We start from the raw sequence: 57,671 nt of genomic DNA, 5'->3' as shown, positions 1-57,671 counted from the left end.
AAACCCGCTATAAACTAAATTCCTTACTTGAAAAAAGGTTGCCACGAAGCAATGTCGAGACAACCTTAGCTAATTTTTATTAGTTCATCGTAGTTTTGCTTTAAAATTTCATTTAAGTCAACCCATACTTCATCTGGGAAATTGTAATCGGATAATGTACGAATTTCAATACCGTATTGCGATGACTTTTCCATTTTAAATAATGAAAGCAATGCACCTTCTTTCACGAAGTGTCTGCATGCACGCAAAACAATCGGATCGATTGTTGGAATTGCTTGCTTTGATTTACGACGCCAAAAGCTACCTGTTCCCTCTTTTTCATGAATCATTTTATTAAATAAATTCGCTGTTAATAATTCACTATCACCTAAGAATCGAAAGTATACTTTTGTCATTTTATCATTCGGAGATGCATAATAAGCATATCGATTTTGTAACTTGCTAAAAAACGGTGATGCGAGCGGTTCACGTTTATGACCAAAATATAAGAGCTCTGCTTGCTCTACTGGCGATAATTGATTGACGTTTTTCTCACTCGAAAAATCAATCCAACAAAAATCCCCCTTTATATCCGGTAATCGTTTCATAAAGGACGTCATATCTTCCGTAGCAATATAATCAAACTGTGTATGCATGTTAAAGGAGCCATCCTCATAATTGTGCTTTAGCAGCAATATATTTTTCATCGGTTCAATAGACGAAAAAAATTGCCTAAATGAAAGGCCACTATAAATGACGAATTGATCTACATCATTCATATGTATATATAAATGATGTATAAAATCGTCCGCACTTTTCATTTTTTTTGCCATCACACGCCCACTCCTTCAAACGAATAATATGAATATTATATGATGTATTATCGTTTTTTGAAACAATTTATATTTTTCTTCGTCATATCTTTTGTTTCTATTAGTTACAAGTATTTTTCAGTAGAATATGTTAAAGTAAATTGTTAGTATGTATTACATTCACTCTTCGAAAAACACAACTCACACCCACATCATACGAGTTGATGTCTTTTCTTATGCAGATTAGAAAATGATACCCTCTTATCTGCCAATGATTTGATTTTAAATAAGGTGGCATTCATGAATAATAATAGAAATTTCACGAAACGTTTCGATTGGACGCTCTTTTTTATACTAATGATGTTTCTTGCTGTCAGCTTGCTCGCGATTGGCTCTGCGCAAACTTCTGGGCAATATGGCATTAACTTCGTACCGTTGCAAATTCGCTGGTATGTCATTGGTGCGATCATTGTCGCATTCGTTATGTATTTTGAGCCCGACCAATACAAAAAAATGGCATGGGTATTGTACGGTTTTGGTTTATTCTTATTAATTGCGCTCTTTGTTATTCCAGAAGGTACTTTTGCGGTACGTGTAAACGGCGCAAAAAGTTGGTTCTCAACGCCAGTCGGTAATATTCAACCGTCGGAATTTATGAAAACCTTCTATATTTTAGCATCTGCTTATTTAATTAGTAAACATCATGAACAATACCAAGTCAAAACGATTAAATCAGACTTTATTTTACTCGGAAAAATTGCTATAACATTGCTTGTGCCACTTGGTTTTATTATGACCCAGCCTGATCTTGGTTCATCTCTTGTATTTTTAGCGATCACAGCCGCCTTAGTTATTGTAGGGGGTATATCGTGGAAAATCATTTTACCTATTTTCGGTGGTGCAGTAACAGTCGGTGGCTCTTTATTATGGATGGCGCTTTATATGCAAGACTTCCTCGAAGAAGCATTCGGCTTTAAAGCGTATCAATTTGCGCGAATTTACTCTTGGCTTGATCCCTACTCCTACTCGGCAAATGAAGGCTATCACCTTATTACCTCGCTGAACGCGATTGGATCTGGTGAAATTTTCGGTAAAGGCTTATTCGGTCGTGAAGTTTACGTGGCAGAAGGTCATACCGATTTTATCTTTACCGTTATCGGGGAAGAATGGGGATTTGTTGGCGCAAGTATCGTCATTTGCTTATATTTCTTATTAATTTATCATTTAACACGGACAACACTTTTACTAAAAGACCCATTTAGTACGTATGTATGTGCAGGGATTATTGCGATGATTACATTCCATGTATTCGAAAATATCGGTATGACGATTCAATTACTCCCAATTACAGGAATACCATTACCATTTATTAGTTACGGTGGTAGTTCACTGATGGGCAATGCACTTGCAATCGGTTTAGTATTTAGTATGCGATTCCATTATCGTACGTATATGTTCTCCGCACACGATGATGAAGATTAAGAAAAGAATGTTCATATCCACACTCTTCAACAAAAACAAGCTGCCTCCATTGAAATGAAGGCAGCTTTATTTTACGCATTTTGTGTTTGTGGACTTTGCGTTGGTGGTGTTAAAACTTTTAAAAGTTCTAGACGTGATTTCGTAACAGTTGCTTTCACGCCTAATGTAGATAAGTTTTTTACGACTTCTTTCAAATCGATTTCCTTCGTCATCTGTCCCACCTCAATCTTTCCTTATATACTTTAACGTCCTTGCTTGTAAAAAAGTTTCATGTTAAATATTAGATGTCTGACTTTTATAACTGAACTTATCATATCATTATTGTATGCAAAAAAGTTTTTCAATTATGTTACAAGTTCCAAAAGTCAAGTAAATCGAACACATAATTATCATTTCCTATTTCAAGCAAGATTAAACATTTTATTTGTATACTGTAATAAGGCGATTTACCGTCATGTCGGTACATGTATAAAATATTTTATAAAAGCATATAATTTTTGTTAAAAGCATTGCATCATCATAAGAAATGCAATGCTTTTTACGACTTAAAACTAACATTTATTATTTATATTTCTATTATATAACTACGCTTTATACGGGGAGATTGTTAAAGTATACCGCTGAGAGCTTATGTGAGGTTTTGACACATATTAGTTGAAGGAGTCTTTATGATGGCAAAGTCAATTTTAATACCCAAGCAATTGCAACGCTTCCGGTTAACGCTAGAAAAATCCGCTATGGAATATATGCGATGCATGCCTAATACAAAAGCAACTAATCTAATGAATAGCAAGCTCGGTGGAATGCCTTATTTACCAAAAGGGGCCACTCATCCAAGAGATGCAACAGGGGAATATATGCTGCTCCTTGCACAAATTAATTTTTCAGAGGATTCTTTTCCTTCACCATTTCCGACAAAAGGATTATTGCAATTTTTTATGTCGTCATGGAGCTATGAACAAACACTTAAAACCGGGAATATTTTACCGCCAAATTATTTTAGAATACGTTATTCCCCTATCACAGTAGTACATGACATGATAGAGGACTTTACTTATTTACACGGAGTCTCAATGCACCAATTTCCTTTTGAAAAAGAGTTATCACTTTCTTTTTCAAGAGAAATTGAACCAGTTTCTGCAACAGACTATCGGTTAAACGCGTATATTCCTCCGAACCTTGTTGAACAATTTACACAAACAGAACAGCAACGATTTAGCGATATTTACTTTCATTATTTTTCAAGTGCAGATCATAAAATGGGGGGCTACCCTTATTTTATCAACGAGGATATCCGTGCTACTACGGCATCATTCAAAAAATACGACACACTCCTTCTTCAAATTGTTTCAGATGATGAAATGGGGATTATGTGGGGAGATTCAGGTGTGCTAAAGTTTTTCATTAATCACGAAAAATTAGAAAAATGTGACTTTTCAGACGTTTTATTGTATATAGAAGACTACTAATCCAAACCTTTTGGCGTAGCATGCTCGCATCGCTGAGAGGTTTTATTTTTTATAGTGGAAATACATACATTTAGCCGAAAAAATACGTTACTATAAGAAGATGAGAGAATATGAAAGAAGGTAATCAAATGACTTTTTCATTCGAAACTAGCATCCTCGCTCTATTGGTTGCCATGCTCAATATTTTATTTGCTATGACGATTATTTTTTTAGAGAGAAAAGATGCTTCTTCCACTTGGGCATGGATTCTCGTCTTGTTTTTTATTCCATTATTCGGGTTTATTTTATATTTACTTCTTGGAAGACAACTACGAAAAAAACATTTATTCCGGTGGGAAGGCCGAAAAGATATCGGCATCGAAAAGCTCATTAGTTATCAAATCGACGCAGTGAAAGAAGAGAAACTGGAATTTCGCAAAGAGCATATAAACGATTTTAAAGAGCTTATCTACATGAATTTAATTACAAACAACGCAGTGCTAACACAAGACAATGCGATACAGTTATTCGATGACGGGAGTGATAAATTCGAAGCATTGCTTCAAGATATTTTAGAGGCAAAAGATCATATCCATATACAATATTATATTTTTAAGCTTGATAATTTAGGACAACGTATTTTAAATGCATTAATAAAAAAGGCAAAACAAGGGGTAAAAGTCCGTATTTTATATGATGAAATGGGCTCTCGTGGTATTAAAAAACGTCACTTCAAAGAATTAACGGAAATCGGCGGAGAAGTGGAGATATTTTTCCCGTCTATTTTCCCACTCATTAACCCCCGCTTAAACTTTCGTAACCACCGTAAAATCGTTGTCATTGATGGACGGATTGGCTATATTGGTGGGTTTAATGTTGGCGATGAATATTTAGGCTTGAAGTCGCGATTTGGCTATTGGCGTGATACACATATGCGGATTGAAGGAAGTTCTGTACACCCATTACAAACACGCTTTCTACTCGACTGGAATCAAGCAACTGTACATCATTGCATTAACTATTCCGAGCGTTATTTTCCTGCTATCCCGCAAAAGGGCGATATTGCGATACAAATCGTTTCAAGTGGGCCTGATACAGAATACGCTACAATTAAAAATAGCTATATTAAAATGATTATGAGTGCTAAAAAATACATTTATATTCAATCACCTTACTTTATTCCAGATGATGGATTTTTAGACGCACTAAGAATTGCGTCACTTTCCGGGATTGATGTTCGCATTATGATTCCAAACAAACCCGATCATCCATTTGTCTATTGGGCAACTTACTCGTATGCTGGGCAGCTACTAAAAACAGGGGCGAAAATTTATCATTACGATAAAGGCTTTATTCATGCCAAAATGATTGTTGTCGATGATGCCATATCAACAGTTGGTACAGCTAATATCGATGTTCGCAGTTTCAGTTTAAATTTTGAAATCAATGCATTCATTTATAATCATGCTATTTCTCATAACTTAGCAGAAATTTTCGAAAAAGATATTTTTGATTGTACGGAGCTTACAATGGAAACTTACGAAAATCGACCACTTCGGGTAAAGTTTAAAGAATCCATTTCCAGGTTATTATCACCGATTTTATAAAAATGGCGAATCCCAAAATCGGATTCGCCATTTACTATTCCACACCTAAATATTCTTCTAGTGTTAAACCTGACTTTTTTACCTTCGCCGCTGTTTCGACGCCTAAATAACGAAAATGCCATGATTCATACATAAAGCCTGTTACATCTTCTTTCCCCTCTGGAAAACGTAGGATAAACCCATATTTATGCGCATTGTCTACTAACCATTTTCCAGCAGGTGTCTCACCAAATTCGGCTGTTAACCATAAATCTTGACGGCTATTTTCACCAATATCAAATGCTAAACCCGTTTGGTGCTCTGAGTATCCTGGGCGTGCACTGTAGCGGTCCGCCGCCTCTTTCCCATCACGGTTTACGTAATTTGTATACAGTGTTGTTTGATAATCATAGGAACGAAATCCACTAAATGCGACCAGCTCAAGACCTACCTCTTTTGCGGCCATCGCCATTTGTTCAAAAGCAGCGCGGGCTTCAGGACTTTCACCAGGATTAAAATCTTTTGGTAATGGATGTTTTTTATTAGCTATTAAAATTCCATCCACGTATGTCGGCTCGATTACTTCTGGTGTTTCAATGCGATATCCACCTGCATCTACTTCAATTACTTCTGGTCGTTCCTCCTGCGGTGTAGTCGGCTTTTCCCCATTCTCTTCCATTTCATTGGGCTGTGCTACAGCAGGTGGTGTGTCAACACTCTGTTCTCCTGCTGTAGATGGAAACAATGTGTCTTTATAAGCATATATACCGACCACGATAACGACTAAAAACATTATGATACTACTACTAATAATTATTAACTTATTATTTTTATGTTGATTCACTCTTGATTTTCTCATAGTACGCCTACTTTCTTCAACAATACACTTATTCTATCATTTTTTATTCTAGTGACTTTTAGAAAAGGGGCCGTCTGAAAAGGCATGTTGATGCGACCATCGCAGGAGCAATATTTCTTACTCGATCATGATGAAAGAGTAAAGGGGTGTTCTGAAAGTTTTTACCTCCTGGACACCACCCTCTGTTTATCCTGTAATAATGATATATAAAACAATTAGTGTTGCGATGGCAAAGAACATTGCCATACTACGCATCCACTTTGATTCCTTTTCTAATCCTTGTTGCTTAAAGCTTCGATAACGAAAGAAGTTTGTTAACGTAAACATGATAGTTAAAAACAAAACAGCTACTTGAAAGTTACCAGTAACCCCAAAATATAAAGCAAGTAAACTCGAAATTGCTACTAAGATAAGTGAAACACTTTTTTCATTCATAGTTGAAGCCCCTTATTTATTCTCTGGAATGTCCGAGAAAAACTTACGTCCTAAATATGTTTGTACAATTAAAATAAAGCCACCCACTGACCAATACAGTGGTAATGCAGCCATCGATGTAAACGAAATAATGACAATCATAATCGGTGAAATATAAATCATCCATTTCATCTGCTGCTTTTGCGCCTCTGGAACTGTCCATAGTGACACTCGTGCTTGCACAAAATAAATCACTCCAGCAATTACTGTCATTAAAATATCTGGAGATCCTAAATTAAACCATAAAAATTCATGCGTCTTTACGTCTGCCGAATAAAGAATCGCAAAATATAGCCCCATAATAATCGGCATTTGAATGACAATCGGTAAACAGCCCATATTTAACGGGTTAATATTATGTTCTCGATATAACGCAATCATTTCTTGCTGAATAGCAAGTTGCTCCTCTTTTGTTTTTGCAGCCTTCATACGTGCTTGGACATCTTCCATTAAAGGTTTCACAACATCCATTTTCACCTTCATATGTGCTTGCTTACGATAATTTTTCAACATGAAAGGCATTAAGACTAAACGAATAGCAACCGTAATTGCGATAATCGCTAATCCGTAGCTGCCGTTAAATACAGAGTTACCTAAAAAATCAAGCAATGCATCCATCGGCCTTACAAAAATACTATAAAAAAAGCCTTCTTCATTTTCGACAGATTGGCATCCCGTTAACATAAACAATACCGTTAGGAGTAAACCACTTAGCTTTAAATGCTTCATCATTGTCACCTTCTTCTTTTGATTACAGTTGAAGTATACAGGAATGTAGCTTTAGGCGCCAATATACACGAAAAAAATTTTTTAGCTTGCACCAACATCACACAAGTAAATTCAACGTGAGAATTGAATCAAACTACTCGTTCAAGTATGGCATGCAAAGTACGAGTACACACCCTTTTACACGCTATTCTTTTAGGGAATTTACATATCAAAGTCGCCTACACAAACTTATGAACATCTTTTATCCACAAATGAAAAGGCCCTGCTTCATGTAACAGGGCCTCTCGTTTATACTTTTTCATATTCTGGTTCGCCAATTTCAAAGCGATAAAATTCATGATGCAATTCATCACGGAAATGCTTCGGTGTAACCCCTGTATATTTCTTGAAAATACGAGTAAAGTAACTTTGATTACAGAAATGGAACTGCTCTGAAATCGACGTAATACTTTTATTCGTATGACGCAAGTAATACTGTGATTCTTCTACACGACGCACATTTAAATACTCGACTAACGTAATTCCCACATGCTCACGGAAAATACGCGACAAATGGCTTGTACTAATATGGAAATTTGCCGCAATACTTTCTACTGTTAAATCATTTTCCAGTTCATCATTAATATACATAATCACTTTGTTTACCGTTTGGTGACGGAATGTTGGCTGTCTGCGGTCCGCAATAAAATAAACATAGAAGTCGATTAAGTCATCTGCAAATTGCAAAAACTCTGCATCTTTCATCTGATTTTCAATCATATCGGCACATGCTAAATTAAACGCGAAAGCTTTTTTCATAGGCACTTGATTATCTAGAAGCTTACGCGCAACAATAGATGACAAAATGATAAAATAATGGCGTACAACTTTAATGACCTGTTTTCCAAAACGAATCGATAAAATATCGATAATTTCATGTAAAGATTTCTTCGCTTTTGCTGCTTCTAAATGATAAATCTCAAACAACAACTTTGATTCAATAATAAAGAACTCCTCAATCCCTTGATATTGATTGATATTATCGATTTCTTGGAAGTATCTTTTGGAAATTGTTTCAGATATCGAATGTTGATGTAATTGCATAGATTACCTCCATCTTTCCTTCTAAGTTCTAAAGGTATATTTTTTTTACAAAATATAACTTCAAAGAACTAAAAATATGATAGTAGAAAATAAATATTTTTTAGGCCTTTCACCAAAATATGTACTTGACTGCACATTTAACTACAGGCGTACACTTCCCGCTGTAGTCGCCGCCTTCCGGTCCATATGCTTATAACATAAAGTTTCTTACTTCTAAAAAAGAAACATCCTCTATATAATATTGCTTTATTAGATGTTCCATACTTAATATAACGATAAATTCTCAATACGCACTTTATTTACTAACTACAGTGAATATTACCATATTTTGCGATTTTTTTTCAACTTAAATTTGGTATAATGAATAGTACAAAAATCCCATCGCTAAAAGAAGACGTAATCTTACTACTAATTATCTGTAAAGACATGATATAATATTAAGCATACCAGTTAATAATAAGGAAACAATCCGAAATTTATTTTCTTACTTGTCATTTATCTATTCTTTTCTTTATAAATTTTAAAAATGAATAAATTTCTGTCCATTATTCCTCAATCTTCTCTATTTAATTTCTACAAAAATGTAGTAAAATATAAGATAATTATGTAAAATTGCTTAAAAGAGGTGTTTATAAAGTGGATCCAAAACAAATTGAAGAAATTATGGACGTTATTAAAGAATTTTTCCCTGAAAATACGTCTATCGCAATTTCTGACGTCAATGAATATTTATACTATCAGCCAAGCAAAAAAGTAGACTTAAAAATTAAACCAGGTGACCCAATTAAAGAAGGATCAGCTGCCCACAAAGCATTAACGTATGGCCAAAAAATTAGTACATACATCGAGCCAGATGTATTCGGTGTGCCTTATTTCGGTATGAGTATACCATTAGTTGAAGAAGGCGAAACAAAAGGTGCTATTACTGCTATTTTCCCACAAAAGCCATCACCGTTTTTAACAAACTACATTACAGTTAAAATCGATGACTGCTGGTACCCAATTAAACATAATCAAGTAATTTATTTAGAGACACAACTTCGTAAAACATTTGTTAAAACAATGAGTCGCGAAGGCTACCACCGTTTAAATTTAAGTGATTTAGAACTGTTTTTAGCTCCAGATTCATTTATTCGTTGCCACCGTTCATATATCGTGAATATTGATTATATTGAAGAAATCCAACCAGATTCTCACTCAACATTTTTATTGATTATGAAGGACGGCACGCGTATTCCTGTTTCTCAACGTTACGCAAGTTATTTCCGTCGTTCACTCGGTTTCTAATTTACCATGTTTCACTACACATACACAAAGACTTTCGACCTAAAAACTCAAGTCTTTGTGTATTTTTTTGCTAAAAAATACCCTCGCTGGCTCATGTTAAAAAACCTATTTTCGGTCGAAAATACATTTTTTATCTCTTTCATTCGTTTTTTAAGCACTTTCATGCGCAACATGAAGAAATTGTGACAATTTGGTGATAATATTATTTCAAGCGGTTGAGAATTCAACCTGATTAAATAAACAGAAAATTCTCACACAATTTTCTAACTATTCATTTAAACCATTATTAAACTTATTTAGGGGAGGATTTTAAAATGGATCCACGAGTTGAGAAACGTTTAGGTTTAAAACAATTAGCAGATAAAATTATGTCTGCAGAAGAAGCTGCTGCATTAATCCAGGACGGCACAGTTGTAGGTATGTCTGGATTTACACGCGCAGGGGATGCAAAAGTTGTTCCTATGGCTTTAGTAGAACGCGCAAAAAACGAAAAATTCCAAATTGATGTATATACAGGTGCTTCTTTAGGACCTGAAGTAGATAAACACTTAGCAGAAGCTGGTGTAATCCGCAAACGTGGGCCTTTCCAAGGTGATGCTACAATCCGTGGCTTAATCAATAAAGGTGAAGTATCTTATGTTGATGCACACCTTTCTCACAACGCTGAGTTAGTACGCCAAGGTATCATTGGTCCAATTAAACATTTAATCGTTGAAGCGGTTGCAATCACGGAAGAAGGTTTAATCATCCCAACAAACTCTGTTGGTAACTCACCAGTTTTCGCTGAGTACGCTGAAAACATTATTGTTGAATTAAATATCTCTCACCCAGAGTCGCTAATCGGTATCCACGATATTTATGTTCCAGGTGAGCAAGGTAAACGTGAACCACTTCCAATTACAAACGCTGAGCAACGTATTGGTGAAATCGGTATCCGTGTACCAGCAGAAAAAATCCAAGCTATCGTTATTTCTGAAGAGCCAGATGCGCCTTCATTAATCGTTCCTCCAGATGAGGAAACTCAAACGATGGCAAACATTCTTTTAGACTTCTTCCGTGATGAAATCAAAGCGGGTCGTCTAACAAATGAGCTTATGCCATTACAATCAGGTGTAGGTTCAGTAGCAAACGCCGTTCTTGACGGTTTCGCTGATTCTGAGTTCGAAAACTTAGTTGTATCTTCTGAAGTATTACAAGATGCTGTATTCAACTTAATCGATGCTGGTAAAGTACGCTTTGCAGCTGCAACTTCTATTACATTAACTGAAGAACTACAAAAGAAAGTTTACGGTAACTTAGAAGCTTACGCTGATAAAATTTGCTTACGTCCACAAGAAATTTCTAACCACCCAGAGCTTATCCGTCGTTTGGGCTTAATCTCAATCAACACAGCTCTTGAGTTAGATATTTATGGTAACGTAAACTCTACTCACGTTTCAGGTACAAAAATGATGAATGGTATCGGTGGTTCTGGTGACTTCGCACGTAACGCTCGTCTTGGTATCTTCGTAACGAAATCATACGCTAAAGGTGGCGCGATTTCTTCAATCGTACCAATGGTTTCTCACGTAGACCATACTGAACATGATGTAGATGTGATCGTAACAGAACAAGGTATCGCTGACTTACGTGGTCTTGCTCCAAAAGAGCGTGTACCACTAATCATCGAAAATTGTGCTCACCCAGACTTCAAAGAGCAATTATGGGACTACTACAACCGTGCAGTAGAAAAACACGGCAGTGTACAAACTCCACACCTTTTAGAAGAAGCTCTTTCTTGGCACGTAAGCCTTGCTGAAAACAAAACAATGAAAAAAGAAACAACAAAAGCTTAATATACATTCTCTCGGCAAATCTCGGTTTGCCGAGTTTTTTATTATGTTTTGACGACAAACATTATATAAAATGTGAGCATTCATCATTCATGTCTATTTTTGCTGTATCCACCCAAAAAGGTTGTGCTGTAAGTGTTACTTATAGCACAACCTTTCGTCATTTATACATATTTATTTACACAGAACTCCTAACGATATTCATTTTGCTGATGTTGTTCCTCATTGTAGTGGAGAACCGTCGTTTGTGCCCCTTCATCAATCATATGATTCCCCTCCAGCACGGTATTAGCTGCTTGTGCTGCTGTTGAAGCAATGTCTTCTAACGTTTCCTTCTCAGGATGTTTCTCGCTGTTCTCCGTCATTGCCATAAACGTCGCCGCTTTATTTTTGCCTATATCATTCTTTTCAGCCGCGCTTTTTGTAGTATTCATTGCCCCTTGTGTTCCGCTAGTTCCCTTTTGGAAATTATCCATTTCCTTTTTCAATTGACTTAAATACCCCACCGTCTTATCGCGGTTCCCCTTTTTACTTAAATATGACACTACACCTGCCACTAAACCCGCAAGGACAACTCCCTTACCTTTTAACTTTGCCATCATTCATCCCTCCATGTAGTTGGTATATGAAATATTTTCCCGCCAACCATTATTTTTAAACATGATTTCGAGATGTAAATACTGTCAATATAGAATACATATTATCCATATGCCATTTCGATATGATTCATAAAGCACCACTTTATTATTTGTATAATATAAACGACTATACTTTCTATTATCTAAATAATCTAAAAATTTTAACTAAATATTAATATTATGGGTTATAACTGAATATATTTACATTACGTAAAGGGGCGAGAATATGTTTGAAACTAAAGATATTGCATATGATTGGAAAGAGATACTGAGCTTTGCCGGTGTTGCTAGTATTTTAACATTTTTTATTTATTTAATCGTTTTTTAATGCGAAGTAAATGATAGCAAGCGAATGAACTTTTAGCTTCAATACTCTACCTTTAAAAAATCTTGTACCCTAAACCCATTATATAAACACTAATTGCTATAACTCCTAATAATCTTTTTCTAAAAAAGTAGGTGTCTAGAAAATAAAACATTTCTAGACACCCCTTCACTTTTTTATAATTTTACATCATTATAATCCGTACTTTTTTCAAATGTTGCAACAACATAGGAACATACTGCTTTCATTTTCAAGTTGTTTGCACGTGCATAGTTTGCTGCTTCATCCAACAATTTTTTGGCTACACCTTGTCCACGTAATTCATCGGATACATAGGTGTGATCCATTGTCATCACACCATTCATTTCCACCCATGTAATTTCTGCTACGCGGCGCCCTTCTTGCTCGTATTCAAATGCATGATGCATCCCCGCTTTGTTTAACTTAAATTCCACTATAATCCCTCCCTTTGCTTTTTAATATAGCAAAAGAAATATAGTGACCTCTAGCAAAAACTATCGTAAATTTTACTCGGTTTGTGTATCTGAATTATCACTTGAGCCAAACCAACTAGCAATTGTATCAATTAAATTAGTAAAGAAATTTTTCACACCATTCCAAAAACCTTCGTCTTGCACTAAATCACTTAATCCACCGAACTTTTCTTCAATCGTTTTACTTAAATCAGATAGTTGCTCAGACCATTGAGAAAAATCAATATTTAAATTACGGATTTGATCCATTAAATTGATTAATAACTGACGATCTTGTTCGCTTAAATTGATTTCTAGTTTCGTTAACTGTTCTTCTACAATGCGTTGTACCTCTTCTTTTGTTGCGGGTGCCTGCTCTGCGATTTCTTTTTTGATTTCCGTTAATAGGTTCGCTACTTGTTCTTCTGTAATCCCTGAATTCTCCGCAAGTTCTGTCGCTACTGAAAGCTCTTCATTTGCCACATCTGTACGCTCAATATCTAGTGTCTCACCTGTTTTCACTTCATACGCTTTATAAATCCCTACAAGTGCGGAGTGACCTGTTACCGCTTTTGGTGCTGCTACGTCAACGATCGCATCTTCAATACCTGCCGTTAGCATAGCACTTGCATACATTTCAGCTGTTACTTGTGTAATATTTTCCGGTGTGACGATACTAATGACTAACCCTTTTCCTTCTTCTTGGCGTGTAATTTTGGCAGATGAATACATCCGTGAGCTGGCATTACTATTTTTAATATATTTGACTAAATCTTCACCCGCTACTGTAATTTCATCAAATTCTGGTTCCTCTTCAACGCGGAGTGCCGTCTTCACCAATTCGCGCTCGGTTTCAGAAAGATTCGCACCATACACCACAATTGGTACACCTAATTTTTCATTAATCGCCTTTGTTGTACCAGTCGCACCCAACACTTGAGTTGGTAGCATCATGACTATAGCGACTAATAATGTCATCAACATCGTAAAATATTTGCGTTTCATGTCAGAAACCTCCCCTTTCAGATAATACATACGCTAAAAAAAGCAAAAGGTTTCAAAAAGAGCTTTTGTGCGCTTTCTACCTTTTGCTTTATTGCTAGACGATTTCTGTCCAGCCATCTTGTTGTTTAATTTTTCGTGCCTTCATTAAGGTACCAAGCGCACGTTTAAATGCACCTTTACTCATGTCAAACATGTCTTGAATTTCTTCTGGTGATGATTTATCACTAAATGGCATTTTACCGCCTACACTTTCTAAATACGCTAAAATTTTCTCTGCGTCTTCACTTAAGCGCTCATGCTTACGTGGTAGAAGTGAACCGTTTAATGAGCCATCCTCTTTTACATCGATAATACGAACCGCTACTTCTTGTCCTAAGCGTGGCTCTGCTTTCATTTCAGAATTATGAACAAAAATACGATAAGGCGCATCTACACCGAGTAGGAACGACCCTACAGGTAATAAGCGATAAGGACGCGCCATAATATTTTGATTATGCATCTCTTCAAGCGCACCTTCGTACAGCTCATTCACTTTTTCTTCTGTAATTAAGCGGCCAAATAAATCGCCGTTACGATCAACACGTAATGTCATATATAAATAATCGCCCGCTTGTGGCCATAACTCTTGTAATGCTGGTAAATCCTCCGCTTTTACGAGCACTTCACGTGATGTACCGATATCTGTGTATGCACCTTCGCGTGTGACTTTTAATACACGTGCCCAGCCATATTCACCTTGGCGAAGAGTCGGCAATGCCGCTGTTGCTTGTAACTCTCCACGACGATCTGTATATAAAAATACGTCTATTTGATCACCGATTACTAAAGGCTCTGCTACCTCAGACTGATTAAGCGGAATCTCGCTATCACCATTTGTTAACACATAACGTGACCCTTGCTCTTCTAAAACTGTTAATGAAACGATGTGACCTGATTTTAATTCGTTCATTTGTTCTTTCCTTTCATTACACATTATGCTGTGTTTTCATCTGTTCAAGTTTCCGCATAAATTCAGGCTGTTCTTCCATCAATTGTACTAAATCCGCAATACGATCGATTGAATTCCAGCTCAAATGATGCTCAATTCCTTCAACATCCTCATATATACGTTCTTCATCAACCCCAATGAGGCGTAAAAATTGTTCTAATAGCTCATGACGTTGCACAAGCCTTTTCCCTAATTTTACTCCTTTGGGCGTTAATGTTAAGCCTCGATACTTTTCGTATACTAAATATCCGTCCTTATCTAATTTTTGGACCATTTTCGTAACTGAGGAAGGTAGAACAGATAATGCTTCCGCAATATCGGACACACGAGCGTACCCTTTATTTTCAATTAATAAATAAATTTGTTCGATGTGGTCCTCCATACTAGGTGTTGGCATATCTTGTCCCCTCTCTTTCCAAGTGCTAATTTAAGTTTACTACAATGTCACATAAAGTGAAACTTCAATCAGTGGCGGTTTGATGCATAGGATGTGCTAAGACAGGCGTTGTCACACGGATGTGACACTTTTATTCGGCCAATCGTCCTCGCTGATTGAGAGAGGAACGCAGGCAGGTTGACCTCTCACCTACACTCATCGCTTCTCTTCTTCCTTGAGCTGGGAATCCTGTACCTGTTAATGCGGGATAAGAAGTTGGCTGAAAATAACAATGAGCCGAAGCTATTTATTCGGCTCACTTCTATGATGTGGATTGCTTCCTATGACATGAATCGCACGGATTATTTGTTTATTAATTTCCTCTAGATGTTCAGGTGTGTTCATTTCATGAAACACTGTATCACGCCACTGTGAAGACGTTACATATCTTGGTGCTAATGCATTCAATGCAATGGCGGTTATATCGAGTATACATTGTTCACAATGACAAAACGTTTGGTATTCATTCCCGTAAAGTAAAAATTTTACTAATCCTTGAACAATTTCCTCCGTAACATTTACTAGCATTAGTCGTTCCATATATTTCCTTCGCCTCATTTTTCCTCTGAATAAACGTCCGTTCATTCCATCATATAACTATCAAATCAAGAACTCAACTAGTCGTATTTATTTAGATGAAAATTTACAAGGAAATATCTTTTTTTTAATATTATTGATTGAAATTTGATACTTTCATTAACCGTAAGGAATTTACAATAACGAGTAATGTTGCCCCCATATCGGCAAAAATCGCAATCCATAATGTAAGCCATCCAGGAATCACAAGTAGTAGAGCAATCGCTTTTAGCCCTAAAGCAAACACAATATTTTGTTTAATAATAGATAATGTTTTCTTACTTAATCGCATCATATACGGTAATTTTTCTAAATCATCACCCATTAATACAATATCTGCTGTTTCGAGTGCTGCATCTGTTCCGGCACCGCCCATCGCAATACCAATTGATGCAGTTGCGAGTGCAGGTGCATCGTTGACCCCATCACCAATCATTGCAACGGAACCATATTGTTGTTGCAATTGCTTCATGGCATTTAGCTTCTCTATTGGTAGCAATGATGAACGAACATCCTCCAGCTCTAACTCCTGTGCGATAGCATTCGCTGTAAGTTCAGCATCTCCTGTTAACATAACCGTTTTCACTTGTTGTTTATTCAGTGATTTTATCACATTTTTGCTTTCTGCACGTATTTGATCTGCAATCGCCAAAATACCTAAAAATCGCTTATTTGACGCCGCTGCAATAACCGATTTTCCTTCACGTGCAAACTGTGTTGCCTGTTTCTTCATATCAGCATTAATAGGTATCATTTCTTCAATCCAGTTGAGGCTACCTACATAGATTTTTTCACCTTCAACTATTGCATAAGCTCCTTTACCCGTCACCGAACGAAATTCAACTGGCTCTGAGCAGCTAATGTGTTTTTCATGTACTTTATTTAGTACCGCTCGTGCAAGTGGATGTTGTGATTTTTCTTCAACCGCACCGATCTTACGCAATAACGTTTCTTCCGTTACAGATGCTGTCGGTACAATTGCGACCACTTCTGGCGTTCCTTTCGTTAAAGTACCTGTTTTATCGAAAGCAATAGCTTGAATTTTCGCCAGCTCCTCTAAATAAACACCGCCTTTAATTAGCACACCTTTCTTCGCCGCATGACCAATGGCTGTTACAATCGCAACCGGTGTTGAAATGACAAGTGCACAAGGACACCCTACTACAAGCGCCGCAAGCCCTTGGTAAATCCAGTATGACCATTCCCCTGTAAACAGTGGTGGTACAACTGCGACAAGCAAAGCAATGAGCATAATCAATGGCGTGTAATATTTAGCGAATTTATCGACAAACTTTTGTGATGGCGCCTTTTCAGCTTGTGCTTCTTCGACAAGGTGCACAATTTTTGCGATAGTTGTATCCGCTACAAGCTTCGTCACTTTCACTTCTAATGCGCCTTCTTCATTTAAAGTACCCGCAAAGACATCTGCCCCTTCTTCTTTTTGCACTGGGATAGATTCCCCCGTAATCGCAGCTTGATTCACCGTTGAGGAACCGCTAATAACAACGCCATCCATCGCAATTTTTTGACCTGGCTTGACAATCATCACATCGCCAACAACGATTTCATCTGTTGGCATTTCCACCTCATGATAATGGCTTCCATGTGCCCGTTTAATGCGTGCAACAGCGGGTGCAATTTCCATCAATGTTTCAATTGATTGACGCGCTTTATTCATGGAATAGGCTTCAAGTGCTTCACTCACCGCGAACAGAAATACAACGATGGCCGCTTCTTGCCACTCACCAATAATTGCTGCACCAATAATCGCAATCGTCATTAATGTTTTCATATCAAACTCTAAGCGCAGTAAATTACGGAACCCTATTTTAAAAATATTTATCCCACCGACTATAATGGCGATAAAGTAAAGCATGTTGGATGTGATATTCCCTTCACCTAAAGACAAGCTAAACACTAAACCTATTAAGACAAAAAACAATGAAATACTCGCTAATACATTTTCTTTACGCTTGTAAAACGGTAACACTTCTTTTTTCCGTTCATCTGCTTTTGTTACTTTAATGCCATCAAACGCTCCAGCAGCCTCTAACTGCTCAACCGTCACTTCTCCCACTACCGTTAACTTCGCTGCGCCAAAGTTCAACTGGCAATCTTGTACAGTAGGAATGCCGCGTATATTTTTTTCGAATTTGGCTGCACAACTTGCACAAGATAAATTTTGTAATCTATATTGTTGCTTCTCCTGCACCGTCTTCGTCCCCCTCTATGGAATGCTCATACGCAATCGTTACAATTTGATAGACATGATCATCTGCCAATGAATAATAGATCATCTTACCGTCACGATACGATTTGGCTAAACCATGCTCTTTTAAATAGCGCAAATGATGTGATGCCGTCGCAACAGAAGAACCGATAATCTCTGCCACATCACATACACAAAGGGCGTTTTCTAGCGTTAATGCATAAGCAATTTTTAGTCTTGTTTCATCCGATAATGCTTTTAAAAATTGTGCTACTTTTGAGAGTTTCGGTATTTGCGGCTTGATACGTCCTACCACATCACCATGTACCTCTGTTACTTCGCATACTTCTTTTGACAATTCCCCACCTCATTCAAATAGTCATTTGATTGTTATTATATGCAACTTCTATAAAACATTCAAACATTTATTTGAATATTTAAAAAATCAGGTGAATCCATCATTAATGCACCGAATAAAGAATGATTTCTCATAATCGTTCTATCTAACACAAAGCCATTATGTATAATCCTGAAAATAATTAGCCTATTATTAACATACAGAAATTCTATGGGTATGTTACTTTAGAAAAGAGGGTCGTCATAATGATAAAAATTTCAATTTTAGCAACAAGCGATCTACATGGGTACCTTTATCCAACCGACTATCGGCAACCTCCAGATACGGCACTTGGCTTAGCTAAAATCGCGACATACATTGAGCAAAAACGAACACAACAACCCACTTTACTCATTGATAATGGGGATTTAATTCAAGGGAGTCCACTTACGTATTACTACCACACAAAAAAACAAGGACTTGATCCAATGGTTACAGCCGTCAATGCCTTACATATAGATGCAGCGGTATTTGGCAACCACGAGTTTAATTATGGCAAAGACTATTTACAACAAGTTATCGAGCAATCTCATTTTCCATGGCTAGCATGCAATATTTTAACAATGGATGGTACGTATTGGACAAAACCGTATATCTTCAAAGAACTAGCAGGGTTACGCATTGCCCTTATTGGCGCTACAACGCATTTTGTCACATTGTGGGAAAACCCTACTCATATTGAAGGGTTACAGTTCGTCAATGCTTTTGAAGCCGTAAAAAGCACTGTCGAAATGGTACGTCCACTTGCGGATATTGTTATTGTGAGCTATCATGGTGGCTTTGAGTGTGACTTACAAACAGGTGAGGTTTTAGAGACTAGTACTGAAAACGAGGGCTATCGTATGTGTCAAGAAATCGATGGTATTGATGTATTGATTTCAGGCCATCAGCATCGAGAAATTGCTACATTTGTGCACGGTAAACCCGTTGTTCAATCTGGCTCAAAAGGAAGTTGTTTAGCAGAAGTGGAATTAACGATAGCAGGACAAACCATTATTGCTGCAAAGCCACAGCTTCATTATGTAGATACGCAAACAAAACCTTATTATCCTTTACTCACACATGCGCAATCATTGTATAACCAAACAGAGCAATGGCTCGATACAACCATCGGCACAATCAATGCCCCGATTCTTGTGGAAAACCCATTTGAAGCACGCTTACAAGGACACCCATTTATAGACTTTATTCACCGTGTGCAACTAGAGGCTTCTGGTGCTCAACTTTCTACAACAGCATTGTTTCATAATGGCGTCAGTGGGTTTAATACACATGTAACAATGCGTGACATTGTCAGTAGCTATATTTATCCGAATACACTAAAAGTACTGCGTTTAACAGGACAAGATATTTTAGATGCACTGGAGCAATGTGCGACTTATTTTGAAATTAAAAACAATACACTCGTCGTTAGCCCTACATTTAAAGTGCCAAAAGATGAGCCTTACAACTATGATTTATGGGCAGGAATTGAATATGAATTCACCATTTCAAACCCGCGCGGTAACCGTGTGACAAAAGCTCTTTATAACGGAGAAACTATTGATGTGCATGCTACATTCGACGTTGTCATGAATAATTACCGTGCTACAGGCGCTGGTAACTTCCCGATGTTCAAAAATAAACCGATTATCAAAGACATTCAAATCGATATGACTGAACTCATTGGGAATTACTTTTATAAGTATCCCGTTGTCGAAGCAACATGGAATCATAATCTTAAAGTGAAAATATAAATCCCTAAACATACTAAAGGGAACAGCCCTACAACAACTACGTGTTAGGACTGTTCCTTTTTAAATAGCCAAACTCTCTACTTCAAGCTCGATTGGACAGTGATCACTCCCTAGTATATGATCATGAATATGTGCTTTTGTCAGTTGCGGAACAAGACGATTCGATACAATAAAATAATCAATACGCCACCCAATATTCCGTTCACGCACTTTTGCCATATAGCTCCACCATGTGTAAATGTCCGTGCGATCCGGATAAAAATGACGGAATGAATCGGTAAAGCCTGCTGCTAGCAAATCCGCCATTTTCCCACGCTCTTCAATCGTAACACCCGAATTCCCTTGGTTTGCCTTTGCATTTTTTAAATCGATGTCTTGAAATGCGACGTTTAAATCGCCACAATAAATAACAGGCTTCTTCGCATCCAGTTGTTTTAAATAGATTGCTAGCTTATCTTCCCATTCTAGGCGAAACGGAAGACGGGCTAAATCACGCTGTGCATTCGGCGTATAGACGTTAACTACATAAAAGTCGCTATATTCAAGTGTAATAATACGCCCCTCTGCTTCTGCCTCCTCATCACCGACGCCATACGATACGCTTAGGGGCTCATATTTTGTAAAAATGGCTGTTCCCGAATAACCTTTTTTCTGTGCATAATTCCAATACTGATAATAGCCCGCTAGCTGTAAATCTACTTGTCCAGCTTGGCATTTCGTTTCTTGAATACAAAAAAAGTCGGCATCCATTTGATGAAAATAATCTAAAAAACCTTTTTTAATACAAGCACGGATGCCATTTACATTCCATGATATAAATTTCATTACTTTTTCTCCTTTAGAAAGATAGTATCTTTTTTATACACTTATACGCTAAAAAAGCCCGCCACATAAAGTAGCAGGGCTATTATTAATCTTCTCCGACAATTTTTACTTCTAGTTCTAAATCAACATTGAACTTTTCTTTGACGACCCGTTGCACCATATGAATCGTTTCAATATAATCTGTTGCTGTTGCATTATTTTTATTAACGATGAAGCCTGCATGTTTTGTGGACACTTCTGCTCCACCAACACCTTTACCTTGTAATTGGCTATCCTGAATGAGTTTCCCTGCAAAGTAACCTGGCGGGCGTTTAAATACACTTCCTGCCGATGGATATTCGAGAGGTTGCTTTGACTCACGTTGGAATGTTAAATCTGCAATTTTGGCATCAATTGCCTCCTGATCCCCTTTTGCTAATTGAAATTTCGCATTTAGCACATAATAGCCTTTTTTCGCAATAACACTTTTACGGTATGCTAATTCTAATTCATCTTTAGATAATACGATTCGTTCGCCTGTTGGCGTTAATACTGTACAATCTACAATAACGTCTTTAATTTCTCCGCCGTATGCACCCGCATTCATTGCCATGGCACCGCCAATTGAACCTGGAATACCACAAGCAAATTCAAAGCCAGTTAACGCCTGTGCCGCAGCAAGCTTGGATACTTCTTTGATTAATGCACCTGATTGTGCAATCACCATTTCACCATCAATATCGATACGGTCAAGTTTAGCAAAATGAATCACAATGCCCCTTACACCGCCATCACGTACAACCATGTTTGAACCGTTGCCTAGCATTAGCAACGGCACATTATTTTCGTATGCATATTTGACGATATTCGCGGCTTCTTCCTCTGTCTCTGGCATAACAAACACATCTGCATTGCCACCCAGTTTTGTCATTGTATATTGCTTTAACGACTCATTACATTTAATATTTTCCGGATTCACCATTTGAGCTAAATCCGATACCCATTTTTCAATTGTCATGTAAGCCATTCCCTTTCCTTACGTCCATTTTTGTGCCCAATTTTCAATTTCGCGAATAGCGCCTTCTAAAAAACGCCCTTTCTCCGTTAAAGAATACTCCACTCGAATCGGCACTTCTGAATATACTTTACGTTCGACAATTTCCTCTTTTTCTAACTCTTTTAAACGTTCCGAAAGCAATCGCCCACTAATTGGTAAAGCAGCCTCAATCGCATTAAAACGTTGCGGTCCACCTAATAATTGATAAATAATTAACGCTGTCCAACGCTTCCCAATGAGTTCCATCGCCTTAGCGAGTCGTGGACATAATGCTGTTTCTTTCATTTAAGGTCACCTCTACCTCGTTTATTTTAACGATATTTTATGTGAAAGTAAATTTTCATTTACACGTATATACAGTAGTTTACCATTTTAAATTTACTTATTAAAAGTAATTACCTATGCATGTTAAATGGCATACACATATAGGTCCAACAATGCTATTTTATGTATAATTATTGAGTAATTTTCACATTTAATTTATCATTTATTACAAAAACATGTAAGGGAGGGTTCTTTATGGCACATTTTACTGTTGATATGGCACATTCAGAAATCGGTTTTTCTGTTCGTCATATGAAAATTTCAAAAGTAAAAGGTACATTCGGCTCATATACAGCTAAAATCGAAGCACCTACTATTCAGGAACTTCATGCAAGTAAAATCGAAATTGAAATTGATGTAGCAAGTATTTCTACACGCGACTTAGCACGTGATCAACATTTAATTTCAGCGGACTTTTTTGATGCTGACCGATTCCCTAAAATCTATTTCACAAAAACAGATCTTATCCCTAGCGATGAAGAATTATACACGCTAACAGGAGATTTGACTATTAAAAATGTAACAAAAAGTGTTACATTTGATGTTCTTTATAAAGAGAAAAAACAGACGGAATGGAATACAGAAACGCATGTATTTACTTGTTCCACAGTCATTAACCGCAAAGATTTCGGTCTTACATACAATGCATTAATCGAAGCAAATGGTACGATTATTGATGAAAATATTCAAATTACGGTTTTAGTTGCATTAAATAGCTATTAAAAAGAAACTTACACCTAATAACAAGAGAACGGAAAAACGGTCAAAGAAACATACTTTATACAAACATGTTGTTTCAATAACTATTCGCACGAGTCACTAAATCATGGATTGATATCCCCCTTCATCACTAATTTTTACTCTATTACAAACAAAAGACTTCCTGATTCTAAAAGAATAGGAAGTCTTTTAAATATACTCTTTTCTAATTACGCCGTTACTGTTGCTAATTTTTGTGCTGCTGCTTTTACGTTTTCTAAACCAGCTGCGATGATGTTTTCTGCTTCTGCTGGGTTGGCATTGTGACCTTCGATAATTACCTCGTCCACTTTTTGCATGCCGAATACACCACCGATAACAGTGTTAATGTAAGTTGCAGCCATTTCCATTGGTGCCGTTTCTGGTGTTGAGTAAATGCCACCACGTGCTGATAATACGATGTATTTTTTGTCTGTCATTAAGCTGACTAAGTTACCATTTTCATCATATTTAAATGAATAGCCTGCACCATAAGTATAGTCAACGAATGATTGTAATGCGGCTGGAATTGTTAAGTTCCATAATGGGAATGCAAATACAACTACATCTGCAGCTGATAATACTTCACGTGATTTGTTAAATGCTGCTAAAGAAGCGTTTTGGATGTCGCTTAATGCTTCACCAGCTTGTGCTTTACCAAAAGCGTTAAATAATTCTTGACCAAAGTACGGTAAGTTTTCTTCAAATACATCAAATGTTGAAAGGTTAACCCCTTCTACTTTTGCTGCTTCTGCAACAAATGTTTCATACATTTTTGTTGATACACCATCTGGGCGGTTGTTTGCTTTCACTACTAATACGTTTGTCATTTATTTGAATCTCCTTATCATCACAGTTTTTATCTCGAATTCGAGATACTCTTTTATAATAATAGAGCAACTTACTTTTTTCAAGTTAGTTACTCTACTACTTTAGACTGAATTTATATGTCACATTGTCCATCTGAACAAACAGGACCGTTTTCACCTACGATTTGAATGGACTTTTTTAAGCCTGCTTCTGATGCTGCTTGTTCAATGGTTTGTTCAAATAATGGTTGTGGTTGCGCACCTGAAATCCCGTATTTATTGTTCACAACAAAAAATGGCACGCCGCGCACACCAATTTGCTGTGCTTCATAAATATCTTGTTCAACCGCTTCTTCATATTGATTACTTGTTAACACTCGCTCTACTGCGTCCATCTCAAGACCAGCTTCTTTCGCTAACTGCTTTAGCACATCATGACGTCCAATTGCCTCCCCCTCTAAAAAGTAAGCTTTCATAAGACGCTCATTATATGCCTCCTCTTTTCCTTGCGCCATGGCTAATTTGGCTAAACGATGTGCAGCTGTCGTATTCGCTGTTTTCATCTCGTCGAAATTATAATCTAGTCCTACTTCTTTTGCACGAACAGCTACATTTGCTGTCATATTTTTCGCTTCTTTTTCAGACAAATTGTATTTACGAGCTAGCGCTGTATAAATAGACTCTTCTGCATCAATCGGTGTCGTTGGATCTAAAAGAAAGCTTTTATATTCCACTTCAATTTGACCCTCATATCCTGATTGCTTAATCGCCTTTTCCAGTTGCCTTTTGCCAATATAACAAAATGGGCATACATAATCTGACCATACTTCAATTTTCATGCTAGCGCCCCCCTTCATTATCTATTGTAACGAGGATATGTAAGCTCTTACAATCGATAAGTCTTATGAATATTGTCATCCGATCTTTCCAATACTGGGTTTAAAAACGAGAGAGGGCGAGAACAATCGAAAAGTCCGTTTGGTTACATGAGCAAACATTAATGACAACAACTCCTTTAGAAGAGGATAGCCAATGCACAGTCTGTATTGTGGGAGGGGGCTTAACAGGAATATATAGCGCCTATTTATTGGCAAAGGCAGGTGTGGATGTTTTATTAATTGAAGCACAGGAAAATATCGGATTAGGAACGACTGCCTATTCGACAGGAAAACTAACCATTCAGCATAGCAACAAATATGCTGGATTCGAATTAGAAGAAGCCAAGTTATATTATCAAGCCAATCAACAAGCCATTGCCTCTTTTAAGGAACAACTTCCAAGCTCCTTATTTCAATCAGCTACTTCATTCGTTTATACAACGACAGAAGATGGCAAAAAGCAATTACAGCAGGAGTATAATCGTTATGAACAGATAGGAATTGAAGCTTTTGCTACAGCTGAAACAGAGTTACCAATCCCCGTCACATTAGCACTTGGTATTAAAAATGAAACGCAAATTCACCCTGTCGAAGTCCTTACTTTTTTAGCAAAGGAAGCGCAGCAAGCAGGTGCCAGGATTTATACGTCTTCAAGAGCTACAACAATTACGGAACAATTTATTGAGCTTGAAAATGGGGTACGTATTCTATTTGAGCAACTCCTCATTTGTTCCCATTATCCGATTACGTCTTTACAACGCCTGTATAGTTCCAAGCTAGCAATTAATCGCTCGTACTTGACCGCTATACCGGTACATGAATCGCTAGAAGGACAATATATTAGCATCGATAAACCTGTTCGAACAATTCGTACTGCTTCTATCCATAACACACTATATTTGCTCTACGGTGGCAGCAACCACCTTGCTGGTACGAAAACAGAAACAGCTATTTACTATGACACGTTTGAAAAAGAATTACAGACGACGTTCCATTTGAGCGGACTCCCAACATTTTATTGGAGTGCACAAGACGTACAAACGCCCGATAAAATTCCATATGTAGGACCTCTTGAATCAGACTCTTCCATTTATATTGCCACAGGTTACGATAAATGGGGCTTATCTAATTCCCTTGTGGCAGGAGAATTACTGACTAGCTATATCCAGAAGGAAGATCATATAGCAAAAGCCTTATATGTTCCAACTCGCCATATGACATTGCAAGCATGGCAACAAAGCTTTAAAACAGCTGGATTTATAGGGGTAGAATTTTTGAATGGTCATTTGGCTCGAATGGATGCGCCCAAATGTACGCATTTAGGTTGTCGGACACGTTGGAATGAAGGAGATAACACATGGGATTGCCCTTGTCACGGCTCACGCTTCGACGAGCATGGCAATGTCATAGAAGGGCCCGCTGTTTACCCGTTAAAACTCAAAAAGAAACATTTAGATTAGAGGGACACAAAAAGAGGATGCTTAAAGCACCCTCTTTTCAAATTATTTCAGGTTCTCCGTTAATACCGGAACGATTTGTTTTTTACGAGATACAACACCTGGTAGAGCGATGCGACCGTTTACGATTTCAGCACCAAATGCTTTCGCAGCAGCTTCTGCTACTTGCCCAACCGCTACAGCCGTTGAATCATTGTTTAAAATATCTGTTACAACAAAGAAGAATAAATCTAAGCCATTATCCGCTACATTTTTATTTAGTAAGTTTACTAACTCTTCTTGGCGGCCTAACACATCTTCGATATCAACTGCATTTACTTGCGCTACAACTGATTTGTATTCGCCAAACTCGAAGCCTTTTGCATCTAACGATAATAAGTCTTCTAAAGATTTATCTGACAGATCAGCACCTGCTTTTAACATAGCTAAACCATACTCAGCAGCATCTACCCCTGCAATTTCAGCTAATTCTTTCCCCGCTTGTACATCTTGTTCTGTGCACGTTGGCGATTTGAATAAAAGTGTATCTGAAACGATAGCAGAAAGCATCAGTCCTGCAATATTTGCTGGAATTTCCACACCATTTTCTTTAAAGATTTTATTTAAAATTGTTGCTGTACAGCCAACTGGCTCTGCACGGAAGTAAAGTGGATCAGCTGTTTGGAAATTAGCAATGCGGTGATGATCGATTACTTCTGTAATTTGAACTTCCTCAATGCCATCAGCAGATTGTTGGAACTCGTTATGGTCAACTAAAATTACTTTTGCTGCCTCTTCTTTTACATTGCCAATTAAGCGCGGTGCTTCAAAACCAAATTTTTCTAACGCGAATTTTGTCTCATTATTCACTTCACCTAGACGTACCGCCTCTGCATCTACACCTAATTGTTGTTTTAAGTATGCATATACAATGGCTGATGTAATTGTATCTGTATCTGGATTTTTGTGTCCAAACACTACTACTTTGCTCATTTCATTTCCTCCTAAATTGTTCAACTTACTTATATTTACCGAATACATTTTATCACATCTCAATGCGTGATTAAAAATAGAACTTTCTATTTCGCGGCTCTTCGCCTTATTTTCGACAAAAAACAACAATCTCTTCTTTATATTTTTTATTATCCTATAGTATTTTATTATGATAAAATGTTAGAATACGAAGGTGCTTACTTAAATTTATTAAAAATATATTATTTATAACAAAATTATATAATTTTCACCTTAGAGAAACGAGGAATATTATGACGAAGAAAATGGATAAAAAATATATTCCATTAGCTGAGTTCTTCCAAAATTCTACTCAATCTGAAATGACCCTTACATATGAAGCAATCGAAAACATTATGGGTCAAGGCCTACCAAATGCGGCATACTTAAATTTGAGTTGGTGGAAGAAAACGAAGCCGCCGCTAACACATTATTTAGCTTGGCTAAATGCGGAATATAATGTAGTTGACGTGAAATTAGGACGTTCCGTCACTTTCTCACGCCTCCAAAAAAATAATAATGGGGACACAGAAGATGGAACAAATAATCAAACATATATTATTCGTAACATCGAAACAGATGATGCCCGCGCATTCATCAACCTGCAAGAAACGATTTTTAGTGAATGCGATTTCGAGTATTTTAATGCGAATGAACAAAATTTAACCGTTCAAAAATTACGTAAAGCAATGATGGAATGGCGCAAAGTAAAAACGAGCACGATTTTACTTTGTATCGTAAATGGCGAATTTGCAGGATACACACTGATTAACGGGAACATCTCGGCACGTACAAAGCATGTGGCTTCGCTACGCATTGGTGTTGCACAAGCATTCCAACGTACGGGTATTGGCTCAGCCTTGCTAACACAGGCAGAAAGATGGGCAAAAGAGCATGACATTCAACGTTTAGAAGTACAAATTCTAGCACATAACGAACATGCACGATCATTATTTGAAAAACACGGTTATGTTTGTGAAGGTACACGTAAAAATGCCTTTAAACTACAAAACGAAACATTCGACGAACTATACTATAGCAAAATTTTCATGAATTAATCGTTATACTAGACTAGGTTTCTTTTATTGTGAAACAAACTTTCACGCTTAGATTACATGTCAATTACAAATCAAAAAACTCGGTATTTTCATTGATGAAAATACCGAGTTTTTTATACCCACTCTATTAACGAATTCGGAATATTGTGTGTACTTTGAGTGCGTGCTAATGTATAGTATTCTTTATATTGCATAATCATACACTCTACAATGGAATGAAGCAATGAAAACACAGCAATATCACATAACATAACGTTGTGTTCCGATGTACCCGTTGTAAGCAATAAATCTGCTTGCTTTTGCAGTGGACATGGTACATTATCTGTAATCGCTACAAGCTTCACTTTTTTACGTTTTGCTAACTCGACGACAGCCATCACATCATCCTGTTGCTCATTTACGCCGACGACAAACAGTACAGATTGTTCGTTCATTTGTGTTAAATCGATAGCAATTTTTTCTGTATTATAACTCATTAACTGTACATCATTACGATAAGATGCAAGGTTATTATACAACCAAAGTGCAGCAGGTGCTGAACTTCTAACACCTAGTATAAAAATACGGTTTGCATTATGTAGAAGATCAATTGTTTCATTAAAGTTTTGCTCATGCATTTTTTGCATTGTATTGACGATGCTGTCTATGTCTCTTGACATTACTTCATTACAAGGAATATTCTGTTTTTTGATGGCACGTGCTTTCGTTGTAACAGGTGCAACTCCATCTTTTTCAATTAAGTACTCTTTTACTTTTTGTTGTAGCTCACTAAATCCAGATAGATCCATTGCATAGCAGAAACGAATAACAGTTGATTCACTAACACCCGCTTGTCGCCCTACTTCAGAAGCTACTTGTGTTGCAATAATGTTAGGATTGTCAATGACAAATTGTGCTACTTTCCGTTGACCCTTTGATAGTCTTATGTACTTCTTCTTAATACTATCACAAATACTCATACTTCAATTCCTTCCTTCTTCAATAGTTAAATGGTCTCAGTGATGTTAATTCGACATACGCTATGTTCCATATAATAAAAAATACATTAACATGAATATTGATTGAATACAATGACTTTTCTGAAAAAACTTTAATGCTCTAACAAACAAAACTGATTTAGATACAAAATTGACAAAAATTCAGTTAGCATTTTTAAAACCTAAAAGAATTAATATTTTTTGAGTAATCCTATTAAGTTAATACACTTTACAACTGACGATAAAAAAAGAAAGAAGTCGCCCTTACGAACAACCTCCTCCCTTACTTTAAGTTAACGTAACTCTGTTTGCTTTGTTTCTTTCCCTAACAGGACAACCGCTGCTACGCCGATTAAAATCGCCACACAAAAAACGGCAAAAATTGCACCGTAATCATAGCCTTTAGCTAACATAACACCGACAAGTGACGGACCAAAAATTCCGCCAATACGCCCGACGGATGCTGCCATCCCTGCGCCTGTCCCGCGAATAATAGCTGGATATTGCTCAGGCGTATACGCATACAAAGCACCCCATGCGCCTAAGTTAAAGAATGATAATAACATACCCGAAGCGAGTAGTACCCCAACCGTTTCAGCATTACCAAAAACAAATGCGCTTGCTGCAGTCCCTATTAAATAAGTAACAAGGACAAATTTACGACCAAACTTTTCGATAAACCATGCCGCTGTAAAATATCCTGGTAATTGAGCAAGTGTCATGATTAACACATATTTAAAGCTCGCTATTAAATCGAATCCTTTATCGACCATGACCGTCGGTAGCCATAAAAACATGCCATAGTAAGAAAATACAACTGCAAACCATAGCACCCACATCATGAAGGTCGATTTAGCATATTCTTTTGCCCATACATCACGAATGTTTTGAAAGATAGAACGTTTTTTGGCCTCTGCACTCACTGTAAATTGCGGTGAATCTGGTAATTTCATGCGTATATAAATCGCATAAAAGGCAGGAATCGCTGTAATTAATAATGCTACTCGCCAGCCTTCAATCGGCCAAAAATCCGCCGGTATAACAAAGTACGAAATAATAGCAGCAATTAACCAACCGGCCGCCCAAAAACTTTCGAGTAGCACGACTACTCGGCCGCGCTCTTCTGCCTTGACACTTTCTGATACGAGTGTGGAAGCAACCGGTAACTCTCCACCAAGCCCCATACCAATTAAAAAGCGTAACAGTAAAAAGACTGTTAACGTTGTCGCAAATGCGGATAATCCACTCGCAACAGAAAATAATACGAGCGTCCACATAAAAATTTGTTTACGCCCTACTTTATCTGCTAGCACGCCGAATAGTAATGCACCGACCGCCATACCGATGGAGTTCACACTACCGATCCAACCCTTTTCAACAGGGGTTAATCCCCAATCGACAGTTAGCGCTGCAATAACAAACGATAAAATGCCGACATCCATTGCATCAAACATCCACCCCACACCCGCAACACCGAGTAATTTATTGCGAGAAATAGACGTTGTATTTGTAGCCGTATTGTCATTTCTTATTATTTTTTCCACTCTTCTATCACCTGTCTTTACACTTGACGTTACATAATCACTATACATTTGTTTCAATAAAGTGACAATGAAAACTTGAAATATCGAATTGTTTAGACTATTTATAGTTTTCCTATTGAAATGGAATTTATGTAGGAGTAAAATGTCTTTTATATAAAAACAATTGTTCATCCAGTGAGCACAAAAGGAGCTTAACTTGTTATGTGGAAAGGTTTAATCGAAGAATATAAAGAGTTTTTACCCGTTAATGAAAATACACCTGCTTTAACATTAAATGAAGGCAATACACCACTTGTACACTTAGTGAATTTATCGAAAGAACTCGGTATCGAACTTTACGGTAAAATTGAAGGCGCAAACCCAACTGGCTCATTCAAAGACCGTGGTATGGTATTTGCTGTTGCAAAAGCAGTAGAAGACGGCTCGAAATGCGTTATTTGTGCTTCTACAGGTAACACTTCAGCAGCTGCTGCAGCCTATGCAACGCGTGCTGGCATCCAGTCTATCGTTGTCATTCCAAAAGGGAAAGTAGCACTTGGGAAATTGGCACAAGCTTGTATGTATGGTGCAAAAATTATCGAGATTGATGGTAATTTTGATGATGCCTTAAATATCGTGCGCCAAGTATCAGAAACAACCCCTGTCTCTTTAGTAAACTCTGTAAACCCATATCGTATTGAAGGGCAAAAAACAGCATCATTTGAAATCGTGGATTCTTTAGGCAAAGCACCAGACTTCTTATGTATCCCTGTTGGTAATGCTGGTAACATCACAGCTTACTGGAAAGGCTTTAAAGAGTACAATGACGCAAAAGGGACTGGTTTACCAAAAGTGTTCGGCTTCGAAGCAGAAGGTGCTGCAGCTATCGTAAAAGGTGAGCCAATCGCCAACCCAGAAACAGTAGCAACAGCGATCCGTATCGGTAACCCTGCTAGCTGGAAACTAGCTGAAGCAGCTCGTGATGAGTCTGGTGGTATTATTGACATGGTAACAGACGAAGAAATTTTAGCAGCGTACAAATTAATCGCTGGTAAAGAAGGGATTTTCGTTGAACCAGGTTCAGCAGCATCTCTTGCAGGTGTGATTAAATCCGTAAAAGCAGGCAAAATCCCTGCTGGTAGCCAAGTTGTGACAGTATTCACTGGTAACGGCTTAAAAGACCCTGACACAGCAATGAGCGTTTCCACAGTTGATCTTGTATCACTGAAAAATGATGAACAAGAAATCCGTGCGTATATCGAGGGCATTCTGTAATGAAGTGGCAAATTACAGTTCCTGGGAGTACTGCAAATTTAGGGCCTGGCTTTGATTCGATCGGGTTAGGTTTATCACTCTACTTAAATTTAACAGTATCTCTAGCGGACGAATGGGCATTTATTCACACAGGTGACAATGTCCCAAACGATACAACCGTTGAAAACCATTTAATTTATCAAATTGCATGTGATGTAGCAGAAAAGTTTGGTAAAGAGCTACCCCCATGTCGTGTTGAAATGACAAGTGAGCTACCACTTGCACGCGGTCTAGGTAGTAGTGCTGCTGCGATTGTTGGTGCAATTGAATTAGCGAATATCGTATGTAATTTAAATTTATCAACACAAGATAAATTAAATATCTCTTCTCAAATTGAAGGACACCCAGACAATGCGACAGCCTCAGTACTAGGCGGCTTAACCGTATCTGCAATGGATGAAAACGGTATTGTCGATACTATCCATGTGCAGGAAGTAGATGCTGCATTTGTTGTGTACATTCCGAATGTAGAGTTAAAAACAGCGGAAGCACGCGGTGTCTTGCCTGAACAATTTGATCGTAGTTATGCGGTACGCGCAAGTGCGAATGCGAATATGTTAGCTGCTGCACTCATTGCCGGGGATTACGAACGTATGGGCCATTATATGGAAAATGATTTATTCCATGAACCATTCCGTGCTCAGCTCATCCCTGCTTTCCATGAAATCCATGTAGCTGCGAAAGAAAACGGCGCTTACGGAACAGCATTAAGCGGAGCAGGCCCAACACTTATTTCTTTAGTACCAACTACTATTGCAGAGCATTTTGTCGCTGATATGGCGAAGAAATTCCCTGAACATAAAGTCATCTTAACAAAAGCCGATCAACATGGTATTGTTGTTCAATCATTAATGTAATCAAATCGCCTTCCTCTGAAGGCGATTTTTTTATTTCCGCGTTAGCTTTCTTTACGTCAAAAGTATGAATTTTTCGATTTTTATAGCTAAACCATGCATTTTAGAGCTATTTTTGTTGTATACTTAGAATTACCACACAGGAAAGGGGAAATGGAACATGAAGATTGGTTTAATTGCTGCTAACGGTAGAGCAGGTAGCCATATTCTACGTGAGGCACGAATGAGAGAACATGATGTAACTGCCATTGTCATAAACAAAGCCAATTTAAGAATGCGTAACGTGAAAACAATGGAAAAAGATCTTTTCCATTTAACAAAGGAAGATATCGAGCCGTTTGATGTGCTGATTAATGCATTTGCCCCATCTACTGGTGAAGCTCACTTGCATGTAAAGGCAGGTAAACACCTCATTTCACTCTTAGAAGGGACAAATAAAAAGCTATTTGTCGTAGGTAGCTCTGGTTGCTTATATATTGATCAAGATCATACCATTCGTTTAATGGAACACCAAGAGTTTCCGGAACACTTACGTGAATCCGCGCATTACCAACTCCAAAATTTACATGACTTGCAAAACTCCTCTATTCAATGGACATTTTTAAGCCCGTCTGTCATCTTTGATTCAGAAGGCCCACGTACAGGTCATTATATTATTGGTCGTGAACGCCTCGTCGTAAATTCTCAGTTTAATAGTTATCTTAGCTATGCAGACTTTGCCGTCGCGGTCATTGATGAGCTTGAAAATAAAAATTATGTCAATACAGTATTTACAGTAGCTTCCGAAAATGTAACGTCTGCATCTTAACATTGAAGACGCTTCATTTGTGATGAGGATGCTCGTATATGACTGCAACCACTGTAGGAGCAACATTTCTTAGAAAGTGAAAGGGTGTCTGGAAAGTTTTCACTTTCTGGACACCCTTTTTCACGCAAGCAACACTAAACTAACTGCCATAACAGCCATTCCTGCTACTAAACCGTATATGGATAAATGTGTTTCATCATATTTTTTGGCTGCCGGCAGTAATTCATCCAATGAAATAAATACCATAATCCCTGCCACTCCCGCAAAAATAACCCCAAACATGACATCCGTTAAAAACGGCATTAAAATTAAATAAGCTACAATGGCCCCTAGTGGTTCAGCTAACCCCGACAATAAAGACAGCTTAAATGCCTTCATACGAATGCCCGTTGCAAAAAAAATAGGTACAGCTACAGCAATCCCCTCTGGTACATTATGAATAGCTACGGCAATCGCAATCGCAATCCCAAGGTTAGGATCTTGCAATGCGGACATAAAGGTGGCAATACCTTCCGGGAAATTATGGATCGCGATCGCTAGCGCTGTAAATGTTCCCATTTTCATTAATTTATCTGCATCCGCAATCTTTGTTTCAGCCTTATTAATATCCTCAACCATTCTCACTTCATGCGGATTTGTTTTATTCGGAATAAACTTATCAATTAATGCAATCACTACCATCCCACCAAAGAACCCTACAAGCGTCATCCAGTACCCTTGCTTCTCTCCTAGTGCAAAGACTAGCGAATCTTTTGCTTTCACAAAAATTTCAATTAGGGAAACATAAATCATAACACCTGCAGAAAATCCCAGGGCGATAGATAAAAATTTCGTATTTGTACGCGTCGTAAAAAACGCGATTAAACTACCAACACCTGTTGCAAGCCCTGCAAACAAGGTTAGTCCCATTGCTAACAGTACATTTTCATCCATTCTGTATTTCCCTTTCTATCTGTTAGTTTTATTAATTGTATTATATACACAATGTTTCCTTAGCGCAATTTTTTTTAAGCAAGAAATATATTATGTTATTAACCAACTTTTATTAACTATCTATGTACATTTTGATGTTATAGCATCACGATTAACTTTAAAAATTAGCCTCCAGTTTGCCAGCTTCTCGTCTCCTTTGCTTGTATTTCGGCTAAAAATACATGTTTTTTAAAGGTTCACTGCAGGCTTTTGACTAGATAAGGCAGGTTTTTGCTGACACGGGATTGTTTTGACCAGTCACTGTCGAAAATTTTAAGATGATATATAAAGTGAAAGGGTGTCCAGAAAGTTTTTACTTTTCTGGACACCCTTCTATGTCTGTTATTTCTTTTCTACATAACTTTCAATCAGTTGTTTCATATCAATACCGGATGATGCCTTTAAGCTTTCTTGTAGGCTTGCCATTAAGTCGGTTGTGTAAGACGTCACTTTATTGGCTCCGCCACCTGAGCCACTACCTGTATCGACAACGGTAATTTTATCAATATTGGATAATGGTGTCGCTACTTGCTTCGCATATTCTGGTAGCATACGAATAATCATATCTAAAATGGCTGCCTGCCCGTATTGCTCAAACGCTTCTGCAATTTTTTGCTTCGCTTCGGCCTCAGCTAAACCGCGTAAGCGAATAATTTCAGCTTCTGTCGTCCCTTGTGCTTTTTCAGCCTCTGCTTTTGCAATCCCGTCTAAACGAATACGCTCTGCCTCAGCTTGTGCCTGTGCCTCAATACGGTATTTTTCTGCTTCTGCTTGCGCCATTTGCTTCATTTTGTCTGCTGCCGCTTGTTGCTCAATCGCATAACGCTCTGCATCTGCCTTTTTCTTGACCTCTGAATCATATTGACGCTCGCGACGTAAAATTTCACGCTCTTCTAGCTCGATTTGCTTTTGACGTTCAATAATTTTAATTTGCATTTCCTGCTCTTTTACTTCTTGCTTTGCTCGTGCCTGCTCTAAATCATACGCTTGGTCAGCACGTGCTTTAGCAATGTCCTGCTCACGACGGAATTCCGCTACCTTTAATTGATTTTCCTTTTCGGCCTCTGCAATTTCCGTTGCACGTTCTAACTCCGCTCTTTGCGCTTCTTGATCTGCTTGGGCGCGGCGAATACGTGTTTCTTTCTCTGCCTCCGCCGTTGCGATATCTGCATCCCGCTTTACTTGGGCAATGCGCGGCTTCCCGAGTGATTCCAAGTAACCGTTTTTATCTCGTACATCTTTAATCGTAAACGATACAATAACAAGCCCCATCTTCGCTAAATCCTGAGAGGCAACACGCTGTACTTCCTGCGAAAATTTATCCCGGTTTTTATAAATCTCTTCCACCGTCATCGAACCTAGAATCGAACGTAAATGACCTTCCAACACTTCACGCGCCTCTGCTTCACGTTCGTGCTTATCCTTCCCTAAAAACTGCTCAGCGGCTGTTGCAATTTCCGAAATGGAGCTACCGATTTTAATAATCGCTGTACCGTCTGCCATAACAGGTACCCCTTGCTCCGTATATACTTCCGGTGTGGTCACTTCTAATTTACTCGAAAGCAAGGATAACGGCTCTGATTGTTGAAACACTGGAAATACGAAGGTACCACCACCACGAATGATTTTAATTTTATTGCCCGCCTCATCCGTATGTACATTTTTACTTCCTAAATAGCTCCCCGTGACAATTAATGCTTCATCTGGACCTGCTGTTTTATACTTCGCTACGTAAACTGCTGCGATTGCAACAAGTAAAAACAAAACAACCGCAATTGCAATAATAACGCCTAACATTCAAACGCCCCCTTAAATTTTTGGAAAAACAGTTTCATATACCTGTACATAAACCGTACCATCTAACACCTCGATTACTAACACTTCTTCATCGTACGGTATTTCCACGTGATTATAGCTTGCCGCACGTTTATTAATAATACCGCTAGCCGTTTCAATAAGGATTTCACCAAAACCATCTATAGGAATCGGTGTAATCACTCTCCCAGTCTGACCAGCAAGTGATTCATCTGTATAAGCTAGAGATGTTTCTGCTGAACGAAGTGGTACGAGGAAAAAATAATAAAGAAGAGCTGTACTAACGAATGAAATAAACAATGCTAGCAAAAGAACGAATACATGAGACAAATTTGCAAATTTCTCCAACAAATAGCCACCTGCTGCTGTAATCGTAATAAAAGCTAACATAATAGCTGGGTCAAAAAACGGTATCCCTTCTGCTACGCCATCAGCTACATCAGCAAAAAATAAATACAGGATTGTGGCTAATCCAATAACAATTAATATCGTTAAATAAACAGTAGCGAGTGAAAAACCAAAAAGCATTTAACCACCCCCAAATTATGTAATTACCTACTATACGTTTGATAACACATTTAGTTTCAAGAAATTTCTGAATTCAAAGAACAAACAACCAATTTGATTGGTTAGTGCGCTTGCTACACGTAGGAAGGAGAAGGAATAGCACTTTTGTCTAAACGTCGATACTTGTTTCCTACCATCATCATCCACTAGGCGAAATTCAAGCGTCCCCTAAACAAAAAAATAGACACTCATCAAGAGTGCCTAAATGAACTTCCCTTTCTTCGATTCATACCACCAAACAATCCATATAAACCATGCATAGGCTAGACCCCAACCAGCAAACACGTCTGTCGCAAAATGGTTCCCTGTTGCAACACGGGACAAACCTGTACCGACCGCACAAATAAGAGCAATTCCCCAAACGATTCGTTGCTGCCCTGTATTACGCATTTTTTGCGTGATAAAATAAGCAATAATCAATAGGAGTAGCAAGCTTAACATCGTATGCCCAGATGGAAAACTATAGGATGTGAGCTGATCTGGCAGTTCTGGTCGTGGACGTTCCACTACACGTTTCATCACTTGATTGAGTAAATAGCCACCACCTATCCCTAAGAGCACGAATACCATCCCACGGATATCTTGGCGAAAAGCTCGCCAAATAATAAGAAGCGCTGCAGCAATTACGACGATCTTCGTATCTCCAAAATAATGAAATGCTTCTAATATTGCGTTTCCATACAAAAGCGATGCCATTTGTTCATCGAACTTTTGTAAGTTCTCATACGTAAACAGTAATGTCACAAATAACAAAAAACCTACCATCGCTAAATATACATGCCATTTTTTCACCATATCATCACCTATTATGTAGTATTCTCTAATCACTTCATATATAACAAAAAACGCCCTATAAAGAAAGGACGTTTTCTTTAAAAATGTATTATTTGTATTAAATAATTGCTTATTCAACAACAATGTAGTTCGCATGTTCCATATTAAGAATATATGCTGGCTTTTCAGGCTTACCTTCTTTTAGCTTTGCTTTATGACCGGCGATATGTTCAGGACTCTTCTCCCATGCCTTCCATGCTTCTTCTGACTCCCAGCGAACCATCATCACCACTTCTTCCTCACCGCGGCGTACCTTTTTCACCAATAGCTCACGACCTAAAAAACCTTCACGTTGCTCAACGAGAGATGGTCCTTGTCCTGGCTTCTTTTTAAAGCGCTCCAATACCTTATCACTATTGCCTTCTGTTACCGTCCATCGACGCATTTGTACAAACATACCTAATCGCTCCTTTTTTTTAAAAAAGGGATGTCCGGAAAGTTTTTACTTTCTAGACACCCCCTTTAGTCATTATTTTAGTTCATCGATAATTTCTTGAACTTTTGCTAACTCTGTGTTTAAACCACCGTTAGCTACATACCAGTTAACACCATCTAAGAAAATGATTTTGCCGTTTTGTGCAGCAGTTGTTTTGTTTACTAATTCATTGTTAAAGAATTCTTCAGTCGCTACTGTACCTTCTTCAGCAGAAACTTGTGTACGATCTACTACGAAAACTACATCTGGGTTTACTTTTACTAAGTACTCTAAGTCAACTTGTTGACCGTGTGTTGAGTTTTCTAAAGCTGTATCAGCTGATTCAAAACCTAATAAGCTGTGTACGAAGCCGTAACGTGAACCTGCATCAGGACCGTAAGCAGATAATGTACCACTGTAAAGTGTTACTAACGCTTTGCCTGCTTCTGCAGAGATTGTTTTTGCTTCTTCAACTGCTGCTTCAATGTCAGCTACTTTTGCATCTACTTCTTCTTGAGCATCGAATAAATCAGCAGCGATTTTTGTAGAAGCTAAGAATGTATTCCAATAATCTTCGCTAGAAGTACCTACGAATACGACCGGTGCGATTTCTTCTAATTGCTCTTTAAAGTCCGCTTGACGACCAGAAATGAAAATTACATCTGGTTGTAATGAATAAATTGTTTCGAAATCAGGTTCTTTTAATGAACCAATTTTTGTATATGAATCATTGTTATATTTCTCTAATTCACCTGTATATTTTGATGTTGGAACACCGTCAGCTTCAACACCTAAAGCTGTTAATGTATCTAAGAAACCAAGGTCAAAAACGACGATTTTTTCTGGTGCTTTTTCAAAAGTTACAGGTTCATAACCTTCGATTGTCGACTCGATTTTTACAGGGTATGCACTTTCTTCTGCATCTGTTTGCTCTTCAGTTTGTGCATCTGAGCCTGTTTTTGTCTCTTCTTTTACTTCCTCATCAGAAGATCCACAAGCTGCTAATACGAATACTAACATTGCTAAAATCACGCTAAGTAATTTCCAGTTTTTCATTCTGTTTTACTCTCCTTGTATACCTTTTATATTTTCGTTAAAATGATAATCATTATCACCAGAACCATTTTCATTATATTCCTACTGATAATGATTGTCAATAACAATTGTAAATTCCCTATTTTTACATTTTACAGTCTTTTACCTTTTCAAAAACCCTTTTACAACAACCTTCTCAACTATGGGAAAAGGAAAAATCTACAGATAAACTATTTTTGAAATAATTCCTCCGCAGATTCTCCTCATACTGATTCTCCATTACGAATGGGAATTGAAGTATACACAAATACGGCAACCATCCTGCTCTTGTACAGGGATTTCCATATCATAAATTTCCTTCAATGCTGGTGAGTTAATGATTTCATTCGTCGGACCATCTTTCACCACACGACCATCTTTTAACGCTACAATTCGATCTGAGTACACAGACGCAAAGTTAATATCATGTAGTACAATCACAACTGTTTTACCAAGTTCATCTACCAACTTACGTAAAATTTTCATGATCTGTACGGAGTGCTTCATGTCTAAGTTATTTAATGGTTCATCTAATAATACATAATCTGTATCTTGTGCAATCACCATCGCAATAAATGCACGCTGACGCTGACCACCTGACAATTCATCAAGGAAATTATGCTGAATATCACCTAAATTCATGTATGCAATAGCTTGATCTACCTGTTTGATATCTTCCTGATTTAGGCGACCTTTTGAATATGGATAACGACCGAACGATACAAGCTCACGAATCGTTAAACGCACATTCATAAAGTTTGATTGCTTTAGAATTGACACACGTTTGGCAAATTCATCTGATTTCCAGCGACGGACATCACTTTTATCTAATAGTACTTCGCCCGTATCCCCATCTAGTAGGCGGCTTACCATCGATAGTAACGTCGATTTCCCCGCACCATTCGGACCAATAAATGATGTAATCTTACCCGGCTCAATATTAACCGTTACATGATCGACAACCGCTTTTTTACCAAATCGCTTCGTTAGCTCTTTTACTTGAATCATCCTGCAGACCTACTCTCTTTTAATAATAAATAAATAAAGTAAACCCCACCGACAAAGTTAATAATGACGCTCAATGTTGTGTTGAAGCCAAACAGATGCTCAACGAGGAATTGACCACCGACTAATGCCACAATACTAATTAAGCTCGCACCTAGTACTAAAATAGAATGTTTATACGTTTGCAAATATTGATAAGAAAGGTTCGCTACGATTAACCCAAAGAATGTAATAGGACCGACTAACGCTGTCGACGTCGCAATTAAAACCGATGATAAAACAAGCACATTCATCACTAAACGGTCGTAATTGACCCCTAGGTTAATGGCATTTTCACGTCCTAATGACATGACGTCTAATTCACGCATAATGCGAACGCCATAAATAATTGCGACTAAAATAATTACCAATGCAACCCACAATAAATCCCCATTTACTTTTGAAAAACTAGCGAATAAACGTGATTGTAATGATAAATATTCATTTGGATCAATCAGTACTTGCAAGAAGGTTGTAAAGCTACCTAGTAACGTTCCTAAAACCATCCCTATAAGCAATAAGAAATAAATCGGATGTTTATCTGCACGGAATAAGAAGCGATACAGCAGGAGTGCAAATAACACCATCGCCACAATAGAAACACCAAAGTTTAAGTATTTGTTCATAATCCAAACCGACGTAGACCCTAAGAAAAAGAACGCAAATGTTTGCACCACTTCATACATAGAATCTAGTCCCATGACAGACGGTGTTAAAATACGGTTATGTGTAATTGTTTGAAACACAACCGTTGAATAGGCAATCGCTACACCCGTTAATGTCATCGCAGCAATTTTCATCAAACGCTTCGGGAAGGCGTAGCCAAACGCTCCCTCCTGTATGCCATAAAATGCATAAAGCACCATCGATATGACGGATAAACCGGCTAAAATCCATAACTTCGTACTATTTCGCATATGCTCTCCCCCTAAATAACATAATTAAGAAGATTGCACAGCCAATTACCCCAACCGTTAAGTTGATTGGAATTTGATACGGGTAAATAATAACTCGCCCAAAAATATCACATAATAATAAGAAACAAACACCTAGAAATGCCGTATGTGGCACTGTTTTGGCTAAGTTGTCCCCTTTGTATAGTGATACTAAATTCGGAATGATTAAACCAAGGAAAGGAATAACACCGACCGTTAACACAACTGTCGCCGCGATTAGTGCGACCAGTACTAACCCTAAGTTCACAACGTATTGATATTTAACACCAAGGTTTTTCGCAAAATCTTCACCTAAGCCCGCAACCGTAAATTTATTTGCATATACATAGGCAATGATTAATACAGGAACACTTAAATATAAAAGTTCGTATGTGCCACTAATCGTTAACGAAAAATCCCCCATTAACCAAGCTGAAATATTTTGAATGATATCTGCTTCATAGGCGAAGAAGGTAGTAATGGAGCTTAAAATATTCCCAAACATAATCCCGATTAATGGAATGAAAATAGCATCCTTAAACTTAATACGATTTAAAATTTGCATAAATAAAAATGTACCTAACAAAGCAGAGGCAAAGCTAAATAACACTTGTTGCATATATGTAGCACTCGTGAAGAAGAGCATTGATATAAGAATACCTAGCTTTGCAGAATCAAGTGTCCCTGCCGTTGTTGGTGAGACGAATTTATTGCGGCTTAAACTTTGCATAATTAAACCTGCAACACTCATCCCCGCACCGGCTAAAATAATAGCCATTAAGCGTGGAACACGACTAGCTAAAAATATTTGTGTTTCGTCTGACTGCCAATCTAGTAAATCTTTCGGTGTAATATCTACGACACCAATAAATAAGGAAATACCAGATAAAACAACAGTCAATACTATTAAAATCCAAAGTCTCATCGCAATCTCCGTTTTTATTATATTTACTGAAAATGATTATCACTGATTATGTTTCTCATTATAGACAGGAGATACGATAAAATCAACCGCTAGTCGAAAATGATTATCAACTACTCCAATGATTTCTATCCTTATATGTAGTTTTCGAGCATTTTTTCTACTTAAAGCACAATATAATTCACTCGAATTTGAGATATTTTTTTGACATTCTAAACCTAGATGATATTGACTATAATTAAGGTTCTTTTTCTTTCTCAATTAACAGTAAGGAGTGTTTCTATATAATAGAAAAAACTCCAAACAAATTGTTTGGAGTACTTTCATTAGTCAATTTTTTTTACGTTAACGGCATACTCTTTTAATAATTCTTCCTTCACGCGGTAGCCTATACCCTCTTGTTCTAACAGCGTAATTTGTCCATTTTCCACTGTTACTTCTGGTTCAATAATATCCTCATACCAGTAATTCGAAGAGGCTGCCGTGTCGCCAGGCATTGTAAAGCCAGGTAAACTGGAGATCGCAAGTGCATGTGCTCGTCCCACCCCTGCCTCTAGCATGCCACCACACCATAATTGAATGTGATGTGCTACGCAATAGTCATGGATTTTCTTTGCTTCTGTTAAACCACCTACTCGTGCAATTTTTAAATTGACGACTTGGCAGCTTCCTAGCGTTACAGCACGCTTCATATCTGCTAACGACGTAATACTTTCATCCAGACACACTGGGGTTTTGATAGCTTTTTGTAATTCCGCATGCTCTACTAAATCGTCATAGGCAAGCGGCTGTTCAATCATCATTAAATCAAATGCATCTAATTGCTTTAGCACGCTCAAATCCGCAAGCGTATATGCTGAATTAGCATCAGCCATTAATAGAATCTGTCCAAATCGTTCACGTATTGCACCCACTACATCGATATCATGACCTGGCTTGATTTTCACTTTAATCCGCTTATATCCTTGTGCTAAGCGTTTTTCAATCATCTCAAACAATGTTTCATTATTGGACTGGATCCCAATACTCACACCTACATCAATTTGATTATTTACTCCACCAATTGCCTGATAAAGTGGTTGATGATTGCGCTTCGCATAAATATCCCACACTGCGCCTTCAATTGCAGCTTTCGCCATATTATTACGACGAATCGATTGAAACAATGTATTTACTTCATTCGGATGCGCTAATTCACGGTGTAATAGCATGGGAATCAAATAGTCTTCCAACATATGCAATGTCGTTTTAGCCGTTTCCTCCGTATACCAAGGGACATCAAATGCAACGCCCTCTCCCCAGCCAATCACACCTGATTCATCTTTTGCTTTAATGACTAATACCGTTTTTTCTCGCACCGTCCCAAAGCTTGTAACAAACGGACTTTTCATTCGCATCTTCAGCGTATAAATCGTCACTTCCGTTAATTTCATATTGACTCCTCTTATAGAGCAAATAAAGAGCTCTTCACGAACAAATAATGGCTTACATGTTCATTTGTCGGCAGTAAATGGACAACAGCATATCCTTGTGCAAAAAGGGCTTGGAACATTGTTCGTGTTTTATAACGCCAGTCTTCCGCAAGTGATGGGCTTTCAATTTTAATCTTTTGAAAACTTGCTGGTATCGGAAGTAAATACGCATCTTTTAATAAAGAGATTTCACTATTAAATGTACCGTCTTTATCTAAGATAGGTAATCCGACAATACTCAAAGACCACGGTGCTACCTCTCCTGCCTCTTCTGTCAACTCATCGATTTTCGTGTCCCATCGTAAGAAATCTTCATCATGTAAATTCCACTCTACCATGACACGATCAGAGGGTAACGCTTTATTGAATGGATCATGTAGCTGACCGTAGCAATTCGGCAAATACGTTTTGGCATAGGTACGAAGTTTTGTAAAGTTTAAATAACCATTTCGTGCTTCTAACGGATCAAATGTCCACTTACATTTCCCATAGCCTAGCTCAGCAGCTAATTCTTTTTGGCGAAGCTTGATTAACTCGCCAACACCCAGTTCACGAAACTCCCGTTTAATACCGAGCATATGTGAATAGAGATAGGATTCTCCCTCTACAAATGCTGCATGGCTATAGTTAAATCCAATCAGCTCTTTATCTAAATAAGCTCCTAGCACAAGCCCTCCGTTATGAATAAACGAAACGATTTGATGGATAGGTACACATTCTGAAGCCCAAATGTCCCGTTCTAACTGGCGCGCCTCTTCCATTTCCTCAATTGTGTTTAATTGTTTTACTACAACTGATTTTAACATACCTTTACCTCCTCATTAATGTCATAGCAATATAGGGCGCGTATGGTGTCACGTAATAGCCATCATCATACTGTCCAATAATGTCTTTCCTTAAGCCTCTCCTTTTATTATACAATAAAATAACTTAGCATTAATATTTTTCCATATTTTTAAATGTCCGTTTTCTTTTAATCTCTTAATCAGAAGACGCAAGTATGAAGGCAAAATAAAAAACCAGAGAAATAGAACGCTCTATTTCTCTGGTTTATATTTCTATTTAATACCACGCATTACACGCGAAATCATGGGGCTTATCATTAATAGGATGATACCTAAAAAGATTGATAGACCGCCAAGTACACCGAAGTATACCGTTTGTGACACTACTTCATAAATACGTACTAACTGTGCATTAATCGCAGATGCGGCTGCGGATGCTAAAAACCATAGCGCCATTGTTTGTCCAGCGAATGCTGCTGGTGCTAATTTCGTCGTTGCCGATAAACCAACTGGTGACAGTAATAATTCACCTAGTACAACGAGGAAAATCGAGAATGCCACCCAAAACGGTGACACTAATGTGTTCATATCAGCAGAAGCGGGCAGCACCATTACGAAGAATGAAGCACCTGCAAAGAATAACGAAAAGGCAAACTTCTTCGGCGTTGATGGACCACGATCCCCCAGTTTTGTCCACAAAATAGCAAATAGCGGTGCTAATGTAATAATGAACAGCGGGTTAAACGATTGGAACCACGAAGCTGGAATGTCAAAGTTTCCTACTGTTAAATTTGTACGTGTATCAACGAATGTAGCAAGTACCGTTGCTGATTGTTCCGCAATCGCCCAGAACATAACAGCACAAATAAATAGCGGAATATATGCTAACAAACGCGATTTTTCATCTGCATTTGTTTTTGGGCTACGATACATATATGCGATAAATACTGTAGGAATTAAAATCCCTAACGTTGTAATGAGTAGCGAGAAGTTTTCAATCGTTAAATGTCCTGTTGTATAAGTCACCACACCAGCGACAGCAATCGCAATACTAGCTGCTGTGAAAATAAATATCGTTTTCTTTTTCTCTTCAGGTAATAATGGATTCGTTGGTTGTGAACCAGCTAATCCTAAATTTTTCTTCGTGACGGCGAATACAACTAATCCAATGAACATACCAACGGCAGCGACCGCAAAACCTGCATGGAAGCCCCAAGCTTCTTGCGTCCAACCAACTAATAATGGCGATACGAACGCCCCCATGTTAATCCCCATATAGAAAATGGAGAAACCAGAATCTCGGCGTGGGTCATTATCTGAATACAAGTCCCCGACAACAGCGGATACGTTTGGTTTCAATAAGCCTGTACCTATAATGATTAATGCCATCGAAGCATAAAGAGCCATGACACCACCAGGTAATGATAACGCAATATGCCCTAGCATAATCATTACACCGCCGTAAAATACAGCTTTTTGTGTACCTAAAATGCGGTCAGCAATCCACCCACCGATAATGCCTGACATATAGATTAAAGAACCATAAATGGACATAATAATGTTCGCTTGCGACCTGTCTAATCCTAAACCACCATCTTTTATAGCATAGTACATATAAAAGATCAGAATGGCACGCATTCCGTAATATGAGAAACGCTCCCAAAATTCTGTGAAGAAAAGCGAGAATAATCCTTTCGGATGTCCTAGGAAGCCTTTTTGCGGTACGGATTTGACAATTTCTTCTTTACTAAGCATGAAAATACCCTCTTCCGTATAATAGTATAACGTTTCATTTTTCTGATAATTTAGTATATAAAAAAATACACATAGCAGAAAAGTAATACTTCATTACAGTAAAGCATCGATAGAAATTATGCAAGTAGTTTGAAATATGTTAGAAATGTGATTAAATTCTCTTTTTTCAGTAAAATCCATTAAAATTATTATCACAATAACATTCTTCTCTAAAATAAAAACTTTTACTTGCATAAGCAATATTATTATACAAGGATAACAAAAGGTCTACAATCAAAATATTAGTATCTCTACCGTGAATTATTTTATGATAGAAGAAAATAGGAATGAAGGGAATATAGAGATGAGCATTTATAATTACTTAGTACAAAAGCCAAATGGGGACATTTTATCGATGGAGACTTATAGAGGAAAAGCCCTATTAATTGTAAATACAGCGAGCCAATGTCGATTTACATATCAATATGAGGACCTACAGAAAATGTATAACAAATATAAAGAACAGGGATTCATTGTATTAGCCTTCCCAACGAACCAATTCGGGGAACAAAACCCTGAAGACGGGCAAACAACGGCGAAAGCCTGCCAAATTAATTTCGGTGTACAGTTCCCTGTATTTGATTTAATTGACGTGAATGGTAAGCAAACACATCCACTATTTAACTACGTAAAGCATGAGGTAGATGTACGCGAAATCAATAAAAACAATATGCAAGAAGCGATGCTGATGAGCCATATACAAGAAGTATATCCTGATTATTTAATAGGGCGTAACATCCGCTGGAACTTTACAAAATTTTTAGTAGATAAAGCTGGCAAAGTAGTCGCTCGTTTTGAACCAACAGACGCCTTACTCGATCTTGAAAAAGCGGTGGAAAGTATACTATAAGAAAACGGGCTGCACTAAGCAGCCCATTACTTTACCACATACTCTTCAAATTTACTGTAATCCGATGCTTTTACTTCCACTTCTAGCAGTGTACCATTCTCCTCATACGACATGCTTATCACTGTAGCTGCTTCGTTTAAATACGAAACGATACTTCCTTTATCATACGGAATCAGCATTTTGCATACTACATAATCAGAGAAAATATGAGACTTAATCCGTTCAATTAACTCATCGAGCCCTGCGCCCTCTTTCGCTGCAATCCAAATGTTGTCCCCACTTACAAGCGGATACTTCACGTTGGCTAAGTCCGATTTATTGTATACATAAATCGTTGGAATATCCTCTACCCCTACCGCCTTTAATGTTTCATTCGTCACATCAATCATAAAGCTATGTTCTTCATTCGAAACATCTACTACATGCAACAGTAAGTCTGCATCACGTGCCTCTTCTAATGTTGAACGGAACGCTTTGACAAGGTGATGCGGCAATTTACTCACAAACCCAACGGTATCTGTTAGTAAGAAAGATTTATTGTCTTGTAGTTCGATATGGCGAACCGATGTTTCAAGTGTAGCGAATAGCATGTTTTTTTCAAATACTTGTTTTGAATCCTCTTGTCCCATTTTCACAAGCAACTGATTCATAATGGTTGATTTACCAGCATTTGTATAACCTACAATAGAGACAACGGGCATGGCATTTTTACGGCGTTGTTTACGTTGTGTTTCACGTTGTTCCTTCACTTGCTCTAAATCCCGACGCAGTTTGGCGATTTGATCTTCAATTTTACGACGATCTAATTCTAACTTCGTTTCCCCTGCACCACGGTTTTTAAATCCACCGCCCGTGCCACCACCTTGACGAGAAAGTGAAGCATGTAAGCCTACTAAGCGCGGTAACATATATTGAAGTTGCGCCAACTCCACCTGCATTTGCGCTTCACGCGTTTTAGCACGACGGCCAAAAATATCTAAAATTAACATTGTACGATCAATGACTTTGCATTCCAGATCGCGCTCTAAGTTACGAATTTGCGATGGTGATAATTCATCGTTAAAAATGACAATATTTGAATCCGTTTCTTCAACGAACGCCTTAATTTCCTCTATCTTCCCTGTCCCAACATAATGCGATGGATTTACACGCTCTAGATTTTGCGTTACATAGCCAGCAACCTCTACATCTAACGCTTCCGCTAAGTTTGCTAACTCTTCCATCGAGTAGTCAAAATTGTCGTCACTCCGTAAATTCACACCGACTAAAATCCCTTTTTCTTCTAACGTTTCAACGTCTTTTAAACTATTCACAAAAAACCTCCTACGTACTCATTAATCCCATCGTACCATAGAAAAAGGAACCCAAAAAGCATTGGGCTCCTTCCATTCCATTATTTTTCCATCTTTAATCGACGAAGCGTTTCATCGAACTCTCCCTCAATTTCTCTATTTGGTTTATACGTCACTAAACTTACAACAATGGCTACAAATAAACACACAATAAACCCTGGCACTATTTCATACAATGTCGACGCTAAGCTTGGTACTTTCCCCCAAATAAATGCAACAGCTGCTCCACTGACCATACCGGCTAATGCACCGATATTTGTGAGCTTGCGCCAATAAAGTGACAGGAGGATAATTGGTCCAAATGCTGCGCCAAATCCTGCCCATGCAAACCCTACTAAATCAAGAATTGAATTATCTGGGTTCCACGCTAAGAAAGCCGCAATAATCGATACAAACAGTACCGCTAAACGACCGACAAACACATAATGTGCATCCTTTGCTGTTTTATTGAAAATAGCTTTGTAAATATCCTCGACTAATGCGGATGACGTAACGATTAGCTGTGAACTAATCGTACTCATAATCGCTGCTAAAATTGCAGCAAGCATAATCCCAGCTACAAACGGATGGAATAAAATTTGACCAAGTACGATAAATACCGTTTCCGCATCCACAAGCTCAGCACTATTTTGTTGATAGTAAGCTACCCCAACAAGTGCGGTTGCAATGGCACCAACTAAACTAAAAATCATCCACCCAATCCCAATACGACGTGCTGAAGTCGTTTCTTTAACGGATGTAATGGCCATAAAACGTACGATAATATGTGGTTGACCAAAATACCCTAACCCCCAAGCAACAGACGATACAACGCCTGCTACTGTTGCTGTAGAAGCAAATAATGATACGTGTTCTGGATTCACGGTTTGAATCGAATCGATTGTCTCACCAAGACCACCCGTTAAAAACATCCCGAATATTGGTACTGTAATAAGTGCTAAAAACATCGTTAATCCTTGAAGGAAATCTGTATAACTAACAGCTAAAAAGCCACCAAACAACGTATAAGCGACTACGACACCTGATACAATTAACATGCCAGTATGATAATCATAGCCAAATGAGCTTACAAAAAATTTACCACCAGCAACCATTCCACTTGATACATAAAAGGTAAAGAATACTAAAATAATAATACCAGCAGCAATGCGGATTGCTTTTGTATTATCACGTAGACGATTATCTAAAAAACTTGGAATAGTAATAGAATCACTTGCTACTTGCGTGTATACACGTAAGCGTGGTGCAACAAATAACCAGTTTAAATACGCACCAATCGTTAAACCAATGGCGATCCAGGAACTCACTAAACCGTTCACATAGATTGCTCCTGGTAAACCCATTAATAACCAACCAGACATATCAGCCGCCCCAGCACTTAAAGCTGTAACTGCGGGTCCAAGCCCTCGACCACCAAGCATATAATCGTTTAAATTTTTCGTGCGTATAAATGCATACCATCCAATTGCCAACATCGCTACCATGTATAACACAATCGCTAACAATTGAAATGCATAATCTGACATACATAAATCCCCCTTCTTTTAATCCATAAATTTTACTATTAACAGCACTCTATTAACAGACAATTCTTACATTCGAGAACAATATCGGCTTTTTTCCTTTAATTGCAGACATGGAATCATAATTCTCAACGTAAACCAAGAGTTATGATACACTAAACTTACTTTAAACAAAGAGGTCGAGCGTATGGATTTTGAACAAATGAAAATACAATTTTTAGCATTATTACATGAAAAAACATTAGTCAATGCAACAATTAGCCAACCACGGCAAAAGTCAAATGAGTTAAAACGTGTGAAATTAAAGCCCATTGAGTTACGTGGTGTGTATACCATTCAATTAGAGTATCAATACGAGCGTATTTTAAAGCACGAAAACGTACCACTAGAACAGTTTATGACATATTTCGATACGTTACTAGAAGAATTTCGTCAAATTCATGCACAATTTACAAACCAATCGGTGCAAGTGCAATTATCTAAGAAAAATAAAGTGCTTTGGAAATCAGATCAACAAACAAGCGCAAAAGAAGTGAATTTATCACATAATCGCAAAAAGCAATATTTACTAGATGACTCTACACCATACCCGTTTTTAATCCGCCTTGGTGTGCAAACTGCAGACGGGAAAGTGAAAAAGCAAAAATATGATAAGTTCAAACAAATTAATCGTTTTGTGGAGTTTATTGATGATTCGCTCCACTATTTACCGAAAGACCGTACGATTCGTATTTTAGATTTCGGGTCAGGCAAATCGTATTTAACATTTGCGCTCTATCATTACTTAAAAGTGGAAAAAGGGTTCAATATTCGCGTCACAGGTCTTGATTTGAAAAAAGAAGTAATTGAGGAATGTAACCATATCGCCGCTGATCTTGAATATGATGATTTAGAGTTTTTAGTTGGGGATATTAATGACTATAACGATGAAACGTCTGTCGATATGGTCGTCACACTGCACGCATGTGACGTAGCAACGGATATGGCATTAGCACGTGCTGTGAAATGGGGAGCAAAAGTCATCTTAAGTGTACCTTGTTGTCAGCATGAACTAAATCGTCAACTCCACACACCTGCTCTAGAGGTGATGTTACAGCATGGACTTATTCGAGAGCGTTTTGCTTCACTCGCGACAGATTCCATTCGCGCTGAACTTTTATCACTGGTTGGCTATGACACACAACTTCTTGAATTCATCGATATGGAGCATACACCGAAAAATGTATTAATTCGTGCATACTATACAGGTAAAAAGCCAAGCGAAGAGCAACGTATTCGCTACCAAGCATTTGTACAATTACTAAATGCAAAACCATTTTTAGAAAATGAATTAGCAGCATATTTATAAAGAACAAAAGCGCTAAAGCGCCTGCTCATCCCCGACACGCGCTGGAGAATCCCGACAAGTGTGCTTGCCACACGTAGGAGGGAGTCGAAGCGTCGCGAGGGGATGGCGCTTTCGCCTAGACGTAGATGCTCTTTTCCACAACCGTTATCCACAATGCGAAATTTTATAATTTCCTTAACAATAAAGAAAATGGCTACGCAATCCCTTTATGACCGTAGCCATTTTTAAATAGAAAATTTTTATACAAACAAGCGTACAATATATAAGTTTAAGAAGTATTGCGTTTCATTATTCTAAAGTAATAAATCACTCCATATTTCATCAGCAAAAATTACCATATAAATTTTTGTAATATTTAATTCTACATCATGATTAAGATATGAAAAGACAGTCTAAAAAATACGCATAACCTTGATAAAACAAACACTTGAACCACTCTACTTCCCATCAAAATTTCAATATTTCTATTAAAAATATCGAGAAATAATATAAAACTATTATGAACGACTATTGAAATGTTCCATTTTTATATGTTACAAATTTATACAGATTACTAATACGCAGTTAAGAATTGTATAGGATTTTTATATTTTGTTATGGTACCCGAGTCAAAATTTTATTGAAATAATTTTTATATAATGGAGGCCATTCCATGTTTAACACAAGAAAGAAAGACCCGTTTTTCACGGCACTTCATAAAATTGCTGAAAATGTGCGGGAAGCTGTCCACTATGCGAATAATTCCCGTATTAAAAATGTGATAGATTTAAAAGAAATTAGCATTAAAATGAAGGAATATGAAATAGCGGGTGATGAATTAATTCATGAGCTCATCGTCATGCTAAACAAGTCATTTATGACACCGATTGAACGTGAAGATATCCTTTCCCTCGCCCTTCGTATGGATGATATTTTAGATGGGACAGAAGGCTGTATTGCGCACTTTGAAATGTTCTCATTCACTGAAGTCGATCAATCGATGCGTGACTTCCTAGGGTACATTACGAAATCTACAGATGAAATTGTCAAAGCGATGGACTTATTAAATAAAAAAGATTTAGTCGGTATGCGACAACACGCGATTTTAGTAAAGGATTACGAACGGGAATGTGACGAAATTTTGCGTTCCTCCATCAAGCAATTATTCTTAAATGAAAGAAACCCTATTCGTCTTATTAAATTTAAGGATTTATATGAACAATTAGAAGAAATCTCGGACTATTGTCAAAACGTAGCCGATACGATTGAAACAATCATTATGCGTAACGCATAATAGTAGGCGATTCTACAAATGGACATCATGTTTTTTTATCCTGTATTAACAGGCATGAAAACTCTTACGTTAGAACTTAAGAAAGTCGAGAAGCGTAGTAGGTGGGGGATGTCCCCCACCGCTTGAAGTTTCACTTTATCCATTTAGCTATATTTTCAAGTAAAATATTATACATAATGAAAAAGGAAAGGCGGTTCTCTTTGTGCAATCTATAGCAAAATTCGTTACCCAATACGCAAAAACCATTATCGTTATTTGGATATTGTTTTTCATTACGATGGGCTATTTTGCCATGCAGCTTCCATCCAAACTTCAGGGTGATGGCTTTTTCGTAAAAGATGATCATATCCGTGTAACCGAGGAGCTCTCTGAAACATTCGGACTCCCTGCCAAAACCATCTTTGTCTTATTTGAAGATAAAACTGGACCTGAAATTGAACGGGTTTTATCTAACTTAGAAGCTATTGAGGAAATCAATTCCATTGCTTCGCCAAACGATGTGGAAGCATACAATCGCGATCATCTATCGTACGCTACACTCAACTTTGACAATTCGGTAAAAGATTATTTCCCTATTATTGATGAAATCCGCGACATATTAGCAGATGAAGAAGGCATTGAAATTACGGGAGAACCTGTTATTTCAAAAGACATTAACGTTGCGAGCCAAAATGATTTAATGAAGGCAGAAACAATCGGTGTGCCAATCGCCATTATCGTACTACTTCTCGCATTCGGTACAGTCGTTTCTTCTTTACTGCCGGTTTTAGTTGGTGGTGCCACAGTTGTTGCGGCATTTGGGATTTTAACCTTACTAAGCGGGAATGTGAATTTATCCATTTTTATCTTAAATATCGTACCAATGCTCGGACTTGCCTTAAGTATCGACTTCGCTCTGTTATTTATTAACCGTTACCGAGAAGAACGCGGACAAAAATCCATTGAGGAAGCGGTACAAGTAGCAATTACGACTGCTGGACGTTCGATTATTTTCTCTGCACTATGCGTTATGATTGGGCTTGGTGCGATGGTCGTCATCCAAGTAGAAATTTTCCAAAATATCGCACTTGGTGGCTCGATTGCCGTACTATTAGCAGTCATTTCTGGGTTAACACTGTTACCAGCCCTCATTACAGTGCTTGGTGATCGCTTAAATAAATGGCGTCTCATTCGTGTCAAAACGACTGCTGGTCGCTGGCGATCATTTGCTGGCTTTGTGATGAAAAATCCCATTAAGATTATTTTTGTAGCGGTTATTTTACTTGGACTTGCGATGGTTCCGATTAAAGATATCAAATTGGCGATTCCGACGGTCGATTCACTCCCGACTTCTTACGAGGCACGACAAGCATATGATACTTTAACAGATGAATTCGGACTCGGTGAGCAAGCAACAGTATTTTTACTTGCAGAACGCAACACTGGTTGGACAGACCGTGCTGGGCTACAGCAAATGCTCGACATTCAAGAGAAATTACAGGCGGATCCCCGTGTAAAAGAAGTCACAACGATGTTTACGGCAGCCGATATCCATTCAGTTGATACATGGGAAATGGTCAATACTAACCCACAAGCACCGGGGATGCTGAATGCGGTAGCAGAAAACTTCGTACAAGACGACCAAATGTATATGGTGATTTCCATTGATGCACAAGGGGCTTCTACCGAGGCACAGAACTTTGTGCGCGATTGGATGGATCAAGATTTAGGGGTGGAATTTGCATTAGCAGGGCAACCAAAATTCAATCAAGAAATCTTTGATGAGATTGCCAATAAGATTGGGCTCGCCTTAACGATTATTATTGTGACAACCTTTATTATTTTAATGCTTGCCTTTAAATCCATTTTAATTCCGTTAAAAGCCATTATTATGAATGTTATTGGCTTAGGTTCAACGTTCGGTATTCTTGTTTATATTTTCCAATATGGGCATTTCGGTCTCCCGGAGGTGACCATTGCACTCATTATTCCAGTCATCGTATTCTGTCTTGTATTCGGCTTAAGCATGGACTATGAGGTCTTCTTAATTTCTCGTATACAAGAAGAATACGAGAAAGGCGTTGAAAATACAAAAGCGACAATCGACGGGCTCGTTTCTACATCAAAAATTATTACATCTGCTGCACTCATTATGATTGTTATTACAGGTGCTTTTGCCTTTACGGATGTAATGCCTGTGAAACAAATCGGGATTGGCATTGCGATTGCGGTTGCCATTGATGCGACAATTATTCGTTTAATGCTCGTTCCAAGCTTAATGAAATTATTCGGCGACTGGAACTGGTGGTTACCATTTGTCAAAAGAAAATCAAAGCACTGAACAAAAGCGCTAAAGCGCCTGCTCATCCCCGACACGCGCTGGAGAATCCCGACAAGTGTGCTTGCCACACGTAGGAGGGCGTCGAAGCGTCGCGAGGGGATGGCGCTTTCGCCTAGACGTAGATGCTCTTTTCCACAATGGGACATTTTATAATTTCCTTAACAAAGAAAAAACGCACTTTCGCTCACTGGCGATAGTGCGTTTTTATTAGCCAAATAGTTGATCATACCAAGCTTTTGCTGCTTGTACTTCAGGCATTGTTAGCTGATGCCCGTAGTCAAACCATGCTACTTCTACAAGCGCACCTGCATTTACTAGTAATTGCTCTAGCTCTTCCGATTCTTGCGGTGGACACATGAAATCATTCGTTCCTGCGCCAATCCACACATTTACACCGTGTAAGTTTGGCATCGTTGCTTCACGATCAGGTACCATTGGATGATGTAAAATGGCGCCCACTAAACTATTGTGATGGCGGAATAATAAATTCCCTGCAATATTCGCACCATTTGAATAACCAATAGCTACAATTTTCGATGCATCAAAGCCATACTGAACGCTCGCTAATTTGACAAAATCATATAACTCATCTGTACGGAAACGAAGATCTTCCATATCAAACACACCTTCAGCAACACGGCGGAAAAAGCGTGGCATGCCATTTTCTAATACTTGACCGCGCACACTTAAAACATTTGCATCTGCATCAATCTCTTTTGCCAGTCCAAGCAAATCACGCTCTGTCCCACCTGTCCCGTGCAGTAATAATAACGTAATGTCCTTTGTCCCTTGTTCAAAAATATGTTGCATGTACTCACGCCCCTATATTATCTCGAATTTGAGATAATTATAGACTCATACATCGAATTAGTCAAAGGAGCGGATTGCTCATCTACTTGTTCTGTTTCAGGTACACCTCTATTATTCGGATCAACCCCACCATTATTGCGACCATATTTGGATGGATCATACGTATTATAGAAAATGGTAATTACAATGACGGCAAAAATAGATGCTATAATGATTGACCCGATGACAATAAAGGCAAACTTTTTACCATTGGACGTTCTCTCTTCCATCATCATTCCCCCCTTTTACTTCACTGGGCGGAAGCCTTCCTCGCGTAAATATTCCACCGCTGCCTCACGCGTACCAAATGCTTCCTCTAAATTATCATTATGATATACATTCCACGCACGATTTTCGTACACTAATTCCAACTTTGTACGATTGCGATCTACCCATACTTCAATAATTGGTTCATCATCAACATCCTCTGATAAATATTCAATCGCATCTGCAATAATCGTTCGCAGTGCCTCTGCCGAATAATCGCGAATATTGACAAGACCTTTATCATTCGCTTCTTTTTCATATTTTAATAAGTCGCCAATGAATACAAAACCATTCCCATTTGGGTGTAGTTTTTCAACCACAATCGTCTTTTCGTACAAACTTTCTTCAAAGTGATAATTCATACGTTTTAATGAAATTTCCTTCTTTTTTAACTGTGTGAACTCTTCAATAATCGCTTGCTTTTGTTCAAATGTAAGCATAAAAATCTCCTTTTAATTTCTTTCGCCCACTAGTATAACATACAGAAAAGAGAAGTAGCCTGGCGACATACTTCTCTCATATCTCAATGACGCCACCTATAGAGAGGGACTTCTCCTAAAAGAGGCTACACCGATTTCGTTGCAGCTTCTTTAATTTTTTTACGCTCCTCGTATATATTAACAACAATTACTTTTAATACGGCATATGTCGGTATCGCAATCAAAATCCCAATAAACCCTGCAATATTCCCTGCTGCTAATACAATTGAAATAACTGTTAAAGGATGGATATCTAATGATTTCCCCATAATGTTTGGTGTGATTAAGTTGCTTTCAACTTGTTGCGCTACTAAAGTAATGACGAGTACCCAAATGACTAAAACGGGATCTTGTAAAATTGCGACAATGACAGCTGGTACAAGAGATACCCACGGGCCGATAAACGGAATCATATTCATAAAGAAGGCGAAAATCGCCAGTAATAATGCATATTCTAACTTGATGATTACATAGCCAATAAACATCATGATGGCCAGTATCAAACTAATGATGACTTGTCCTTGTACATAGTTACGAAGCACACGATCAATATCCTCTAACGTCTCCTTTACCCATGTCCGACGTTCACCGGTAAATATTTTATAAATATTTGGCGCGAACTTTTCATGATCCTTTAACATAAAAATGAAAAAGAATGGGACGAGAATAAGTGTAAACGTCGCTGACACGGCTCCGCTAATAACGCTGACAAGCCATGTACTACTTTTTACCGCAATTTCCTGAATGGAATTCGAAATAGAGTCAACAAACTCTCCTACTTGTGGCGGTAAATTATCTCTATTATTAATAATGTAATCTGTTGTTTCCTGAATATT

General features: G+C 37.9%; 56 protein-coding genes (1 of these 56 only partly in view). 16 read left to right on the top strand and 40 right to left on the bottom strand.

Annotation, left to right across the window (positions count from 1 at the left end):
- Positions 1–65: 65 nt before the first annotated feature.
- Positions 66–812, bottom strand: coding sequence for a hypothetical protein (locus AAGS61_RS16200; RefSeq protein ID WP_391374171.1), 747 nt, complete (start codon positions 810–812; stop codon positions 66–68).
- Between the two features lie 279 nt (positions 813–1,091).
- Here AAGS61_RS16200 and AAGS61_RS16195 point away from each other — a divergent pair, with 279 nt between their 5' ends.
- Positions 1,092–2,273, top strand: coding sequence for an FtsW/RodA/SpoVE family cell cycle protein (locus AAGS61_RS16195; RefSeq protein ID WP_391374168.1), 1,182 nt, complete (start codon positions 1,092–1,094; stop codon positions 2,271–2,273).
- Between the two features lie 71 nt (positions 2,274–2,344).
- Here the strand turns inward: AAGS61_RS16195 and AAGS61_RS16190 are convergent, their stop codons facing one another.
- Complete coding sequence (locus tag AAGS61_RS16190) at positions 2,345–2,485, bottom strand: Lmo0850 family protein (RefSeq protein WP_391374165.1); 141 nt, start codon at positions 2,483–2,485, stop codon at positions 2,345–2,347.
- Between the two features lie 459 nt (positions 2,486–2,944).
- On the opposite strand from AAGS61_RS16190, the gene AAGS61_RS16185 reads away from it, so the two are divergent.
- Both AAGS61_RS16185 and cls read left to right on the top strand, forming a co-directional pair.
- On the top strand, positions 2,945–3,742 hold the full coding sequence (locus AAGS61_RS16185) for a YwqG family protein (protein WP_391374163.1): 798 nt from the start codon (positions 2,945–2,947) through the stop codon (positions 3,740–3,742).
- Between the two features lie 128 nt (positions 3,743–3,870).
- Positions 3,871–5,328: a cardiolipin synthase gene (cls, locus tag AAGS61_RS16180; protein ID WP_391374217.1), complete on the top strand. Its 1,458-nt coding sequence runs from the start codon at positions 3,871–3,873 to the stop codon at positions 5,326–5,328.
- Between the two features lie 34 nt (positions 5,329–5,362).
- Here the strand turns inward: cls and AAGS61_RS16175 are convergent, their stop codons facing one another.
- The 4 genes from AAGS61_RS16175 to AAGS61_RS16160 form a co-directional block, all read right to left on the bottom strand.
- Positions 5,363–6,166 carry a D-alanyl-D-alanine carboxypeptidase family protein gene (locus AAGS61_RS16175; RefSeq protein WP_391374160.1) on the bottom strand — a complete coding sequence of 268 codons (804 nt, stop codon included), beginning with the start codon at positions 6,164–6,166 and terminating at the stop codon, positions 5,363–5,365.
- Between the two features lie 186 nt (positions 6,167–6,352).
- Entirely contained in the window at positions 6,353–6,601 is a 249-nt protein-coding gene (locus AAGS61_RS16170) for a hypothetical protein (protein WP_391374157.1), read from the bottom strand.
- Between the two features lie 12 nt (positions 6,602–6,613).
- Positions 6,614–7,369 carry a membrane protein insertase YidC gene (gene yidC / locus AAGS61_RS16165; protein ID WP_391374153.1) on the bottom strand — a complete coding sequence of 252 codons (756 nt, stop codon included), beginning with the start codon at positions 7,367–7,369 and terminating at the stop codon, positions 6,614–6,616.
- 288 nt (positions 7,370–7,657) lie between these two features.
- Complete coding sequence (locus tag AAGS61_RS16160) at positions 7,658–8,452, bottom strand: helix-turn-helix transcriptional regulator (protein ID WP_391374151.1); 795 nt, start codon at positions 8,450–8,452, stop codon at positions 7,658–7,660.
- Between the two features lie 636 nt (positions 8,453–9,088).
- Here AAGS61_RS16160 and AAGS61_RS16155 point away from each other — a divergent pair.
- Positions 9,089–9,739: a LytTR family DNA-binding domain-containing protein gene (locus AAGS61_RS16155; RefSeq protein WP_391374148.1), complete on the top strand. Its 651-nt coding sequence runs from the start codon at positions 9,089–9,091 to the stop codon at positions 9,737–9,739.
- Between the two features lie 314 nt (positions 9,740–10,053).
- Positions 10,054–11,574 (top strand): succinate CoA transferase, encoded by a 1,521-nt coding sequence (locus AAGS61_RS16150; RefSeq protein WP_391374145.1) that lies wholly within the window; start codon positions 10,054–10,056, stop codon positions 11,572–11,574.
- Positions 11,575–11,762: 188 nt separating this feature from the next.
- Here AAGS61_RS16150 and AAGS61_RS16145 read toward each other — a convergent pair whose 3' ends face one another.
- The 8 genes from AAGS61_RS16145 to AAGS61_RS16110 all read right to left on the bottom strand — a co-directional run bounded on the left by AAGS61_RS16145 (position 11,763) and on the right by AAGS61_RS16110 (position 18,579).
- Complete coding sequence (locus AAGS61_RS16145; protein WP_391374142.1) at positions 11,763–12,170, bottom strand: 3-oxoacyl-ACP reductase; 408 nt, start codon at positions 12,168–12,170, stop codon at positions 11,763–11,765.
- Between the two features lie 540 nt (positions 12,171–12,710).
- Positions 12,711–12,989, bottom strand: a complete 279-nt coding sequence (locus tag AAGS61_RS16140; protein WP_391374139.1) for a GNAT family N-acetyltransferase — start codon at positions 12,987–12,989, stop codon at positions 12,711–12,713.
- A 72-nt stretch (positions 12,990–13,061) separates the two neighbouring features.
- Complete coding sequence (locus AAGS61_RS16135) at positions 13,062–13,985, bottom strand: DUF1002 domain-containing protein (protein ID WP_391374214.1); 924 nt, start codon at positions 13,983–13,985, stop codon at positions 13,062–13,064.
- A gap of 121 nt (positions 13,986–14,106) precedes the next feature.
- The gene (locus tag AAGS61_RS16130) at positions 14,107–14,961 is read right to left on the bottom strand and encodes a CvfB family protein (RefSeq protein ID WP_391374137.1); all 855 of its coding nucleotides are present in this window, start codon (positions 14,959–14,961) and stop codon (positions 14,107–14,109) included.
- Positions 14,962–14,977: 16 nt separating this feature from the next.
- Positions 14,978–15,397 carry a transcriptional regulator MntR gene (gene mntR / locus AAGS61_RS16125; protein ID WP_391374134.1) on the bottom strand — a complete coding sequence of 140 codons (420 nt, stop codon included), beginning with the start codon at positions 15,395–15,397 and terminating at the stop codon, positions 14,978–14,980.
- 282 nt (positions 15,398–15,679) lie between these two features.
- A complete protein-coding gene (locus AAGS61_RS16120; protein ID WP_391374132.1) occupies positions 15,680–15,976 on the bottom strand; it encodes a late competence development ComFB family protein in 297 nt (98 codons plus the stop codon).
- A 130-nt stretch (positions 15,977–16,106) separates the two neighbouring features.
- On the bottom strand, positions 16,107–18,224 hold the full coding sequence (locus AAGS61_RS16115) for a heavy metal translocating P-type ATPase (protein ID WP_391374129.1): 2,118 nt from the start codon (positions 18,222–18,224) through the stop codon (positions 16,107–16,109).
- On the bottom strand, positions 18,202–18,579 hold the full coding sequence (locus AAGS61_RS16110; protein WP_391374127.1) for an ArsR/SmtB family transcription factor: 378 nt from the start codon (positions 18,577–18,579) through the stop codon (positions 18,202–18,204). The genes AAGS61_RS16115 and AAGS61_RS16110 overlap by 23 nt, the downstream gene beginning before the upstream one ends.
- Before the next feature lie 245 nt (positions 18,580–18,824).
- On the opposite strand from AAGS61_RS16110, the gene AAGS61_RS16105 reads away from it, so the two are divergent.
- The gene (locus tag AAGS61_RS16105) at positions 18,825–20,354 is read left to right on the top strand and encodes a bifunctional metallophosphatase/5'-nucleotidase (RefSeq protein WP_391374124.1); all 1,530 of its coding nucleotides are present in this window, start codon (positions 18,825–18,827) and stop codon (positions 20,352–20,354) included.
- A gap of 60 nt (positions 20,355–20,414) precedes the next feature.
- On the opposite strand, the gene AAGS61_RS16100 is transcribed toward AAGS61_RS16105, so the two are convergent.
- The 3 genes from AAGS61_RS16100 to AAGS61_RS16090 form a co-directional block, all read right to left on the bottom strand.
- Positions 20,415–21,179 (bottom strand): exodeoxyribonuclease III, encoded by a 765-nt coding sequence (locus AAGS61_RS16100; protein ID WP_391374121.1) that lies wholly within the window; start codon positions 21,177–21,179, stop codon positions 20,415–20,417.
- An 85-nt stretch (positions 21,180–21,264) separates the two neighbouring features.
- On the bottom strand, positions 21,265–22,176 hold the full coding sequence (gene murB / locus AAGS61_RS16095; protein WP_391374118.1) for a UDP-N-acetylmuramate dehydrogenase: 912 nt from the start codon (positions 22,174–22,176) through the stop codon (positions 21,265–21,267).
- 18 nt (positions 22,177–22,194) lie between these two features.
- Positions 22,195–22,500, bottom strand: a complete 306-nt coding sequence (locus AAGS61_RS16090) for a winged helix-turn-helix transcriptional regulator (protein ID WP_391374116.1) — start codon at positions 22,498–22,500, stop codon at positions 22,195–22,197.
- A gap of 234 nt (positions 22,501–22,734) precedes the next feature.
- Here AAGS61_RS16090 and AAGS61_RS16085 point away from each other — a divergent pair, with 234 nt between their 5' ends.
- A complete protein-coding gene (locus AAGS61_RS16085) occupies positions 22,735–23,262 on the top strand; it encodes a YceI family protein (protein WP_391374113.1) in 528 nt (175 codons plus the stop codon).
- A gap of 206 nt (positions 23,263–23,468) precedes the next feature.
- On the opposite strand, the gene AAGS61_RS16080 is transcribed toward AAGS61_RS16085, so the two are convergent.
- Positions 23,469–24,107, bottom strand: a complete 639-nt coding sequence (locus AAGS61_RS16080; protein WP_391374111.1) for an FMN-dependent NADH-azoreductase — start codon at positions 24,105–24,107, stop codon at positions 23,469–23,471.
- A gap of 113 nt (positions 24,108–24,220) precedes the next feature.
- Positions 24,221–24,925: a DsbA family oxidoreductase gene (locus AAGS61_RS16075; protein WP_391374108.1), complete on the bottom strand. Its 705-nt coding sequence runs from the start codon at positions 24,923–24,925 to the stop codon at positions 24,221–24,223.
- Positions 24,926–25,086: 161 nt separating this feature from the next.
- On the opposite strand from AAGS61_RS16075, the gene AAGS61_RS16070 reads away from it, so the two are divergent.
- On the top strand, positions 25,087–26,424 hold the full coding sequence (locus tag AAGS61_RS16070; RefSeq protein WP_391374106.1) for an FAD-dependent oxidoreductase: 1,338 nt from the start codon (positions 25,087–25,089) through the stop codon (positions 26,422–26,424).
- A 42-nt stretch (positions 26,425–26,466) separates the two neighbouring features.
- Here the strand turns inward: AAGS61_RS16070 and AAGS61_RS16065 are convergent, their stop codons facing one another.
- Positions 26,467–27,393 (bottom strand): manganese-dependent inorganic pyrophosphatase, encoded by a 927-nt coding sequence (locus AAGS61_RS16065; RefSeq protein ID WP_391374105.1) that lies wholly within the window; start codon positions 27,391–27,393, stop codon positions 26,467–26,469.
- 272 nt (positions 27,394–27,665) lie between these two features.
- Between AAGS61_RS16065 and AAGS61_RS16060 the strand changes: the two genes are divergently transcribed.
- Positions 27,666–28,469: a GNAT family N-acetyltransferase gene (locus AAGS61_RS16060; protein WP_391374103.1), complete on the top strand. Its 804-nt coding sequence runs from the start codon at positions 27,666–27,668 to the stop codon at positions 28,467–28,469.
- Positions 28,470–28,582: 113 nt separating this feature from the next.
- Here the strand turns inward: AAGS61_RS16060 and AAGS61_RS16055 are convergent, their stop codons facing one another.
- A complete protein-coding gene (locus tag AAGS61_RS16055; RefSeq protein WP_391374101.1) occupies positions 28,583–29,428 on the bottom strand; it encodes a MurR/RpiR family transcriptional regulator in 846 nt (281 codons plus the stop codon).
- A gap of 311 nt (positions 29,429–29,739) precedes the next feature.
- The gene (locus tag AAGS61_RS16050) at positions 29,740–30,981 is read right to left on the bottom strand and encodes an MFS transporter (RefSeq protein ID WP_391374211.1); all 1,242 of its coding nucleotides are present in this window, start codon (positions 30,979–30,981) and stop codon (positions 29,740–29,742) included.
- Positions 30,982–31,191: 210 nt separating this feature from the next.
- Between AAGS61_RS16050 and thrC the strand changes: the two genes are divergently transcribed.
- The 3 genes from thrC to AAGS61_RS16035 all read left to right on the top strand — a co-directional run bounded on the left by thrC (position 31,192) and on the right by AAGS61_RS16035 (position 33,945).
- Positions 31,192–32,244 (top strand): threonine synthase, encoded by a 1,053-nt coding sequence (gene thrC, locus AAGS61_RS16045; protein WP_391374099.1) that lies wholly within the window; start codon positions 31,192–31,194, stop codon positions 32,242–32,244.
- Positions 32,244–33,140, top strand: a complete 897-nt coding sequence (thrB, locus tag AAGS61_RS16040; RefSeq protein WP_391374097.1) for a homoserine kinase — start codon at positions 32,244–32,246, stop codon at positions 33,138–33,140. Before thrC ends, thrB begins: the two co-directional genes overlap by 1 nt.
- Before the next feature lie 157 nt (positions 33,141–33,297).
- Positions 33,298–33,945: an NAD(P)-dependent oxidoreductase gene (locus AAGS61_RS16035; protein ID WP_391374096.1), complete on the top strand. Its 648-nt coding sequence runs from the start codon at positions 33,298–33,300 to the stop codon at positions 33,943–33,945.
- A 120-nt stretch (positions 33,946–34,065) separates the two neighbouring features.
- Here AAGS61_RS16035 and zupT read toward each other — a convergent pair whose 3' ends face one another.
- From zupT to AAGS61_RS15975, 12 genes are all read right to left on the bottom strand, one after another.
- Complete coding sequence (zupT, locus tag AAGS61_RS16030) at positions 34,066–34,878, bottom strand: zinc transporter ZupT (RefSeq protein ID WP_391374094.1); 813 nt, start codon at positions 34,876–34,878, stop codon at positions 34,066–34,068.
- 381 nt (positions 34,879–35,259) lie between these two features.
- Positions 35,260–36,714 (bottom strand): SPFH domain-containing protein, encoded by a 1,455-nt coding sequence (locus AAGS61_RS16025; protein ID WP_391374092.1) that lies wholly within the window; start codon positions 36,712–36,714, stop codon positions 35,260–35,262.
- Positions 36,715–36,726: 12 nt separating this feature from the next.
- Positions 36,727–37,260: an NfeD family protein gene (locus tag AAGS61_RS16020; RefSeq protein ID WP_391374091.1), complete on the bottom strand. Its 534-nt coding sequence runs from the start codon at positions 37,258–37,260 to the stop codon at positions 36,727–36,729.
- 240 nt (positions 37,261–37,500) lie between these two features.
- Positions 37,501–38,091, bottom strand: coding sequence for a phosphatase PAP2 family protein (locus AAGS61_RS16015; RefSeq protein WP_391374090.1), 591 nt, complete (start codon positions 38,089–38,091; stop codon positions 37,501–37,503).
- Between the two features lie 112 nt (positions 38,092–38,203).
- A complete protein-coding gene (locus AAGS61_RS16010; protein WP_391374087.1) occupies positions 38,204–38,530 on the bottom strand; it encodes an antibiotic biosynthesis monooxygenase family protein in 327 nt (108 codons plus the stop codon).
- Positions 38,531–38,602: 72 nt separating this feature from the next.
- On the bottom strand, positions 38,603–39,604 hold the full coding sequence (locus tag AAGS61_RS16005) for a siderophore ABC transporter substrate-binding protein (RefSeq protein WP_391374084.1): 1,002 nt from the start codon (positions 39,602–39,604) through the stop codon (positions 38,603–38,605).
- A gap of 258 nt (positions 39,605–39,862) precedes the next feature.
- Positions 39,863–40,630 carry an ABC transporter ATP-binding protein gene (locus AAGS61_RS16000; RefSeq protein ID WP_391374081.1) on the bottom strand — a complete coding sequence of 256 codons (768 nt, stop codon included), beginning with the start codon at positions 40,628–40,630 and terminating at the stop codon, positions 39,863–39,865.
- Positions 40,627–41,583, bottom strand: coding sequence for an iron chelate uptake ABC transporter family permease subunit (locus tag AAGS61_RS15995; RefSeq protein ID WP_391374078.1), 957 nt, complete (start codon positions 41,581–41,583; stop codon positions 40,627–40,629). Before AAGS61_RS15995 ends, AAGS61_RS16000 begins: the two co-directional genes overlap by 4 nt.
- Complete coding sequence (locus tag AAGS61_RS15990; RefSeq protein WP_391374076.1) at positions 41,573–42,526, bottom strand: ABC transporter permease; 954 nt, start codon at positions 42,524–42,526, stop codon at positions 41,573–41,575. Before AAGS61_RS15990 ends, AAGS61_RS15995 begins: the two co-directional genes overlap by 11 nt.
- 323 nt (positions 42,527–42,849) lie before the next feature.
- Positions 42,850–43,956, bottom strand: a complete 1,107-nt coding sequence (menC, locus tag AAGS61_RS15985) for an o-succinylbenzoate synthase (RefSeq protein ID WP_391374073.1) — start codon at positions 43,954–43,956, stop codon at positions 42,850–42,852.
- 11 nt (positions 43,957–43,967) lie between these two features.
- Positions 43,968–44,801 carry a GNAT family N-acetyltransferase gene (locus tag AAGS61_RS15980; protein ID WP_391374072.1) on the bottom strand — a complete coding sequence of 278 codons (834 nt, stop codon included), beginning with the start codon at positions 44,799–44,801 and terminating at the stop codon, positions 43,968–43,970.
- A 252-nt stretch (positions 44,802–45,053) separates the two neighbouring features.
- Positions 45,054–46,535, bottom strand: coding sequence for a peptide MFS transporter (locus tag AAGS61_RS15975; RefSeq protein ID WP_391374070.1), 1,482 nt, complete (start codon positions 46,533–46,535; stop codon positions 45,054–45,056).
- 343 nt (positions 46,536–46,878) lie between these two features.
- Here AAGS61_RS15975 and AAGS61_RS15970 point away from each other — a divergent pair, with 343 nt between their 5' ends.
- Positions 46,879–47,424 carry a glutathione peroxidase gene (locus AAGS61_RS15970; RefSeq protein WP_391374067.1) on the top strand — a complete coding sequence of 182 codons (546 nt, stop codon included), beginning with the start codon at positions 46,879–46,881 and terminating at the stop codon, positions 47,422–47,424.
- Positions 47,425–47,450: 26 nt separating this feature from the next.
- Here AAGS61_RS15970 and hflX read toward each other — a convergent pair whose 3' ends face one another.
- Together hflX and putP are read right to left on the bottom strand one after the other, a co-directional pair.
- Entirely contained in the window at positions 47,451–48,737 is a 1,287-nt protein-coding gene (hflX, locus tag AAGS61_RS15965; RefSeq protein WP_391374064.1) for a GTPase HflX, read from the bottom strand.
- A gap of 80 nt (positions 48,738–48,817) precedes the next feature.
- Complete coding sequence (gene putP, locus AAGS61_RS15960) at positions 48,818–50,302, bottom strand: sodium/proline symporter PutP (RefSeq protein WP_391374062.1); 1,485 nt, start codon at positions 50,300–50,302, stop codon at positions 48,818–48,820.
- A 184-nt stretch (positions 50,303–50,486) separates the two neighbouring features.
- Here putP and AAGS61_RS15955 point away from each other — a divergent pair, with 184 nt between their 5' ends.
- The 3 genes from AAGS61_RS15955 to AAGS61_RS15945 all read left to right on the top strand — a co-directional run bounded on the left by AAGS61_RS15955 (position 50,487) and on the right by AAGS61_RS15945 (position 55,240).
- Positions 50,487–51,647 carry a class I SAM-dependent methyltransferase gene (locus AAGS61_RS15955; protein WP_391374059.1) on the top strand — a complete coding sequence of 387 codons (1,161 nt, stop codon included), beginning with the start codon at positions 50,487–50,489 and terminating at the stop codon, positions 51,645–51,647.
- Positions 51,648–52,299: 652 nt separating this feature from the next.
- On the top strand, positions 52,300–52,920 hold the full coding sequence (locus tag AAGS61_RS15950) for a DUF47 domain-containing protein (RefSeq protein ID WP_391374056.1): 621 nt from the start codon (positions 52,300–52,302) through the stop codon (positions 52,918–52,920).
- Positions 52,921–53,122: 202 nt separating this feature from the next.
- Positions 53,123–55,240 carry an MMPL family transporter gene (locus AAGS61_RS15945; protein ID WP_391374054.1) on the top strand — a complete coding sequence of 706 codons (2,118 nt, stop codon included), beginning with the start codon at positions 53,123–53,125 and terminating at the stop codon, positions 55,238–55,240.
- 207 nt (positions 55,241–55,447) lie between these two features.
- Here the strand turns inward: AAGS61_RS15945 and AAGS61_RS15940 are convergent, their stop codons facing one another.
- The 4 genes from AAGS61_RS15940 to AAGS61_RS15925 all read right to left on the bottom strand — a co-directional run.
- Entirely contained in the window at positions 55,448–56,050 is a 603-nt protein-coding gene (locus tag AAGS61_RS15940; protein WP_391374052.1) for an alpha/beta hydrolase, read from the bottom strand.
- A gap of 17 nt (positions 56,051–56,067) precedes the next feature.
- Positions 56,068–56,319, bottom strand: coding sequence for a hypothetical protein (locus tag AAGS61_RS15935; protein ID WP_391374049.1), 252 nt, complete (start codon positions 56,317–56,319; stop codon positions 56,068–56,070).
- A gap of 15 nt (positions 56,320–56,334) precedes the next feature.
- Positions 56,335–56,796, bottom strand: a complete 462-nt coding sequence (locus tag AAGS61_RS15930) for a hypothetical protein (protein ID WP_391374047.1) — start codon at positions 56,794–56,796, stop codon at positions 56,335–56,337.
- Positions 56,797–56,921: 125 nt separating this feature from the next.
- Positions 56,922–57,671, bottom strand: the 3' portion of a protein-coding gene (locus AAGS61_RS15925) for an AI-2E family transporter (RefSeq protein WP_391374044.1). It continues 330 nt past the right edge of the window; only the last 750 of its 1,080 coding nucleotides appear in the window; its start codon lies beyond the right edge, outside the window; its stop codon occupies positions 56,922–56,924.

The sequence above is a fragment of the Lysinibacillus sp. KU-BSD001 genome, assembly GCF_042920265.1.
Taxonomy (GTDB): Bacteria; Bacillota; Bacilli; order Bacillales_A; family Planococcaceae; genus Lysinibacillus_B.
Note: the sequence above shows the minus strand (reverse complement) of the source record. Positions and strands in the feature narration are given on the sequence as shown.

Bases quoted from the DNA above. Each gene is read 5' to 3' on its own strand.
- AAGS61_RS16070 (WP_391374106.1), top strand. From the start codon at position 25,087: ATGACAACAACTCCTTTAGAAGAGGATAGCCAATGCACAGTCTGTATT.
- putP (WP_391374062.1), bottom strand. From the start codon at position 50,302: ATGTCAGATTATGCATTTCAATTGTTAGCGATTGTGTTATACATGGTA.
- AAGS61_RS15940 (WP_391374052.1), bottom strand. From the start codon at position 56,050: ATGCAACATATTTTTGAACAAGGGACAAAGGACATTACGTTATTATTA.
- AAGS61_RS16170 (WP_391374157.1), bottom strand. From the start codon at position 6,601: ATGAATGAAAAAAGTGTTTCACTTATCTTAGTAGCAATTTCGAGTTTA.
- AAGS61_RS15970 (WP_391374067.1), top strand. From the start codon at position 46,879: ATGAGCATTTATAATTACTTAGTACAAAAGCCAAATGGGGACATTTTA.
- AAGS61_RS16185 (WP_391374163.1), top strand. From the start codon at position 2,945: ATGGCAAAGTCAATTTTAATACCCAAGCAATTGCAACGCTTCCGGTTA.
- AAGS61_RS16100 (WP_391374121.1), bottom strand. From the start codon at position 21,179: ATGAAATTTATATCATGGAATGTAAATGGCATCCGTGCTTGTATTAAA.
- AAGS61_RS16135 (WP_391374214.1), bottom strand. From the start codon at position 13,985: ATGACATTATTAGTCGCTATAGTCATGATGCTACCAACTCAAGTGTTG.
- AAGS61_RS16195 (WP_391374168.1), top strand. From the start codon at position 1,092: ATGAATAATAATAGAAATTTCACGAAACGTTTCGATTGGACGCTCTTT.
- AAGS61_RS16145 (WP_391374142.1), bottom strand. From the start codon at position 12,170: ATGGCAAAGTTAAAAGGTAAGGGAGTTGTCCTTGCGGGTTTAGTGGCA.
- AAGS61_RS16000 (WP_391374081.1), bottom strand. From the start codon at position 40,630: ATGATTCAAGTAAAAGAGCTAACGAAGCGATTTGGTAAAAAAGCGGTT.
- AAGS61_RS16130 (WP_391374137.1), bottom strand. From the start codon at position 14,961: ATGAACGAATTAAAATCAGGTCACATCGTTTCATTAACAGTTTTAGAA.
- AAGS61_RS15995 (WP_391374078.1), bottom strand. From the start codon at position 41,583: ATGCGAAATAGTACGAAGTTATGGATTTTAGCCGGTTTATCCGTCATA.
- AAGS61_RS16105 (WP_391374124.1), top strand. From the start codon at position 18,825: ATGATAAAAATTTCAATTTTAGCAACAAGCGATCTACATGGGTACCTT.
- AAGS61_RS16005 (WP_391374084.1), bottom strand. From the start codon at position 39,604: ATGAAAAACTGGAAATTACTTAGCGTGATTTTAGCAATGTTAGTATTC.
- cls (WP_391374217.1), top strand. From the start codon at position 3,871: ATGACTTTTTCATTCGAAACTAGCATCCTCGCTCTATTGGTTGCCATG.
- AAGS61_RS16090 (WP_391374116.1), bottom strand. From the start codon at position 22,500: ATGAAAGAAACAGCATTATGTCCACGACTCGCTAAGGCGATGGAACTC.
- thrC (WP_391374099.1), top strand. From the start codon at position 31,192: ATGTGGAAAGGTTTAATCGAAGAATATAAAGAGTTTTTACCCGTTAAT.
- yidC (WP_391374153.1), bottom strand. From the start codon at position 7,369: ATGAAGCATTTAAAGCTAAGTGGTTTACTCCTAACGGTATTGTTTATG.
- AAGS61_RS16120 (WP_391374132.1), bottom strand. From the start codon at position 15,976: ATGGAACGACTAATGCTAGTAAATGTTACGGAGGAAATTGTTCAAGGA.
- zupT (WP_391374094.1), bottom strand. From the start codon at position 34,878: ATGGATGAAAATGTACTGTTAGCAATGGGACTAACCTTGTTTGCAGGG.
- AAGS61_RS15955 (WP_391374059.1), top strand. From the start codon at position 50,487: ATGGATTTTGAACAAATGAAAATACAATTTTTAGCATTATTACATGAA.
- AAGS61_RS16060 (WP_391374103.1), top strand. From the start codon at position 27,666: ATGACGAAGAAAATGGATAAAAAATATATTCCATTAGCTGAGTTCTTC.
- AAGS61_RS15950 (WP_391374056.1), top strand. From the start codon at position 52,300: ATGTTTAACACAAGAAAGAAAGACCCGTTTTTCACGGCACTTCATAAA.
- AAGS61_RS16020 (WP_391374091.1), bottom strand. From the start codon at position 37,260: ATGCTTTTTGGTTTTTCACTCGCTACTGTTTATTTAACGATATTAATT.
- AAGS61_RS15990 (WP_391374076.1), bottom strand. From the start codon at position 42,526: ATGAGACTTTGGATTTTAATAGTATTGACTGTTGTTTTATCTGGTATT.
- AAGS61_RS16055 (WP_391374101.1), bottom strand. From the start codon at position 29,428: ATGAGTATTTGTGATAGTATTAAGAAGAAGTACATAAGACTATCAAAG.
- AAGS61_RS16075 (WP_391374108.1), bottom strand. From the start codon at position 24,925: ATGAAAATTGAAGTATGGTCAGATTATGTATGCCCATTTTGTTATATT.
- AAGS61_RS16160 (WP_391374151.1), bottom strand. From the start codon at position 8,452: ATGCAATTACATCAACATTCGATATCTGAAACAATTTCCAAAAGATAC.
- AAGS61_RS15975 (WP_391374070.1), bottom strand. From the start codon at position 46,535: ATGCTTAGTAAAGAAGAAATTGTCAAATCCGTACCGCAAAAAGGCTTC.
- AAGS61_RS16035 (WP_391374096.1), top strand. From the start codon at position 33,298: ATGAAGATTGGTTTAATTGCTGCTAACGGTAGAGCAGGTAGCCATATT.
- AAGS61_RS16025 (WP_391374092.1), bottom strand. From the start codon at position 36,714: ATGTTAGGCGTTATTATTGCAATTGCGGTTGTTTTGTTTTTACTTGTT.
- AAGS61_RS15930 (WP_391374047.1), bottom strand. From the start codon at position 56,796: ATGCTTACATTTGAACAAAAGCAAGCGATTATTGAAGAGTTCACACAG.
- AAGS61_RS15935 (WP_391374049.1), bottom strand. From the start codon at position 56,319: ATGGAAGAGAGAACGTCCAATGGTAAAAAGTTTGCCTTTATTGTCATC.
- menC (WP_391374073.1), bottom strand. From the start codon at position 43,956: ATGAAATTAACGGAAGTGACGATTTATACGCTGAAGATGCGAATGAAA.
- thrB (WP_391374097.1), top strand. From the start codon at position 32,244: ATGAAGTGGCAAATTACAGTTCCTGGGAGTACTGCAAATTTAGGGCCT.
- AAGS61_RS16065 (WP_391374105.1), bottom strand. From the start codon at position 27,393: ATGAGCAAAGTAGTAGTGTTTGGACACAAAAATCCAGATACAGATACA.
- AAGS61_RS16010 (WP_391374087.1), bottom strand. From the start codon at position 38,530: ATGTTTGTACAAATGCGTCGATGGACGGTAACAGAAGGCAATAGTGAT.
- AAGS61_RS15980 (WP_391374072.1), bottom strand. From the start codon at position 44,801: ATGTTAAAATCAGTTGTAGTAAAACAATTAAACACAATTGAGGAAATG.
- AAGS61_RS16080 (WP_391374111.1), bottom strand. From the start codon at position 24,107: ATGACAAACGTATTAGTAGTGAAAGCAAACAACCGCCCAGATGGTGTA.
- mntR (WP_391374134.1), bottom strand. From the start codon at position 15,397: ATGCCAACACCTAGTATGGAGGACCACATCGAACAAATTTATTTATTA.
- AAGS61_RS16200 (WP_391374171.1), bottom strand. From the start codon at position 812: ATGGCAAAAAAAATGAAAAGTGCGGACGATTTTATACATCATTTATAT.
- murB (WP_391374118.1), bottom strand. From the start codon at position 22,176: ATGACAATTGAAAAATGGGTATCGGATTTAGCTCAAATGGTGAATCCG.
- AAGS61_RS16150 (WP_391374145.1), top strand. From the start codon at position 10,054: ATGGATCCACGAGTTGAGAAACGTTTAGGTTTAAAACAATTAGCAGAT.
- AAGS61_RS16190 (WP_391374165.1), bottom strand. From the start codon at position 2,485: ATGACGAAGGAAATCGATTTGAAAGAAGTCGTAAAAAACTTATCTACA.
- AAGS61_RS16085 (WP_391374113.1), top strand. From the start codon at position 22,735: ATGGCACATTTTACTGTTGATATGGCACATTCAGAAATCGGTTTTTCT.
- AAGS61_RS16175 (WP_391374160.1), bottom strand. From the start codon at position 6,166: ATGAGAAAATCAAGAGTGAATCAACATAAAAATAATAAGTTAATAATT.